Origin of the sequence: Marinomonas sp. PE14-40 (genome assembly GCF_051623805.1) — a bacterium.
Classification (GTDB): domain Bacteria; phylum Pseudomonadota; class Gammaproteobacteria; order Pseudomonadales; family Marinomonadaceae; genus Marinomonas.
Genome location: NZ_CP130700.1, coordinates 3080685 through 3138355, shown reverse-complemented (window position 1 = coordinate 3138355; position 57671 = coordinate 3080685). Strand labels below are relative to the sequence as shown.

General features: G+C 42.5%; 55 protein-coding genes and 1 other RNA gene (2 of these 56 cut by a window edge). 23 read left to right on the top strand and 33 right to left on the bottom strand.

What is annotated here, in order from left to right:
• Nucleotides 1-627, bottom strand: partial view of a Ppx/GppA phosphatase family protein gene (locus tag Q0A08_RS14565; protein WP_438462238.1) — the 5' end (the start) only. Its footprint begins 891 nt before the window's first position; 627 of the gene's 1518 nt are visible here — the first part of the coding sequence; the start codon lies at nucleotides 625-627; the stop codon falls past the left edge of the window.
• A gap of 508 nt (nucleotides 628-1135) precedes the next feature.
• Here Q0A08_RS14565 and rho point away from each other — a divergent pair.
• From rho to Q0A08_RS14550, 3 genes are all read left to right on the top strand, one after another.
• The gene (gene rho, locus Q0A08_RS14560; protein WP_046015699.1) at nucleotides 1136-2401 is read left to right on the top strand and encodes a transcription termination factor Rho; all 1266 of its coding nucleotides are present in this window, start codon (nucleotides 1136-1138) and stop codon (nucleotides 2399-2401) included.
• Between the two features lie 106 nt (nucleotides 2402-2507).
• A complete protein-coding gene (gene ubiD / locus Q0A08_RS14555; protein WP_438462237.1) occupies nucleotides 2508-4001 on the top strand; it encodes a 4-hydroxy-3-polyprenylbenzoate decarboxylase in 1494 nt (497 codons plus the stop codon).
• A gap of 81 nt (nucleotides 4002-4082) precedes the next feature.
• Nucleotides 4083-4796, top strand: a complete 714-nt coding sequence (locus Q0A08_RS14550) for an NAD(P)H-flavin reductase (RefSeq protein ID WP_438462236.1) — start codon at nucleotides 4083-4085, stop codon at nucleotides 4794-4796.
• A gap of 97 nt (nucleotides 4797-4893) precedes the next feature.
• Here the strand turns inward: Q0A08_RS14550 and Q0A08_RS14545 are convergent, their stop codons facing one another.
• Complete coding sequence (locus Q0A08_RS14545) at nucleotides 4894-5814, bottom strand: lysine exporter LysO family protein (protein ID WP_438462235.1); 921 nt, start codon at nucleotides 5812-5814, stop codon at nucleotides 4894-4896.
• A 241-nt stretch (nucleotides 5815-6055) separates the two neighbouring features.
• On the opposite strand from Q0A08_RS14545, the gene Q0A08_RS14540 reads away from it, so the two are divergent.
• Complete coding sequence (locus Q0A08_RS14540; protein WP_438462234.1) at nucleotides 6056-7432, top strand: MATE family efflux transporter; 1377 nt, start codon at nucleotides 6056-6058, stop codon at nucleotides 7430-7432.
• A gap of 304 nt (nucleotides 7433-7736) precedes the next feature.
• Here Q0A08_RS14540 and Q0A08_RS14535 read toward each other — a convergent pair whose 3' ends face one another.
• Entirely contained in the window at nucleotides 7737-9218 is a 1482-nt protein-coding gene (locus tag Q0A08_RS14535) for a cobyric acid synthase (protein WP_438467647.1), read from the bottom strand.
• A gap of 133 nt (nucleotides 9219-9351) precedes the next feature.
• Between Q0A08_RS14535 and cbiB the strand changes: the two genes are divergently transcribed.
• From cbiB to Q0A08_RS14505, 6 genes are all read left to right on the top strand, one after another.
• Nucleotides 9352-10287: an adenosylcobinamide-phosphate synthase CbiB gene (gene cbiB, locus Q0A08_RS14530; protein WP_438462233.1), complete on the top strand. Its 936-nt coding sequence runs from the start codon at nucleotides 9352-9354 to the stop codon at nucleotides 10285-10287.
• A gap of 53 nt (nucleotides 10288-10340) precedes the next feature.
• Nucleotides 10341-11447, top strand: a complete 1107-nt coding sequence (locus Q0A08_RS14525; RefSeq protein WP_438462232.1) for an aminotransferase class I/II-fold pyridoxal phosphate-dependent enzyme — start codon at nucleotides 10341-10343, stop codon at nucleotides 11445-11447.
• A complete protein-coding gene (gene cobU, locus Q0A08_RS14520) occupies nucleotides 11444-11965 on the top strand; it encodes a bifunctional adenosylcobinamide kinase/adenosylcobinamide-phosphate guanylyltransferase (RefSeq protein ID WP_438462231.1) in 522 nt (173 codons plus the stop codon). The genes Q0A08_RS14525 and cobU overlap by 4 nt, the downstream gene beginning before the upstream one ends.
• Nucleotides 11966-12081: 116 nt before the next feature.
• Complete coding sequence (gene gpt / locus Q0A08_RS14515; RefSeq protein WP_046015707.1) at nucleotides 12082-12570, top strand: xanthine phosphoribosyltransferase; 489 nt, start codon at nucleotides 12082-12084, stop codon at nucleotides 12568-12570.
• Nucleotides 12571-12786: 216 nt separating this feature from the next.
• Nucleotides 12787-13185 carry a DUF2914 domain-containing protein gene (locus Q0A08_RS14510; protein ID WP_438462230.1) on the top strand — a complete coding sequence of 133 codons (399 nt, stop codon included), beginning with the start codon at nucleotides 12787-12789 and terminating at the stop codon, nucleotides 13183-13185.
• A 61-nt stretch (nucleotides 13186-13246) separates the two neighbouring features.
• Complete coding sequence (locus Q0A08_RS14505; RefSeq protein WP_438462229.1) at nucleotides 13247-13582, top strand: DUF1904 family protein; 336 nt, start codon at nucleotides 13247-13249, stop codon at nucleotides 13580-13582.
• Between the two features lie 36 nt (nucleotides 13583-13618).
• Here the strand turns inward: Q0A08_RS14505 and astB are convergent, their stop codons facing one another.
• The 4 genes from astB to Q0A08_RS14485 all read right to left on the bottom strand — a co-directional run bounded on the left by astB (nucleotide 13619) and on the right by Q0A08_RS14485 (nucleotide 18700).
• Nucleotides 13619-14965 carry an N-succinylarginine dihydrolase gene (gene astB, locus Q0A08_RS14500; protein WP_438462228.1) on the bottom strand — a complete coding sequence of 449 codons (1347 nt, stop codon included), beginning with the start codon at nucleotides 14963-14965 and terminating at the stop codon, nucleotides 13619-13621.
• An 81-nt stretch (nucleotides 14966-15046) separates the two neighbouring features.
• Nucleotides 15047-16540: a succinylglutamate-semialdehyde dehydrogenase gene (astD, locus tag Q0A08_RS14495; protein WP_438467645.1), complete on the bottom strand. Its 1494-nt coding sequence runs from the start codon at nucleotides 16538-16540 to the stop codon at nucleotides 15047-15049.
• 27 nt (nucleotides 16541-16567) lie between these two features.
• Nucleotides 16568-17608, bottom strand: a complete 1041-nt coding sequence (gene astA / locus Q0A08_RS14490; RefSeq protein WP_438462227.1) for an arginine N-succinyltransferase — start codon at nucleotides 17606-17608, stop codon at nucleotides 16568-16570.
• Between the two features lie 72 nt (nucleotides 17609-17680).
• Complete coding sequence (locus Q0A08_RS14485; protein WP_438462226.1) at nucleotides 17681-18700, bottom strand: arginine N-succinyltransferase; 1020 nt, start codon at nucleotides 18698-18700, stop codon at nucleotides 17681-17683.
• A gap of 193 nt (nucleotides 18701-18893) precedes the next feature.
• On the opposite strand from Q0A08_RS14485, the gene Q0A08_RS14480 reads away from it, so the two are divergent.
• A complete protein-coding gene (locus Q0A08_RS14480; RefSeq protein ID WP_438462225.1) occupies nucleotides 18894-19133 on the top strand; it encodes a DUF1653 domain-containing protein in 240 nt (79 codons plus the stop codon).
• Nucleotides 19134-19169: 36 nt separating this feature from the next.
• Here the strand turns inward: Q0A08_RS14480 and Q0A08_RS14475 are convergent, their stop codons facing one another.
• The 6 genes from Q0A08_RS14475 to Q0A08_RS14450 form a co-directional block, all read right to left on the bottom strand.
• Nucleotides 19170-19646, bottom strand: coding sequence for a DMT family transporter (locus Q0A08_RS14475; RefSeq protein WP_438462224.1), 477 nt, complete (start codon nucleotides 19644-19646; stop codon nucleotides 19170-19172).
• A complete protein-coding gene (locus tag Q0A08_RS14470; RefSeq protein WP_438462223.1) occupies nucleotides 19646-20119 on the bottom strand; it encodes a DMT family transporter in 474 nt (157 codons plus the stop codon). Before Q0A08_RS14470 ends, Q0A08_RS14475 begins: the two co-directional genes overlap by 1 nt.
• A 142-nt stretch (nucleotides 20120-20261) precedes the next feature.
• Complete coding sequence (locus Q0A08_RS14465; RefSeq protein WP_438462222.1) at nucleotides 20262-21251, bottom strand: LysR family transcriptional regulator; 990 nt, start codon at nucleotides 21249-21251, stop codon at nucleotides 20262-20264.
• Between the two features lie 153 nt (nucleotides 21252-21404).
• On the bottom strand, nucleotides 21405-24473 hold the full coding sequence (locus tag Q0A08_RS14460; protein ID WP_438462221.1) for an efflux RND transporter permease subunit: 3069 nt from the start codon (nucleotides 24471-24473) through the stop codon (nucleotides 21405-21407).
• Nucleotides 24474-25583, bottom strand: a complete 1110-nt coding sequence (locus tag Q0A08_RS14455; RefSeq protein ID WP_438462220.1) for an efflux RND transporter periplasmic adaptor subunit — start codon at nucleotides 25581-25583, stop codon at nucleotides 24474-24476. It lies immediately after the preceding gene.
• Nucleotides 25584-25813: 230 nt separating this feature from the next.
• Nucleotides 25814-26737 (bottom strand): LysR family transcriptional regulator, encoded by a 924-nt coding sequence (locus tag Q0A08_RS14450; protein WP_438462219.1) that lies wholly within the window; start codon nucleotides 26735-26737, stop codon nucleotides 25814-25816.
• Between the two features lie 239 nt (nucleotides 26738-26976).
• Between Q0A08_RS14450 and Q0A08_RS14445 the strand changes: the two genes are divergently transcribed.
• The 3 genes from Q0A08_RS14445 (at nucleotide 26977) to Q0A08_RS14435 (ending at nucleotide 29828) form a co-directional block, all read left to right on the top strand.
• Nucleotides 26977-28467 carry a CoA-acylating methylmalonate-semialdehyde dehydrogenase gene (locus tag Q0A08_RS14445; RefSeq protein ID WP_438462218.1) on the top strand — a complete coding sequence of 497 codons (1491 nt, stop codon included), beginning with the start codon at nucleotides 26977-26979 and terminating at the stop codon, nucleotides 28465-28467.
• Nucleotides 28468-28807: 340 nt separating this feature from the next.
• Nucleotides 28808-29431, top strand: coding sequence for an alpha/beta hydrolase (locus Q0A08_RS14440; protein ID WP_438462217.1), 624 nt, complete (start codon nucleotides 28808-28810; stop codon nucleotides 29429-29431).
• A gap of 58 nt (nucleotides 29432-29489) precedes the next feature.
• Nucleotides 29490-29828, top strand: a complete 339-nt coding sequence (locus tag Q0A08_RS14435) for a DUF1289 domain-containing protein (RefSeq protein ID WP_438462216.1) — start codon at nucleotides 29490-29492, stop codon at nucleotides 29826-29828.
• Between the two features lie 16 nt (nucleotides 29829-29844).
• On the opposite strand, the gene radA is transcribed toward Q0A08_RS14435, so the two are convergent.
• From radA to glnK, 8 genes are all read right to left on the bottom strand, one after another.
• Entirely contained in the window at nucleotides 29845-31233 is a 1389-nt protein-coding gene (radA, locus tag Q0A08_RS14430) for a DNA repair protein RadA (RefSeq protein ID WP_438462215.1), read from the bottom strand.
• Nucleotides 31234-31405: 172 nt separating this feature from the next.
• On the bottom strand, nucleotides 31406-32113 hold the full coding sequence (urtE, locus tag Q0A08_RS14425; RefSeq protein WP_438462214.1) for an urea ABC transporter ATP-binding subunit UrtE: 708 nt from the start codon (nucleotides 32111-32113) through the stop codon (nucleotides 31406-31408).
• A complete protein-coding gene (gene urtD, locus Q0A08_RS14420; RefSeq protein WP_438462213.1) occupies nucleotides 32110-33090 on the bottom strand; it encodes an urea ABC transporter ATP-binding protein UrtD in 981 nt (326 codons plus the stop codon). Before urtD ends, urtE begins: the two co-directional genes overlap by 4 nt.
• A complete protein-coding gene (gene urtC, locus Q0A08_RS14415; protein WP_438462212.1) occupies nucleotides 33087-34262 on the bottom strand; it encodes an urea ABC transporter permease subunit UrtC in 1176 nt (391 codons plus the stop codon). The genes urtD and urtC overlap by 4 nt, the downstream gene beginning before the upstream one ends.
• Nucleotides 34259-35890, bottom strand: coding sequence for an urea ABC transporter permease subunit UrtB (gene urtB, locus Q0A08_RS14410; RefSeq protein WP_438462211.1), 1632 nt, complete (start codon nucleotides 35888-35890; stop codon nucleotides 34259-34261). The genes urtC and urtB overlap by 4 nt, the downstream gene beginning before the upstream one ends.
• 138 nt (nucleotides 35891-36028) lie before the next feature.
• The gene (gene urtA / locus Q0A08_RS14405; RefSeq protein WP_438462210.1) at nucleotides 36029-37312 is read right to left on the bottom strand and encodes an urea ABC transporter substrate-binding protein; all 1284 of its coding nucleotides are present in this window, start codon (nucleotides 37310-37312) and stop codon (nucleotides 36029-36031) included.
• 176 nt (nucleotides 37313-37488) lie between these two features.
• The gene (locus Q0A08_RS14400; RefSeq protein ID WP_438462209.1) at nucleotides 37489-38754 is read right to left on the bottom strand and encodes an ammonium transporter; all 1266 of its coding nucleotides are present in this window, start codon (nucleotides 38752-38754) and stop codon (nucleotides 37489-37491) included.
• A 53-nt stretch (nucleotides 38755-38807) separates the two neighbouring features.
• Nucleotides 38808-39146, bottom strand: coding sequence for a P-II family nitrogen regulator (gene glnK / locus Q0A08_RS14395; RefSeq protein ID WP_046015906.1), 339 nt, complete (start codon nucleotides 39144-39146; stop codon nucleotides 38808-38810).
• 433 nt (nucleotides 39147-39579) lie between these two features.
• Between glnK and Q0A08_RS14390 the strand changes: the two genes are divergently transcribed.
• Nucleotides 39580-39828: an accessory factor UbiK family protein gene (locus Q0A08_RS14390; protein ID WP_438462208.1), complete on the top strand. Its 249-nt coding sequence runs from the start codon at nucleotides 39580-39582 to the stop codon at nucleotides 39826-39828.
• 79 nt (nucleotides 39829-39907) lie between these two features.
• Here Q0A08_RS14390 and Q0A08_RS14385 read toward each other — a convergent pair whose 3' ends face one another.
• A complete protein-coding gene (locus Q0A08_RS14385; RefSeq protein ID WP_438462207.1) occupies nucleotides 39908-40222 on the bottom strand; it encodes a hypothetical protein in 315 nt (104 codons plus the stop codon).
• 216 nt (nucleotides 40223-40438) lie between these two features.
• Entirely contained in the window at nucleotides 40439-40996 is a 558-nt protein-coding gene (locus tag Q0A08_RS14380) for a TlpA disulfide reductase family protein (RefSeq protein WP_438462206.1), read from the bottom strand.
• Between the two features lie 431 nt (nucleotides 40997-41427).
• Between Q0A08_RS14380 and Q0A08_RS14375 the strand changes: the two genes are divergently transcribed.
• Nucleotides 41428-41931: a GNAT family N-acetyltransferase gene (locus Q0A08_RS14375; protein WP_438462205.1), complete on the top strand. Its 504-nt coding sequence runs from the start codon at nucleotides 41428-41430 to the stop codon at nucleotides 41929-41931.
• Between the two features lie 305 nt (nucleotides 41932-42236).
• Nucleotides 42237-43796 (top strand): methyl-accepting chemotaxis protein, encoded by a 1560-nt coding sequence (locus Q0A08_RS14370; RefSeq protein WP_438462204.1) that lies wholly within the window; start codon nucleotides 42237-42239, stop codon nucleotides 43794-43796.
• An 84-nt stretch (nucleotides 43797-43880) separates the two neighbouring features.
• On the opposite strand, the gene Q0A08_RS14365 is transcribed toward Q0A08_RS14370, so the two are convergent.
• Both Q0A08_RS14365 and Q0A08_RS14360 read right to left on the bottom strand, forming a co-directional pair.
• Nucleotides 43881-44879 (bottom strand): YbgA family protein, encoded by a 999-nt coding sequence (locus Q0A08_RS14365; protein ID WP_438462203.1) that lies wholly within the window; start codon nucleotides 44877-44879, stop codon nucleotides 43881-43883.
• 131 nt (nucleotides 44880-45010) lie between these two features.
• Nucleotides 45011-45898: a DUF547 domain-containing protein gene (locus Q0A08_RS14360; RefSeq protein ID WP_438462202.1), complete on the bottom strand. Its 888-nt coding sequence runs from the start codon at nucleotides 45896-45898 to the stop codon at nucleotides 45011-45013.
• Between the two features lie 230 nt (nucleotides 45899-46128).
• On the opposite strand from Q0A08_RS14360, the gene Q0A08_RS14355 reads away from it, so the two are divergent.
• Together Q0A08_RS14355 and Q0A08_RS14350 are read left to right on the top strand one after the other, a co-directional pair.
• Nucleotides 46129-47004 carry a MerR family transcriptional regulator gene (locus tag Q0A08_RS14355; RefSeq protein ID WP_438462201.1) on the top strand — a complete coding sequence of 292 codons (876 nt, stop codon included), beginning with the start codon at nucleotides 46129-46131 and terminating at the stop codon, nucleotides 47002-47004.
• A gap of 121 nt (nucleotides 47005-47125) precedes the next feature.
• On the top strand, nucleotides 47126-48034 hold the full coding sequence (locus tag Q0A08_RS14350) for a TIGR01777 family oxidoreductase (RefSeq protein ID WP_438462200.1): 909 nt from the start codon (nucleotides 47126-47128) through the stop codon (nucleotides 48032-48034).
• Nucleotides 48035-48113: 79 nt separating this feature from the next.
• Here Q0A08_RS14350 and Q0A08_RS14345 read toward each other — a convergent pair whose 3' ends face one another.
• The 6 genes from Q0A08_RS14345 to smpB form a co-directional block, all read right to left on the bottom strand.
• Nucleotides 48114-48929: a formate/nitrite transporter family protein gene (locus tag Q0A08_RS14345; protein ID WP_438462199.1), complete on the bottom strand. Its 816-nt coding sequence runs from the start codon at nucleotides 48927-48929 to the stop codon at nucleotides 48114-48116.
• Between the two features lie 209 nt (nucleotides 48930-49138).
• Complete coding sequence (locus Q0A08_RS14340; protein ID WP_438462198.1) at nucleotides 49139-49591, bottom strand: DUF3127 domain-containing protein; 453 nt, start codon at nucleotides 49589-49591, stop codon at nucleotides 49139-49141.
• Nucleotides 49592-50042: 451 nt separating this feature from the next.
• Nucleotides 50043-50726 (bottom strand): DUF1826 domain-containing protein, encoded by a 684-nt coding sequence (locus Q0A08_RS14335; protein WP_438462197.1) that lies wholly within the window; start codon nucleotides 50724-50726, stop codon nucleotides 50043-50045.
• The gene (gene zigA / locus Q0A08_RS14330; protein ID WP_438462196.1) at nucleotides 50723-51931 is read right to left on the bottom strand and encodes a zinc metallochaperone GTPase ZigA; all 1209 of its coding nucleotides are present in this window, start codon (nucleotides 51929-51931) and stop codon (nucleotides 50723-50725) included. The genes Q0A08_RS14335 and zigA overlap by 4 nt, the downstream gene beginning before the upstream one ends.
• 291 nt (nucleotides 51932-52222) lie before the next feature.
• Nucleotides 52223-52584: a transfer-messenger RNA gene (ssrA, locus tag Q0A08_RS14325) on the bottom strand.
• 193 nt (nucleotides 52585-52777) lie between these two features.
• A complete protein-coding gene (smpB, locus tag Q0A08_RS14320) occupies nucleotides 52778-53260 on the bottom strand; it encodes an SsrA-binding protein SmpB (RefSeq protein WP_009834026.1) in 483 nt (160 codons plus the stop codon).
• A gap of 202 nt (nucleotides 53261-53462) precedes the next feature.
• On the opposite strand from smpB, the gene Q0A08_RS14315 reads away from it, so the two are divergent.
• The 3 genes from Q0A08_RS14315 to Q0A08_RS14305 are packed head-to-tail and all read left to right on the top strand — an operon-like array spanning nucleotide 53463 to nucleotide 55544.
• Nucleotides 53463-54821, top strand: a complete 1359-nt coding sequence (locus Q0A08_RS14315; RefSeq protein ID WP_438462195.1) for a sodium-dependent transporter — start codon at nucleotides 53463-53465, stop codon at nucleotides 54819-54821.
• A gap of 2 nt (nucleotides 54822-54823) precedes the next feature.
• Nucleotides 54824-55255 (top strand): type II toxin-antitoxin system RatA family toxin, encoded by a 432-nt coding sequence (locus Q0A08_RS14310; protein WP_438462194.1) that lies wholly within the window; start codon nucleotides 54824-54826, stop codon nucleotides 55253-55255.
• Nucleotides 55248-55544, top strand: coding sequence for an RnfH family protein (locus tag Q0A08_RS14305; RefSeq protein WP_438462193.1), 297 nt, complete (start codon nucleotides 55248-55250; stop codon nucleotides 55542-55544). The genes Q0A08_RS14310 and Q0A08_RS14305 overlap by 8 nt, the downstream gene beginning before the upstream one ends.
• A gap of 171 nt (nucleotides 55545-55715) precedes the next feature.
• Here Q0A08_RS14305 and Q0A08_RS14300 read toward each other — a convergent pair whose 3' ends face one another.
• Nucleotides 55716-56033, bottom strand: coding sequence for an outer membrane protein assembly factor BamE (locus tag Q0A08_RS14300; protein WP_438462192.1), 318 nt, complete (start codon nucleotides 56031-56033; stop codon nucleotides 55716-55718).
• Nucleotides 56034-56103: 70 nt separating this feature from the next.
• Between Q0A08_RS14300 and fur the strand changes: the two genes are divergently transcribed.
• A complete protein-coding gene (gene fur / locus Q0A08_RS14295) occupies nucleotides 56104-56511 on the top strand; it encodes a ferric iron uptake transcriptional regulator (protein WP_009834021.1) in 408 nt (135 codons plus the stop codon).
• Between the two features lie 582 nt (nucleotides 56512-57093).
• Here fur and recN read toward each other — a convergent pair.
• Nucleotides 57094-57671, bottom strand: the 3' portion of a protein-coding gene (gene recN / locus Q0A08_RS14290; protein ID WP_438462191.1) for a DNA repair protein RecN. 1108 nt of this gene lie beyond the right edge of the window; the window shows 578 of its 1686 coding nt (coding positions 1109-1686); the start codon falls outside the window, past its right edge; its stop codon occupies nucleotides 57094-57096.

Genomic DNA, 57671 nt, shown 5'->3' with positions numbered 1-57671 from the left:
GTAATCATCTTGAATACTTAACATCTCAAGTCTTGCCGCAGTCACTGCTTTTTGGAAGTTTGACTTGGTAATGCTGCCATCTTTAAAGAAACGTTGTCTAAAACCAACACAACCCATGTGCAGGCTTTCTGTGAGAATAGGTTTTTGTTGGCTACCTATGATGAACTCAGTACTACCGCCACCGATATCGACCACTAAACGTTTTTGTTCTCCGTGGTCCATCGTATTGGCAACACCTACATAGATAAGCCGTGCTTCTTCACGGCCTGCGATGACTTCAACCGGATGGGGGATGATATCCATTGCTTCGCCGATAAAGTCATAACGGTTCTTAGCGACTCTAAGCGCGTTGGTGCCGACAATTCGAACTGAACCTAAAGGCATGTTCTCAATTACTTGAGCGAAGCGTGTTAAGCAAGCTAAGCCCCTTTGTTGGGATTCATCGTCGAGAATATTATTTTGTAGGCCAGCAGCCAATTGAACCTTTTCGCCATACTCTCCCACGACTCTGAGTTGTCCATGGGTAACCTGAGCTATGACCATATGAAAGCTGTTTGAGCCTAGGTCTATAGCGGCAATTTTTTCAAAAGGAAGATTGTGAGCAGGTTGTTGAAAAAGTGACTGCATACAAAAGGAGCCTTAATGTGCTTGATTAATACAGGTGCAGATTATCTCAGATGAGCTGATAAGTCATGATTTTGCGTAATTATGAGCATAGTTTTAGTGAATTTATGCGACTTTTTACCTAACCTATAAAGCCTAGAGGGGCTCATTAATGCGGTCTGGCAGGCTTAAAATGTAAAATTTGCTAAAAATTGATCAAAAAAGTGATTTTTCCATTTTTTTTCTATAGACCTTAACAATAACACCAACTATAGTAGGTGTGTTCTTGATCATTCAAATGCGTTTATTTCTTTTATTTATTGCGCTTAAGCAATAAGTTATAGGCTTTGAGAACAAGAGTTCCAATCAAATCGTTACGCGCTATTTTTCAACATTGTTTCAGAAATTGTGTCTCGGTCAAATTATTATTAAGATGCTTCCTGATTAAGATTAAATATGTATATATTAACGTATTGTCAAATTAGAGTAGTCCTGTCAATTTTCCTCAATTAGAAATCGTAAAAATCCGTTTATGAACCTTACCGAATTAAAACAGAAATCAGTACAAGAATTATTAAACATCGCAGCTGAAATGGGTTTAGATAACCTTGCTCGATCCCGTAAACAAGATGTTATTTTCGCTATTCTTAAGCGACACGCTAAAAGCGGTGAAGACATTTACGGCGATGGTATCTTGGAAATCTTACAAGATGGCTTTGGCTTCTTGCGTTCACCAGATAGTTCTTACTTAGCAGGTCCTGATGATATTTATGTATCACCTAGCCAAATACGCCGATTCAACTTGCGTACAGGTGACACTATTGCCGGTAAGATTCGTCCACCAAAAGATGGTGAGCGTTATTTTGCGTTGCTAAAAGTTAATGAAATTAACTTTGATAAGCCTGACAGCGTTCGTAACAAAATTCTTTTTGAAAACCTAACGCCTTTATTTGCAGATCAGCGTTTGGTAATGGAAGCAGGTAATGGTTCTACTGAAGATGTCACTTCACGAATCATTGACCTTGTTGCTCCAATGGGTAAAGGTCAACGTGCCTTGGTGGTTTCTCCGCCAAAAGCAGGTAAAACCTTCATGCTGCAAAATATCGCTAATGCGATTACCCGCAACAACCCAGAAACACACCTAATTGTATTACTTATCGACGAGCGTCCTGAGGAAGTAACTGAAATGTCACGTACCGTACGTGGCGAAGTGGTTGCTTCTACTTTTGATGAGCCACCAAGCCGTCACGTACAAGTAGCTGAAATGGTAATCGAGAAAGCGAAGCGTTTGGTAGAACACAAACGTGACGTCGTTATCCTATTAGACTCTATTACTCGTCTAGCGCGTGCTTACAACACAGTAATTCCTTCTTCTGGTAAGGTATTAACGGGTGGTGTTGATGCCAATGCACTTGAGCGTCCTAAACGTTTCTTTGGTGCTGCACGTAATATCGAAGAAGGTGGCAGCTTAACTATTATTGCGACTGCTTTGGTTGATACTGGTTCTAAAATGGATGAAGTTATCTTTGAGGAATTCAAAGGAACAGGTAACTGTGAACTTCACCTAGACCGTAAGATTGCTGAAAAGCGTACTTTCCCTGCGATTAACATTCGCCGTTCAGGTACTCGTCGTGAAGACTTGCTGACATCTGAAGACGAACTGCAACGTATGTGGATTTTGCGAAAACTGCTTAATCCAATGGAAGATGTTGCCGCAACAGAATTCTTAATCGATCGTCTGAAAGTTACTAAGACCAACGATGAGTTCTTTGATGCTATGAAGGGTAAAGGTAAATAAGCCTAAGCCCTAGTTAAAAAAACCACTTTTATAGTGGTTTTTTTTGCCTCATTTTTTATTTAGTTTGGCCATAGCCTAGCCAAAACTATGTCCTAAGAGAGTCGTCATGAAATACAAAGACCTTCGAGACTTTATTGCTGTCCTTGAGAAGCAAGGGGAGCTGATTCGTATACAAGCCGAAGTTGATCCTTATCTTGAAATGACAGAGATCAGTGATAGAACCTTACGTAGTGAAGGGCCTGCTTTGTTATTTGAAAACCCTAAAGGCCATGACATGCCTGTATTAGCTAACTTGTTTGGTACGCCAAAACGGGTTGCTATGGGGATGGGGAAAGAATCTGTTACCGCACTTCGTGAAATTGGTGAGTTGTTAGCATTCTTGAAAGAGCCTGAGCCGCCAAAAGGCATGAAAGACGCTTGGCAAAAGCTACCTATTTTCAAACAAGTCATGAACATGGGGCCAAAAGTGGTTAAGTCGGCCCCCTGTCAGGAAGAAGTGTTTGAAGGCGATCAAGTTGATCTGAATAAAATCCCAATTCAAACCTGCTGGCCTGGTGATGCTGCGCCGTTAGTGACTTGGCCCTTAGTTATTACTAAAGGGCCTCATAAATCACGTCAAAACTTGGGTATTTACCGCCAACAGTTGATTGGGAAAAACCGCCTTATTATGCGCTGGTTATCTCATCGTGGTGGCGCATTAGATTTTCGTGAATGGCTGCAAGAACACCCTGGCGAACCTTTCCCGATTACTGTGGTGCTAGGGGCAGATCCCGCGACTATTTTGGGTGCAGTAACACCTGTGCCAGATACCTTGTCTGAATATGCGTTCGCTGGTTTGTTAAGAGGCAGTAAAACAGAGCTTATCAAATGTATTGGTAATGATTTACAGGTACCAGCCAGTGCGGAAATCGTATTGGAAGGCTTTATCTATCCAGATGATGAAGCGGTCGAAGGGCCTTTTGGCGACCATACAGGTTACTATAACGAGCAAGATACTTTCCCTGTTTTTACGGTAGAAAGAATCACTCAACGTCGCAATCCAATCTACCATAGTACTTATACTGGACGTCCACCAGATGAACCGGCTATTTTGGGTGTTGCTTTAAATGAAGTATTTGTACCTATACTTAGAAAGCAGTTCCCAGAAATTGTTGACTTCTACTTGCCACCTGAAGGCTGTTCGTATCGTATGGCAGTGGTGACCATGAAGAAGCAATATCCAGGTCATGCTAAACGAGTCATGTTAGGTGTTTGGTCTTTCCTACGTCAGTTTATGTATACCAAGTTTGTGATTGTCTGTGATGATGATGTTAATGCCAGAGATTGGAATGATGTTATTTGGGCAATTACCACACGTATGGACCCAGCAAGGGATACCACCTTGATTGAAAATACCCCGATAGATTATTTGGATTTTGCCTCACCCGTGTCTGGGTTAGGCTCCAAAATGGGGATGGACGCGACTAACAAATGGCCAGGTGAAACGGATAGAGAATGGGGCGTACCCATTGAAATGACATCTGAAGTGAAAAACAAAGTAGATGATATTTGGTCTTCTTTAGGTATCGAAGAGGCGATTTCAGGTAAATCTGCAAAGTAAATTTGCCTTATACCTAGTCATCACAACGCAAAATTAAAAAATAAGCCCAGAAGGGCAGACTCGAGAGAACGGAGTAATAGCGTGAACGAAGTAATCGCAAAGGTAAGCAAGGTTGAGCTAATTAACCAAAATGTCTATCAGGTTAGCCTTGATGTGCCTGTGGATAGCTTTATTGCTGGGCAATATTTGATGATTCATTTGCCAAGTGGTGAAAGTGTCCCTTACTCCATAGGCAGTGCTGCCCATGAACTACCCAGTTTACAGCTTTATATTTTGGTAGCAGATGAAGCATCTTTGGCCTTTAAAGTGATTTCTTACCTTAAAGAGAATGAAACTGTCAGCCTTAAGATTCCTGGCGGTGATTGCCATATTGAAAATGGCGCATTGAAAGAATCAGTGGATCAGGTTTTATTAGTGGCTGGTGGTACTGGTTTTGCGCAAATGAAGAGTATGTACGATGCGCTGACTGAGCAAAATTATCAGGGTAAAGTGTCTCTATATTGGGGAGTACGTACGCCAGAAGATAGCTTCTTAGTTGATTGGATTGAGAGTAAAGACAATATCAGTCTGGTAGCCAACGAAGCAGAGGCGGATTGGCAAGGTACTACTGGTTGGTTATATGAAAAAATCGTAGCGGATAACCCTGATCTAAGTCGTTCAGTGGCTTATGTTAGCGGTTCGCCTGGTATGGTATATGGCACGTTAGATAAGCTTGAAGAAGCAGGACTTGCACATGACGCTAGCTTCTCGGATGTGTTTGCTTATGCGCCACGACCAGAGAAGCCACAGCTTTAGATATTTGCCAAAGGTCTAAAAAAACCGCTTTTAGAGGAGATCTAAAAGCGGTTTTTTATTTGGAATCTTTAGTTGTAGTGAAAATGTTAGAAGTGAATTAAAGACCCATAAATAGTGGGATGAGAATAGGCACAAGCAGGCTCATAATAAAGCCGCTGGCAATGGCTGTCGGGATAATATCTGCACCATGAAACTTGCCTAACATGGGTAACGTAAAGTCCATAGCCGTAGCGCCAGAATAACCAACGGACACATGGCTATTAATACGGCAGAATACTGGAATGAGGAGTAAGGCAAGAATTTCACGGCCTATATCTAAGAGGAATGCCGTGGTTCCTAATACTGGGTTACCAAGGCCTGTGATGAGTATGCCGGATAAACTGTACCAACCAAAACCAGACACGACGGCAAGGCCATGGGTAACAGGTAAATCGAGAACTAAAGCGCCAATCAATCCGCCTAAAAGGGTGGTTGCCACTGTGGTAAAAGCAATAATCAGGCCCTGAGTATTCAAAAAAAGCTTACGTAATCGATAGTTGCCTTGCTGTAGCTGGTGGCCAATGAGAAAAAGCAGTAGATACAGAAGATAAGTCACTATGGTATCGACATGAGTTAAGCTGTCAGAAGCAAAGATACCAATTACAAGCCCAATTAATACAAAGGCTAAGGTTTTAATGGCATCGGCAAATACCGCAAAGCTGATTTTCACGTCTTCGGCTTTTGCTTGGGTATGAAGCAACTTCTCACTTGGATTAAAGTGCTTGCCTGTATACCAAAGGGCGGTAATAGCCAGAACTGAAATCGCTGCGAAAAAGATTAAGGCTTGGGCACCTGCTGTGACCAGTTTATTGGGTAAATCTTCCAATGCACCGATACTAAAACCTATCATGCCCAAAATAAGATAAGTCAGCCAAGTGAGGCTTGTCTGGATGAATTTTTCTGATAAAAACTTAATGTTTAACCAATAGCCTGCTAATAGGGCTAAAAGTAATGGACCAAGTGTTACGAGTATTGTCATTTTGCTGTCTGTGTCGCTACTTACATGAATTTCTGAAATCGAACTGTTCGGCAATTCTCATGTTATTTCAAAGGCTTAGCAAGTGTTAAATCATATAGTGAAATCCAGGTGGCGCAGATTGAAAAGGATCTGCTGCCATTCGTAAAATAAAGTGATACATTAGGCCCGATTATCTCAATATGCCCCTTTTTAGGGCGCTTCAGGATGACCTTGATAGGCGTAAATTTATAAGGATTAAATGATGTTAGATCGTTGGCCAGTGTTAAAAGAAGTACTGCATTTATTAATGCCAATGGTGCTAACTTTGACTTTAGAGTTGTCTATTAGCATGGTCGATACCCTCATGTTAGGGAACTATAGTCCTTATCATTTGGCCGCCGTAGGTTTGGCCTCTAGCTTATGGACACCTGTGGGTTGTTTCTTAATGGGCATAACGTTTGGTCTAACGCCATTAGTAACCCGTCATCTTCATGGTCGTCAGATGAAGATGGTCAATATTTATATGTCGCAAACCTTAGGTGTGTGTTTAACCGTTGGCTTATTGGCAGCATTAACTGTGGCTTTCATTCTGCCGCATTTTGCTATGATGATGGCAACGGAAGAAGAAACCCAAAGAGTGAGTGCTCAATATCTACAGATACTTGCGCCAGCCATTCCTGCTCTTGCTTTTACTGTTGGTTATAAAAACTTATTTGAGGCTGCGGGCAGGCCAAACTTTCCTCTGATTGCTGCTGCTATTGGCTTGCTGATGAATGCTGGGCTTAACTATCTCTTCATTTATGGCAACTTTGGTTTTCCTGAAATGGGTGCTGCAGGTGCCGCATTAGCCTCAACGATTTCGATTTATTTCAGTATCACTTTGTTTTTTGTATACGATAAATTTTTTAGTCCAAAGACTTTATTTACCAAGATCAAAACGAAATACCTATTCAAGTTTGGTATCTTACTCAATGTTGGTTTACCCGCTGGCCTTGCATTCTCCTTTGAAATTGGCCTTTTCTCTTCCATGACATGGTTAATATCCAGTTTTGGAGATCTTGCGATTGGTGCTGGGCAAATTATCATGTCTTATACCTCTTTGCTCTTTACACCGCTAATGGCGATGAGTGCTGTGACTGCGATAGTGGTCGCTAAATCATTATCAAAAGAGGGAGTAGAAGGAGTACGTAAACGCATGCGAGTGATTGTTGGCTTAGGATTAGTCTATGTCTTTGTTTGCTTTGTAGTGACTCAAACCTTTAATGAAACTATTCCAACTTTCTTTAGCTCAGACCCTGACATTATTGCTATGGCTGCAGGCTTGCTGATAATTTCCTCGGCTTATCAAGTGGCCGATATGTTACAGACTGTCTTTACGGGTGGTTTGCGTGGCTTTAGGGATACTCGCTTTTCCATGATCGCCTTTGCCATCTCATTATTTGTGCTTTGCCTACCGCTAGGTTATTGGTTAGCACACTTCAGCCCATGGGCGACAGAATTGAATGTAAGAGGGTTTTATATTGGTCTAGGCTCAGGTCTCGCGCTCTTGTCTTTGTTGTTAATACTGAGATTCCGTTTTGTCGTTAACCGTGCATTGAAGCGTAAGATAAAATACGAAGAAGCAGGGGTTGTTGCTTAAGGAATCTGTGAATAAACCCATCGCCTCAGCGTGTGGATAAAAGTCTCTAGATTTATGGCGAGGGGCGAAACTTAATCGTTATTCTATTGATAAGGCCCTCAACTTAAAGATAGGGCTTTTAGACCACGCCCTTCGGGTCTTTGAAGAATACCTAAATTACATCAAAGTGCCGCCTTGCTTGACGCTTTTTCTGAAAAGACTGAGAAGAGGTGACTTAATCGCAGGTTCCTTAAATAAAATGTATCTGGCTAAACAATAGAATGTTTAGCCTGACTTGGATCTATTTTCTAAAATGCGAGAGAGGCTAAAGAGTAAGCTTAAATGCTTTGGCCTTATCGATAAGCGCATCAATATTCATGTGCTCCTCACAACTATCTGCAAGCCTATCTATTTCTTTGTTTTTATATTCATCGTAATCAAAAGCCGCTGCGGCATCTAAACCGGCCCAATTTAATAAAGCAGCTAATGCCTCTGGATGATCAAATAATCCATGTAAGTAGGTACCAATAATGGCATTGTCATCGGCTAAATAGCCCTCGTTTTCACCGGATGCAAAAGTACAGAATGCTTGATGCTTTTGATTAAAAGAGGCAACACCTGAATGAATTTCATAACCAGTAATACAGGCGTTTTCTCCCCAAGCGAGTTTGGCTGTTTGCTGAGTGAGCTGCTTATCTGGGGATAAGTCCGTTTGCATAGGAATCAGGCCAAAACCTTGGCTAGTTGTGGGTGTGTGATTCTCCAACGCGAGTGCATCGTTAAGACAATCTCCTAGCATCTGATAGCCGCCACAAATACCAATCACTTTGCCACCATATCTCAGGTGGTGATTTAAATAAGACTCAAACCCCTGTTGTTTCAAATAAGCTAAATCTGACTGTACGCTTTTAGACCCAGGTAAGATAATCAGGTCAGCAGCAGGGAAGGGCTGGTTTTCTTTAACCAGTATGACTTCAACTTCAGGGTGCAAACGTAAAGCATCCCAATCTGTATGGTTACTGACTCTTGGGTAGATCGGAATCACGACTTTTAATTTAGTCCCCTGCTTTTCAATAGGGGTAGAATCAGCGACAGCATCTTCAGACTCTAAGTGAAAACCTTTGAGGTAAGGTAAGACGCCTAACACAGGTTTGCCTGTATGCTCCTCAAGCCAATCAAGCCCTGATTGCAGCAAACTCACATCGCCACGAAAACGGTTAATCACAAATCCGATAACTCTGTCTTGTTCACTTTGGCTGAGTAAGGCGAGAGTACCCACAAGGTGAGCGAAGACGCCTCCCTTATCAATATCGGCGATAATAATAACCGGCGCATTTACGCTTTCTGCAAAACCCATGTTAGCGATATCTTTGGCTCTTAAATTAATTTCTGCTGGACTGCCAGCGCCTTCAATAATAATGCCGTCATAGGTTTCGCTAAGACGTTTAAAAGAATCTAGAGCTGCAACCTTAGCTGTCTCTTTATAGTCATGGTAAGAGCGCGCATTCATATTACCTATGGCTTTGCCTTGAATAATGACTTGTGCGCCTATGTCGGTATTTGGCTTAAGCAAAATAGGGTTCATATGAATATGAGGTTCAATGCCAGCGGCATAGGCTTGAACAGCCTGTGCTCGACCTATCTCGCCACCTGATGCTGTGACCGCACTATTAAGCGCCATGTTTTGAGGTTTGAATGGCGCAACAGCGAGATTACGGCGCTTAAGTAAACGACATAGGGCCGTGGCAAGTGTGCTTTTACCTGCATCAGAGGTAGTGCCTTGAATCATTAGGCTAAATGCTGTCATTATCTTTGAATCACTATTAAGGGTAATAAGGTGGTAGAATTCTACCATCTAACGTATGTTCCTGATTGAAAAAATCACCTATTCCCATGACCCATTTTAAGTATCACACACAGTGATCGATTAAGATTGAAAGATGACAGATACCTTTTTTGCTAGCGCTATTATTCTCTTACTTGCTCTTATCATGGATCGTGTTTTAGGCGAGCCAAAATCTTGGCATCCTCTTATCACTTTTGGCCGCTGGGTTGATCAATGCCAAGCTTGGTGTCAATTGCCCTTAAGTTGGTCCGTATTTAGCCAAAGGTTATTTGGTGTCTTTGCTTGGCTGTTGGCTGTGGTGCCTTTATTGCTGCTTTGGGATTTGCTTGAAAGCTTATTGCCGACATTGATTGTGAATGCTTTAGCAGTTGTCGTAGTTTACTTTAGCATTGGTTGGCAAAGTTTAAGGGAGCATGGACTCGCTATTGCAAATCCCTTAATGAAAGGGGACCTAGTACAAGCTCGTATTGCGGTTTCTTATATTGTTAGCCGAGATACTCAAGCGTTAAATGAAGAACAAGTGGCTAAAGCCGGTATTGAATCTGTTTTAGAGAATGGCAGTGATGCTGTATTCGCTCCTATCTTTTGGTTTTTGATTTTAGGTGTGCCAGGTGCAATCTTGTATCGCCTTGCTAATACTTTGGATGCTATGTGGGGTTACAAAACAAGCAAACTACTGCATTTCGGCTGGTGTGCGGCAAGAGTAGATGATGTACTAAATTATATTCCCGCTAAGCTGGTGGTCTTTAGTTATGCTTTATGTGGTAAGTACTCGAATGCAATTCAAGCCGCAAGGGCGCCAGAAGCCAGTTGGAAAAGCCCTAACGCAGGCCCTGTGATGGCAGCTGGCGCGGCTTCTTTAGGCTTGGCTGTTGGCGGTGAAGCCGTCTATTTTGGTAAAACTGAATCACGCCCTGTTTTGGGTAAAGGTACCGCCCCAATAGCAAATGATCTTGCTAGGTCTATTTCCCTTGTTGATAAGACCCTCTATCTTTGGATTTTGTGCGTTATTTTCATCGCACTTTTTTAATGCCGTTTTAACTATACTAAGTTTTGAATCGACCTCTTGGTCAGTATGAATATATGAATAATGAACTCGATCTAACTCTAGAAAAGCCTCTGCACGGTGGCAACCTATTGGCACTACGTCGCTCTTTGGGCGTACCACAACACCCTAAACAATCTTGGATAGACCTTTCTTCTGCAGTAAATAGACACCCTTGGCCTGTGCCTGAAGTGCCTGTTTCTCTTTGGTATGAGTTGCCAGACCTTGAGAGCCTGAAACAAGCGGCTACAGATTATTATGGCGCGAAAAACCTTGTTCCTATTGCGGGTACACAACAGGCAATCGAAGCCCTACCTAATTTATTGTTTGCGGCAAAAGTGCGTACAGAAACTAAAGTGCTGGTGCCAGATGTTGGTTATCAAGAACACGGCTTTGCTTGGACTAAATGGCAGTATCAAGTGGATACCTATGGCAATACTTATGACCTTAAGGTGCAAGACTGGCAGGTATTAGTCTTAATTCAACCTAATAACCCAAGTGCTAAGAAGCTAACCATTCCTGAGTTGCAGAGTTTGATTGAAACCGCTCAATCTCGTGGCGCTTATATTATTGTCGACGAAGCTTTTATTGATGGTGTTGTAGGGGCGAGTTTACTTTTGCACTATCAAGATAAAGCATGGCCAGCTTGTCTGATTGTATTACGCTCAGTCGGTAAGTTTTTTGGCTTGCCAGGAGCAAGAGTAGGTTTTTGTTTTGCGAGCCAACCCATTCTAAGTGGATTGGCTTCTGTGACTGGCCCTTGGCCCATTGCGACGCCTGCCACTTGGTTGTTAAGTAAAGCTTTTAAAGATACGTCTTGGCAAATACAGGCGGCTGCCGATTTAGTGCATCGTGGCAGACGATTTGAAAAAGACATTAAGCCCTTAATTAATCGCTTTTTTAATGACCTTGCTATGCCCATTCATTGGCAACAAAGCGAGCTATTTTATACCTTGTTTAGTGATGAGGCAGACGTTTTGTTTGAGTGGCTACAAGCTTTGGCTATACATGTCCGATTAGGGGATGCTTGGATAAGATTTGCCTTACCTGCTGATACGGAATTCGATTTGATTAAAGACCGTTTACAGCGGGCCCTACTTGGGGAAACCGAATTAGCCGCTCAATTAGAGGAAATAGCAGAGTGAATCATTTAGTGATAGGTGGAGTGCGCAGCGGTAAGAGTGCACATGGGCAAATGTTAGCGCAGAATTTAGCAGACACTGAATCAAAAGAAGTCGTTTATTTAGCAACAGCACAAGCATTAGATAAAGGCATGCAAAATCGTATTGAAGCGCATCAGAATAATCGCCCTAAGGAATGGTTGCTGGTGGAGGAAAGTTTTGATCTTGCTTCTGTGCTACTTGCTCCAGAAAACCAAAATAAGGTGATTTTAATTGAATGCATGACACTCTGGTTAACCAACTTAATTTGTTTAGAGGATGAGCTTGCTTTTGATCAGCATAAGTCCGCGTTTATAGGGGCGATTCATACCACCAAGGCGAAGCTTGTTTGTATCACAAGTGAAGTAGGTGCAGGCATTATGCCTATGAATTCCATGGCACGACGCTTTGGTGATGAAGCCGGCTTATTAAATCAAGAGTTAGCTCGCCTCAGTGAGCAGGTTGAGCTTGTCTGCGCGGGCTTACCTCTAAAGCTCAAATGAGACTTTAAAAGAATATAAATTAACCAGTCAATTGGGTAGAATGCGCTCTTCATTTTATGAGGTGAAATGAAAAACCATTTCCCTTAATTGACAACCTAGATTGGTAGGAGCTAAGCATGAACCCGTATTCAAAAGATTACCCAGTGTCTTGGGATGAACTACACCGTAATGCTAGAGCATTAGCTTGGCGCTTATTAGAGCAAGGACCTTGGAAGGGCATTATTGCTATTACTCGAGGAGGCTTAGTGCCGGCTGCTATTATTTGTCGTGAGTTGGATGTGCGTCTAATCGATACCCTTTGTATTGCCAGCTATGATTCTTCTGGTAAGGAAGCTAACGAGCAAGGTGAACTGACAATCTTGAAAGGCGTTGAAGGTGATGGCGAAGGAATGTTGCTGATTGATGACCTAGTGGATACTGGACGTACCGCTCAAGTGGTGAGAGAAATGCTGCCAAAAGCGCACTTTGCGACTATTTTTGCTAAGCCAGCAGGTAAGCCACTGGTTGATACTTTTGTGACTGAAGTAAGCCAAGATACTTGGATTCGTTTCCCTTGGGATATGGAATATACCTTCTCAACACCATTGGCAGATAGAAACGCATAATACTCTGCCGATTTGAATTTTTAAGTGCCTCTTTTAGTTTTTGTTTTTTCTTATCTCGTAACTAAGTGTAAACAAAAGAGACTAAATGAGGCATCTTTCAACTAGACTTCTACTCACCAAGACGATTAAACTGCTATTAGGTTTAAATTCTAATGGTCTTACCCTTTTCCTTTGACATTTTTTAACCTTCTTTCTTCTTCTACAAAAGGATTGATTATGTTACGTACAATCATAAAGCTTATGGTGCTGAGTGGTGTGTTATTAACCCTACCTATGACGTCTTGGGCTGCCTCTATAGCGAGAGCTCAGTTTACTAATGATGTTATCGAGCGCGAGCCAATTGATAAACTTGGGTCAACTATCCAAGTGCAATATGGCGGTATTCAGAAGGTTTATTTCTATACAGATTTAAGAGATATGTCAGGTGATCAGGTTGTTCACCGTTGGACTTTAGACGGTGATATTATGGCTGAAATCCCATTCAATATTGGTGGTGACCGTTGGCGCGTATGGTCAAGTAAGCGTTTATTGCCAGGTTTTGATGGTACTTGGGCAGTTGATATCGTGCAAAATGGCGATGTTATTGAGTCCCATTCATTTGAGTATGTTGATTAGTTAGCAGATCAAGTTTTCACCTTATTTAGCGAGAGCTGAAAGGCTCTATTAAAGGAATTTCATGCCTCATATTCGTGTTAGAGGAATGGCATTTGAGGACCTTGAGTATATCTCTGAACCTCTGATCAAAGCCGTTTCTCAGTATCTCAATTTACCTGCTTCACACTTCACTTTAGAGTATCAAGCTACTAGCTATTTAGCGGCTGGTGGTGCGAGTGCTGCGTACCCATTTTTTGATGTTTTATGGTTTGAAAGAACGCAAGAACAGAAAGAAGAAGTCGCACGAATTATTACCGAATTAGTCTCTCCTAACATTGCCCCAAATACAGATGTTTGTGTGCTGTTTAACACTATGCAATCGGACGACTACTTCTACAAAAAAGGCACAACTTCTTAGAAGCTGTGCCTTTTAGTGATGAGAGAAAAAACGATATTACGCTTTTTGGAAGTCGTAAACAGACCCAAGTTGCATGATCTGAGTTAACTCATCCAAGGCAGTACGTGTTTCGATTAATAGCTGAGGATCAGCAAGATCCGCTTCTAATAAGCTGTCACGATAATGGCTATCTACCCAAGTATTCAAACGGTTAAATAGACCGTCATTCATTAAGCAAGACTGATTGACTGCGGCTACTTCTGCTTCGTTTAGAACGACGCGAAGGCGTAAACATGCAGGTCCACCACCATTACTCATACTTTGCTTAAGGTCATAAACTTGCACTTCGTTAATTGGGCTAGGGCCTGCTTTTAACGCTTCAAGGTAAGCCCAAACATTGGCATTGTTCTGGCACTCACCTGGTACGATAATAATCATATCGTCAGTGCCACGGCTGATTAGCTGACTATTAAATAGGTAAGATTTAACACAGTCCTCAACACTCACTTCGCTGTTTTTTACTTCAACAAAATGTAGCTTACCTGCTTTACCTGCCCATGCAGCTTCCAAATCTTGACGCATTTGAGTGCTCGATAGGAAGGCTTCTTCATGGTAGAAGTGAACGTTACGGTTACCGACTGCAATTACGTCATTGTGGAAAACGCCAGCATCGATGACAGCAGGATTTTGCTGTGCATAGACAGTATTTGCAGCATTCAGACCATGGCGACGAACGACAGCTTGAGAGGCTTCAAGAGTGTGTCTTGCTGGGAAGCGGCTAGGTTTAACGGCAGCAGCATTAAAAGCTTCTTGGCCATAAACAAAGAACTCTACCCCTGGGTTGCCGTACTCATCGCAAAAACGAGTGTGATTGGCAGCGCCTTCGTCACCAAAGTGATCCATGCTAGGCAGGGCTTTGTGGTGAGCAAAGTGCTTATCGCCAGGGAAAGTCGCCTGTAAAATAGCACCAGTCACAGGATGCTCAATCGCACGATGAAACTTGTTTACCAAGTTAGCAGGTGAAAAATGAATCTTGCCATCAGAACTATCAGCACTTGGTGAAACCGTTGCTGCATTGGCTGTCCACATGCAAGAAGCTGAGCTCACACCCGCTAATAGGTGAGGTGCTTCTTTCGCTGCTTGTGCCAAGATTTGAGCGTCAGTACCTGTAAAACCAAGAGACTTTAATGTCGGCATATGAGGGCGTTCGTGAGGAGCGAGTACACCTTGTACAAAGCCCATATCAGCCAAAGCCTTCATTTTTACTAAGCCCTGTTTGGCAGCCGCTTTTGGGTTAGAGGCTTGGGCCTGATTGTTTAAAGAGGCCACATTACCAAATGATAAACCACCATAGTTGTGCGTTGGCCCCACTAGACCATCAAAATTTGCTTCAATTGCCGACATGCTAATTACCTTTGCTTAATTCTTTCTCTGTGTTTAATAACACTTGTTTGTTATGTCTTATCTGTCAAACCTGCACTGCCCTTAAAGGGCAATGCCTGGTACAAGTTTTTCTGGCACAGTCAACGCATCTACTTCGATGCTTGAAACAGGGTAAGAGCAGTAATCAGCTGCATAATATGCACTTGATCTATGGTTACCACTCGCACCTGTACCACCAAATGGTGCAGTACCTGCCGCACCCGTCGTTTGGCGGTTCCAGTTGATAATACCTGCGCGCGAGTGTTGTAAAAACCACTCATATTCAGCTTTATCATCAGATAAGATACCGGCAGACAGACCAAACTTAGTCGCATTCGCTAAGTTCATCGCCTGATCCATATCGTCATAACGTACAACGGTTAGTAGCGGGCCAAAATACTCTTCATCAGGTAGTTCGCCTTTAGCTGCAAGCTCTGTTACATCCAAAATGCCAGGAGAGATAAAGCCAGTGTTCGCTTCGCCACGCTCTGCTGCTAATAAGGTATTTGCACCAAGGCCAACCAAACGAGCAAAGGCTGTCGCAATATTGTCAGCAGCCTGAGCGGATACTAATGGGCCCATGAAAGGCTGGTCTTCAGCATCAAAACGGTCAATTTTAAGGCCTTTAGTGACTTCAACTAGCTTGGCTAGAATCGCTTCACCGTGAGCGTTGTTTGGTACTAGTAGGCGACGTGCACAAGTACAACGTTGACCAGCAGATAAGAATGCTGATTGAATGATCTCATGAATCACTGCATCTAAATCTTGAGTTTTATCAGACACAAGTAGTGGGTTATTACCGCCCATTTCTAGCGCTAAAATCTTACCTGGGTGACCAGCATAAGCTTTATGTAGAATGTGTCCTACTTCAGGGCTACCTGTAAAGAATAGGCCATCAAGTTCGTCATGGTTCGCTAGGGCAATACTGGTTTCTTTCTCGCCTTGTACTAGGTTAAGTACGCCGTCAGGCAGGCCAGCCGCTTGCCATAGTTGAATGATCAGGTCTGAAACAGCCGGAGTTTGCTCGCTTGGCTTAAGTACTATGGTATTACCGGCAATGAGTGCGGGTACGATATGACCATTTGGTAAATGCGCAGGGAAGTTATAAGGACCAAATACAGCAACTACACCGTGTGGTCTGTGACGTAGGTGAGCACTTACATTAGAACCACCGATTGCAGGCATTGCCGTTTCTTTTGAACCTGTACGTTCATGGTACGACTTCTCAGAAATACCCACTTTACCGATTGTTGTTGCTACTTCTGTTTTCGTTTCCCAAAAAGGTTTACCTGTCTCACGGCTAATCAGAGTCGCCAATAGGTCGGTATTTTCTTTTACTTTCTCAGCAAACTTTTTAATGATATCTAAACGGTATTCTAGGCTTGAGTTTGCCCAAGCTGGAAACGCTTTACGAGCTGCTTTAAGTGCCGCATCTACTTGTTCTGAGCCTGCTGCTTTTGCTTCCCATACTAGGCTAGCATCTGCTGGATCAATCGATTGAAAAGCATTACCTGTACCTGCAACCCATTGGCCATTGATAAAGTGTTCTTGTTTCATAGTCATTATCTTAATCCTTATAAATTGTTATGGTTTAGCAGCAGACAGCTCGACAATGCGAACAGCTTCTTTGTTGTTAACGCATAGATGCTCAGCTTCTTCTTGGCTTAGTGTTAATGTGCTGCCAGGTGTGCTGTTGCGTTGAATCAAAATACAGCGGAAGTCAGCTAACTTAGAGTTAGACACAAGGTAGTAGGTGCCTTCTTTTTCTGGCGTTTCATCTGCAATTGTCGCTAGGCATAGGCGACTTTCACGTACAGCACGAATGTTTGGTACATGAGCTTCTACTGTTGGGCCACCATCAAAAATATCCACATAGTTTTCGTAGCAGAAACCTTCTTGCTGTAGCAAACGCAAAGCAGGAGCTGTTTTTTGATGTACTTGACCTAAGCAGTCTTGCGCTTCTTGGCTTAAGAAAGCGGTGTAAACTGGGTTACTTGGCATCAATTCAGCAATGAACTGCTTACTACCAAGAGCGGTTAACTCGTCTGCCTTTTTAAAATCAAGGGAGAAGAAATGACGGCCCAAAGATTCCCAAAGAGGTGAACGGCCTTCGTCGTCACTGACACCACGCATTTCTGCAAAAATCTTGTTAGTAAAGCGCTCAGGGAATTGCGCTAAGAATAAGAAGCGTGCTTTAGATAATAGCTGGCCATTTTTTGAATGGCGGTAGCTTTCCTCTAAAAACAAGGTGCAGATTTCACTCAAACCTGTGTAATCATTGTTTAATACCAAGGTTGGCATAATGTTATGTACGCCAAGCTCACGGGAAGAGTGAACTAATTTACCTAGGTGATAGCTATAGAAAGGCTCGTCTAGGCCAACAGTTGCTAATAAACCACTGGTACCCACGATAGCACCAGTCTCAGTATCTTCTAGTACAAACAAGTAACTCTCGTCTGTTGGACCTTCTATGGTCTCTTTAGCAAATGATTGGTTCGATACTTCAATTTTGTTCTTCAGAATCGTTTCGTCAGGTACTAGAGAAGTAAAACCAACACCAGTTTTATCTGCAAGCTGGTATAGGGAATCTAGCTCTGATTTTGCGATTGGGCGTATGACCATCATAAGATTAGGCCTCTATAAATTTAATCATGGGTTAAAAAGGATTCGGTAAATTCTTTATCTAAGGAAATCGTGTTAAATCGGTACCCAGTGCACTTTATCACCTTCTTTCATCTGCAAAGTTTTTTGCACATTGGAAGAGATAGCGAGCGACTCGGTATCTTTTTGGTAATTGGCATTAGCCAGAGTTACCTTGAATTCTTCTAATTCACCACTGGCTATTATGTGTAGTGATGAATCATCTTCTGTGACATCCGTATTAAAGCCTGTTGATTGGCTGTTACTGATGGTTCTCAAATCACTGGCTCTTGCTTCTACGCTTGGGCCAGCATCAAATATGTCCACATAACCTTTAAAGCTGAAACCTTCCTCTAAAAGTATGTCGCTGGTTTTTTCTGAATCTTCATGTACCACGCCTATTACCTGCTGTGCAGCATCTGGCAAGGTAGGAACATAAATGGGATACCTTGGCATCAGGTCAGCGATGAAATGCTTATTACTTACACCAGATAAATAATCAGCTTTTTGAAAATCCATGCTGAAAAAGTACTTACCTAGCGAGTCCCAAAAAGGGGAGTAACCTGCCTGATCACTTTCGCCTCTTAACTCAACAAATAGTTTAGAGGTGAAACGTTCTTGGTGTTGTGCAATAAAAAGCAAACGAGCACGTGATAAAAGCGACATGGTTTCATGGTTTTGATGTTGCTGATCGACGATCAAAGCTACAAGTCGACTCGTACCGCTATAGTCGTGGCATAAAAATAGAGCTGGAATGCGATTATGAATCTGTAGTTGTGGTGAGGCATGTACCACCTCATCAATACGATAACTATAGAATGGGGCATCTGTACCCACCATAGCGTCTATACCGCAGACACCAACAATCTCATCATTACTGGTGTTTACTAACACAAAGCAGTAGGATTCTTCGCCCGGTTGTACCACCTCTTGTTGCATAGAACGGCGAGAGGAAGCTATCTTGTCATTAAGTCTGTCACGGTTAGCTGGAAAATTGGTAATTCCAATACCCGCTTGTTGCGCTAATCTTTCTAATGCTGGTAAATCAGCAAAGTCGACAGGACGAACTAGGTACATAAATTTTCCTTATTGTGAAAAACAAGATCAATAGGGTAAATGGGCAGATTAGTTATTTTATTATTGATGAAATAGCTGAAGTAAAGAAGATGGCTAATTTTGTTTTTGCGACAAAATTTTCTTAAAAAGGGACTTTTTTTGTCTTAAATACATAATTAATTGCTGAAATATAAATTAGAAGAGATGAAAACGCATGAGTGCAGAGCTTAAAACCGGCATTTATCGCCATTATAAAGGCGCCGAGTATAAAGTAGATAAAGTGGTAAAACACAGTGAAACAGAAGAGTCACTGGTTATTTATCAGGCGCTTTACGGAGACTATGGTTGGTGGGCACGCCCCTTATCCATGTTTGTAGAAAGCGTGGAAGTGGGTGGTGAAGAAATACCACGCTTTCATTGGATAAGAGAGCGAGAAGACGTGAACCAAGATTAAGTTGTGATGAGTGACAAGGACGTTGCTTGCTTGTTTTTACTTACTTATCGCTGCCTGTTTTGCCTCAGAGGTAGGTTTCTTCTGAGAAAGCCCTATCCCCAGAATGATGAAGCCTATGCCTAGGAATTGCATCATATAGAAGGTGATGTTATTGAATGTAGAGCTAAAGGCAAGATCTAATAATACTCCTGTTACCATCTGTCCACTAATGACAAGTAATGCCGCCTTCATCGCGCCAAGTTGATTTAAAACATAGCTATTCAGTGCCACATATAAGGCACCAATGACCCCTCCTAAAAAGAGATACCAAGTTTCCTTGTGCCATGCTGGTGCTAAGTTACTTAATTCAATATCTAGAAAAAAAAGTACCAAACTTAAAAATAGAAAGCCAAAAATGTGGTTATAGAATGACGCTTTAAAAGGCCCTTTATATAAGCTTAACTGGCCATTAAGACTACGGCTTAAACCAATACAAATGCCATTAATTAGAGCGAGAAATATAAAGAAACTCATTAAGGGTTACCTGCAAAAATAATCAACATGCTACCTGTTAAAATAAGGCTAATGACTTTGGCATCATGCCAGCCTATTTTTCTTCTAGGGCTATTAAATAGGCCTAAAAAATCCACTATTAAACTAAAGAGTATTTGCCCTAAGAGGGCTAAGGCTAAGGTTCCTGCTAGGCCCAATTCGGAATTAACTGTGATGGCGGCTAACATCACAGTCATCGCCCCAGGCAAGCCACCTAAGTAGCTGTACCATTTAGGTTTCTCATTATTTTTTGCTTCTTTAGTGCTTGCGCCAAGGCGGCTTGTTTTGATGATTTGCAGTAGAAAATAGGCGAACAAAGCCCCTAATCCATGAGCAATCCATGAAGCCTCAAGGGGTGAGTTTAGTAAAGCGAGTTGAGAGTTTAGCTGAATCATGACAGCTAAAATAGTGCCTGCGAAGAGGGCTATTACGGCATAAGAGTATGTGTTATTCACCTGGTTACATCCTGTGTTTGAATAGGCGAATTGTAGGCTGATTAGCGTCAATTGATAAGCTAGAGAAGTGATAACTTACTGTTGCTAAAAAGGAAACAGTAAGTTTGAAAAGTTATTGAGTGTTAACTCTAAATTGGGAAAACTAGAGATGTTTAATCAGCTTGTTAATCATCCAAGGTGAGTTTTTCATATGGTTAGCGATCTTCTCTCTTAACCATTTATGGGACAAATCGTTATTGTTTCTTTCGTGCCAGCACATTTGCACAGGGTGTTGATTGTCGTAAGGGTCCAATTTAACGATGTCTTCAGGTAGCGGCATGAGTTTTATATCGTCTCCCTTACCTGAGCTTGCCATAAAGTCCATCATAAGGTTGGCTGTGGCATAACCTGTTACTAAGGTCATGCCATTTTTGATTGCCTTCATGGCGGCCAACAAACTCTCCGTTTCTAGGTTTGGCATGATATCAAACCCTTGCTGCTGTAACTTCTGTAGAGTGATGGAAGGGCTCATAGCATGGCGCTGAATATGGTGCGAAGCTAACGGGTAATTCACTAAGTCTTCCGTTTCAAACTTATCCTTATGGAAAAGAGGGTGAGTTCGGCTAATTAAGATACAGCCCTCAATATGGCCAATTAACTTTGAGCGCACATTATTGGGGGTGCCGTTAATCATACCTATGCCCAAATCAACCGTAGATTGGTTTAACTCATAAAAACTTTGTGTACCCCAATTAGAAATTGAAAGCTTAACATTGGGGGCTTCGTTATATATTTCAGATAACAGAGGCTCAATAAAGCTAGCAAGCACACTTTCGTGAATATGCAGGCAAAAATGCCTGTGTAATTCAGATAAGTCTAACTTAGGTGGGCTTGTTAGAGAGGAAAGCGAATGCAGTATCGGTTCAATCTGTAAATGTAATTCAGATGCCCGAGCGGTCGGGCTAAGACCATAAGCTTGGCGAGAGAAAAGTGCATCGTTAAAAACAGAGCGAAGTTTCTGCAAACTTTTACTTAAGGCGGGTTGAGTGACACCTAGACGTTCTGCTGCTCTAGATACGCTGCCTTCTTCAATAATGGTATGAAAAGCGACAAGGAGTTTAATATCTAGTTGTAATAATTCATCAGTACGCATGGCTTTCTCTTGTTTCAGCTTTAAATTAATCAGCTTTAAAAAGGTGACAATAATAGGTGGATATAAGAAGCCCAATAAGCAGTCATTAAATGCTTATTGGGCTATATCAGTCAGAATAAAGTGACTGTCTTATATAGCGCTTAAATCAGATGATTAAAGCTCTTTCATAGGACGATACTTCACTCGGAACAAGATGACATAGAAAACAGGTACTGCAATCAGGGTCAAAATAGTGGCAAAGCCTAAACCGAATGAAATAACCACAGCCATACCTTCAAAGAAGGCGTCGGATAATAGTGGAATCATACCCAAAATGGTCGTGATGGCAGCCATACAAACAGGTCTTACACGACTCACTGCAGAGTGGAAAACCGCTTTATAGGCTTCTGTGCCCTGGCCTAGTTCGACATTTATCTGGTCGGCTAAGACAATACCGTTTTTGACTATCATGCCCGAGAGGCTTAAGAAGCCTAATAGAGACATGAAACCAAAGGCTGTGTTCATTGCAAGTAAGCCTGATGACACACCAATTAGCGCTAGAGGTACACAGAACCAGATAACAAGCGGTACACGTACCGAGTTAAACAGAAGTACCGTGATGATGAACATGAACAGGTAACCCATAGGCAAAGCGGTAAAGATATTCGCTTGCGCATCCGTACTGCTTTCATACTCACCGCCCCACTCAAGGCTATAGCCAGGCGGTAGTTGGATTGCTTCGATTGGCCCACGGACACGACCAAAAACAGCCATGGCAGTTTCGTCACCGAGAATCTTATTATCAGACATCACAGTAATGGTACGTTTACGATCGTGACGTTTAATAATGGGATCTTCCCAAATTACATCAAAGCCTTTCACCAAGCTGGTTAGCGTGATGTAAGCACCTGTTGCAGGACTATAGATCTGTAAATCACGGATCTGATCAATAGAACGTCGTTCGTTCTCAGGGGCTTTTTGTACGATAGGCAAGATGTCGGAGCCATCGCGATAAAGGCCAATGCGTGAGCCGTTAAAGTTAGCTAATAGCACCTGATCCAGATCGGCTTTACTAATACCAAGACGACGAGCTTGCTCTTCATCGAACTGAGGTCTTAGTACTTTAGTGCGTTGACGCCAGTCATCTTTGATATTTTCAAGGCCACCATCAGCACGGTAGATATCTTTAATTTGTTCACTGATGCTGCGTAGCACTTTTGGATCTGGGCCAGTAATACGGGCTTCAACTTTAGAGCCAGAAGCAGGTCCTAATTCCAGTCTTTGTAGCTTAGCTTCAACATCTGGGAACTCATCTTTCATTATGTAGTAGGTACGCTTAATCAAGTCTGGAATAACTTCAGCGTTGTCCGTACGAATAATGAATTGAGCATAACTTGAATTAGACTGCTCTTGGTTATAAGTCAGAATGAAACGAGGTACACCTTGGCCTGTGGTCGAAGTAATCGTGCTCACGCCTTCTTCTTTTAATAGGCGCTGTTCGATGCGCTTAGTTAACTCGTAACTTGCATCAATATGAGTGCCAGAAGGACCTTCTACATCAAGATAGAACATAGGTGTTGTAGAGGGCGGGAAGAAAGACTGTTTCACGAATTGGAAAGCCCAACCCGCAGTCACTAAGCTTGCGATTAACAATAAAACGGTAATCCAACGATAGTGCAGGGCTTTATCTAGTAACCATTTATAAGCAACAAAGAAAGCACCCTTGTATGGATCTTCCGCTTCATCTTCACCCGCTTTGATTTCTTCTTTAAAGAATAAGTCGCAGAAGAAAGGCGTTAGCGTAACGGCTGTCACCCAGCTTAAGAAAAGTGAGATCAGTAGCACATAGAAAAGAGAGCCAACAAACTCACCCACAGCATCGGGTGATAAACCAATTGGTGCAAACGCCGTAATCGCAATAACAGTAGCACCTAAAAGGGGCCATTTAGTTTGGTTTACAACAGAGGACGCCGCTTCAAGCTTAGACATGCCTCGCTTGAGACCAATTAAGACACCTTCAGTTACGACTATGGCGTTATCTACCAGCATCCCCAAAGCAATAATCAACCCCCCGAGGGAGATACGCTGTAGGTTAATGGCGAAGTACTCCATTATGATGAAGGTACCTAATATGGTTAATAACAAGATTAAGCCGATCAAAATACCAGACTTAATACCCATAAAGATAAGTAGAACTAAAACAACGATACCGACAGCTTCGGCAAGGTTAAGCAAGAAGTTACTAACAGAACGTTCAACTTCTTTAGATTGGAAATAAACCGTATCTAGGTTAATACCAATAGGTTGCTGATACGTTAATTCACCGATACGAGTTTCGAGCGATTTACCCGCTTCAACTACGTTTACCCCAGAAGCAAATGAGATACCCAATAATAAAGAGGTATGACCGTTGAAGTTAATAGGATTCGTTTGAGGATCAACATATTCACGCTTAATGGTGGCTATGTCACTTAGGCGAATCATTTCACCAGAGGTCGGTGTGCCTACGATTAAGTTTTCAAGCTCGGAAATGTCTTGGAATTCACCTGTTGGGCTAATACGAATATATTCGTCACCTACACGCACTGAACCTGCGTTAGACACAGTGTTTTGTGTGCTTAGAAGGTTAGATAGGCTAGTAGGATCGATGCCCATAGTCGCTAAACGAGTACGTGAGATCTCGATTGTGATCTGTTCACTTTGCTCACCAGCAACCTGAACTTTACTTACACCATCCACTAATACCAGTTCACGCTTGAGGTAATCGATATAGGTTTCAAGGTCTTTGTAAGGATAGCCTTCGCCATTAACGGCCAGCATAACCCCGTATACATCACCGAAGTCATCTACGACAACGGGCGTGGTTACACCAGTTGGGAAATTACCTTCAATGTCAGAAACGGTTTTACGCACTTCATCCCAAATCTGTTTTAACTCTTTTTTACGATAGGTTTCTTTGATCGTAAGCGTCACTTGTGAATAGCCAGATTTAGTGGTGGATTTAATTTCATCCACATAGGCTAAGTTTTGCAGTGCTATCTCAATTGGATAGGTAACTTCTTCTTCAACTTGTTCTGGTGATGCTCCCGGATAGTGGGTAATGATAAGTGCATCTTTGATGGTAAATTCAGGATCTTCTAATTGACCTAAACCTGTGAAGGCAATTACGCCCCCAACAAGCAAGATCAAGGTCAGCATCCAGCTGGTGACCTTACGTTCGATAAAATATGCTGCGATATTCACTTATAGACCTCGCTCTCTAACCCAAGGACGAACTTTAGTTTCACTGGTCAGGCTATGAACACCTGCTGCAATGACTTGCTCTCCTTCTGCAAGGCCAGACTGAATCACAATTTGATCACCCTGTAGAGAACCGACTTCAACTTGACGCATAATCGCTCTTTGGTTCTCGGCGTCATAAACCCATACTTTCTGCTCTGGTTGACCGCCTGCTGTGGTAGTTTCGAAAATTGCTTCAACCGGTAATAGAATATTACGAGTTTGGTTAATCAGCAGGCCTAGGTCGATCACGACATCAGCTGTCATACCGGGTAACAATCTCGCTGAATCATCCGCTTCACGTTCAATACCCATGGTGATTTCATAGGTCTTGGTTTCGTCATCTGGTGTGGTGTTGTATTCCTTATAATGCGCTTTATAAACCTTGTCGTTCAACACATTGATGATGACATCAGGTTTGTAGTTAACCGCACTTTCTTGAATATTTGCGATTAAGCTTTCAGGAATAAAGAACTCAAGATCAATTGTCTTGTTGTCCTGAATATGGATTAGACTTTGAGTTGCACTGATATATTGGAAGTTCTCAGTTTCAACATCGGCAATCACGCCATCAAAAGGAGCGTATAAGCGAGTATATGCCAAGTTGTTTTTCGCTCTTTGCAAAGCGTTCTCTGCTTGATCTAAGCTAGCACGACTTGCTTCATAGCTGGCACGGCTGCTCACTCTCTTCTCATAAGTTGCCTTGTTACGATCAAACTCGGATTTTGCAAAACGGTGATCCGCTTTAGCAAGCTCAAGGTCTAGTTCGAAATCTGTTGGATCAAGTGCTGCGAGTAGCTGGCCTTTTTTGACTTCTTGGCCTGAAGTGACGGCTAATTCATTTAGCTGACCACCAACACGAAAGGCTAAATCTGCCTCATTACTTGCTTTTAATTCAGCTGGGAAGCTACGAATGTTTTCAGCTAGGTTTGAGGTCACCGTAACCAATTTAACTGGGCGTACAACTGCCTCCGTTGCTTGGCTAGTTTCTTGTTCCGGGGAGCAGGCGCTTATCAATAAGCTTGTGGCTAAGATTGCGCCAGTGCTGAGTAATTTTAGAGAAGAAGAGGTCATTCAGTACTCCAATGTACTTGTTAAAGTGAACTAAGTTCAACTGTCAAAGTCTAAGTTGGCGAAATTTTATAACCAGATATTCCATATTAGAATATATGAAAGCATATGAATGATAGTCTTAAAATTCATATCTCTCAAAGGATTGATAAAAAATACCATATATCTTTGCTGTTAATATTCGACTGACAAAGATCAACTTATTTATTGGAGTGTTCTTAACCTATTGATTTTTAATTTAAATTATTGGATATTTCGAGTTTTAATTCAGCCAAATACGTTTCTAAAACAAGGTTACTGGAAGCGCCTTTTCGAGTAATTGCAGAGAAACCCGTATCAAAATTGAATTGTGAATCTAATAAGGAGCGCATTTTTCCGTCTTTAACCCAGACATCTGCCACGTGATCTGGGAGATAACCTATGTAGTTTCCAGTCAGGATTAAAAAGGCGATACCTTCTCTGTCTGTGGCGGTTGCTGTTGCATTAAGTTGCTGTAATTTTGCTTTAATTTCAGGGGTTTGCGCATAAGCTGGTACAACAGCGTCAAGTTTGAATATGTCTTCTTTAGAGATTTCTTTATCTTCTAGAGCAAACAAAGGGTGGCTGTTACTACAGTATAATTGCGAGTTTTCTCTGTACAAAGGCAGATATTCCAATCCGGCTAATAATCTTAGATCTGGCACCATTCCTATGTGCAAACTACCGTCTAAAACCCCTTTTTCTATGTCATTTGGCGGTATCATGCTGATATTAATGGTTATATCTGGTCCTTTTTGTTTCAAATTACTGACAGAATTGGTGATAACCATGCGTGGCATGGTGACTAAGTTGTCAGTAATTCCTATATTTAGATCCCCTTTTAGCTTTTCATGTAGGCCATTTATCTGGGTTCTAAAGTCTTCGATAGAGGAGAGAAGCTGTAAGGTGAACTGATAAACCTTGCTACCTTCTTCAGTTAGGGAAAAGCCAGAACGCCCTCTTTGACACAAACGAAAGCCTAAACGCGTTTCCAAATCAGCCATAGAGATACTAATTGCCGCTCGACTAATATTGAGCTCGACTTCTGCCGCCGAAAAACCACCAGACTCCACCACGGTTTTATAGATTCTCAATAAACGTAAATCTGCATCACTGACTTGCCCTTTAAACTGTTTCACCTTGTCTCCCCTTATTCTTGTTTTTTGGTTTAAACCCTAATGTCACAGTGTCAGGAGTTACCCACATTGTGTCTGTATCTGCTCCATTAAAATGGTTAGCAAATACTTAACTAAGGTTTAATAGATGAGAATTTATTTAATCTATTGTGACAGGCAAAGTCTGTCAATAAGATTTCTAATTCAGTCGTAACCAGTGCACAAAAGCAGGGTTTACGACACTTCATATATAGGGGAAGCAAATGAGCTTGGTCGGACATTTAATTAATGGTAAGTCACGCGATGATGCGAAACGCACTCAAAATGTATATAACCCAGCTTCTGGACAAGTTAGTAAGCAGGTCGCATTAGCCAGTAAAGAAACCGTGGAAGAAGCGATTGCCGCAGCGAAAGCCGCTTATCCAGCGTGGCGTAATACCCCTGCCATTAAACGTGCCAGAGTCATGTTTAAATTCAAGCAATTGCTAGAAGACAATGCCGACACTATTTGCGCTTTGATCGGTGAAGAGCATGGCAAGATCTCCCATGATGCCGCAGGTGAGCTGCAACGTGGTATCGAGAATGTTGAATATGCGTGTGGCGCACCAGAACTACTAAAGGGCGAACACAGCAAAAATGTTGGTCCTAACATTGATTCTTGGAGTGAGTTCCAACCACTAGGTGTGGTTGCTGGCATAACGCCTTTTAACTTCCCTGTGATGGTGCCTTTATGGATGTTCCCTATGGCACTTGTTTGCGGTAATACCTTTGTGCTTAAACCGTCTGAAAGAGACCCGAGTGTTACCTTGTATATTGGCCAACTATTACAAGAAGCTGGCTTACCTGATGGCGTGTTTAACGTGGTTAACGGTGACAAAGAAGCCGTTGATACCTTGCTTGAGCACAAAGATGTTAAAGCAGTCAGCTTTGTCGGTTCTACGCCAATTGCAGAGTACATTTATACCCAAGCCAATGCTCATGGCAAACGTTGCCAAGCCTTAGGTGGTGCGAAAAACCACGCGATCGTGATGCCTGATGCAGACATGGACAATGTGGTTAGCCAATTATTAGGTGCGGCTTTTGGTTCTTCTGGCGAGCGTTGCATGGCTTTATCCGTTGCTGTTGCTGTCGGTGACCAAGCGGCTGATACTTTAGTGGCTAAGATGCAAGAAGCCATGAAAAACTTAAAAGTCGGTGCAGCAACCGATGCCAGTAATGATTTTGGCCCTGTGATTACCAAAGCTCATCAAGAAAAAGTGTGTGGTTATATCTCTAGTGCCGAAGAGCAAGGCGCTAAAGTGGTCGTTGATGGTCGTAATGTCGCGGTTGAAGGTTATGACAAAGGTTTCTTTGTGGGCGGCACTCTAATTGATAACGTCACTACTGAGATGCAGAGTTACCAAGAAGAAATCTTTGGCCCAGTGCTTCAGGTGGTGCGAGTAAATACCATGCAAGAAGCCATGGATATGATAGACGATCATGAATACGGCAATGGTACGTGTATCTTTACCCGTGACGGCGAAGCGGCACGTTACTTCTCTGACAATATCGAAGTGGGCATGGTCGGTATCAATGTGCCTCTGCCAGTACCTGTTGCTTATCATAGTTTTGGTGGTTGGAAGCGTTCTCTGTTTGGCGATCTACACGCTTATGGTCCTGATGCGGTGCGTTTTTATACCAAGCGTAAGACCATTACTCAGCGCTGGCCTTCGGCTGGTGTGCGTGAAGGTGCGCATTTCTCTTTTCCTTCTTAGAGCTGGCTTAGATGTTAGCCGTGAAAGCCCCCAGGTCGCGGCTAACCGTTAGGTTGCTAATAACTAGGTAAGTGATTTAGTTCGCTATATCAACTCAAACCATGACACTCTTTAATGAGTGCATGGTTTTTTTGTGCCTAAGATTTTAAACTGTAAAATGCTGCTCACCCGCAAACTAGCTTAATAAACATGCAATTATTATGGAGCTTAGGGGTTATTCTTATGTATGTTAATGACATGGACCTTTTATTAGGCTTTACTTTAGCCCGGCACTAGAATGAATCTAGTATCCAATATCTTAGTTAGGTCATCTATAAAAGTTGTGAAAAGGATTAAGTGAATGAATTATCGTCGATTTGTTGTTGGTATTAAGCAAATCAGCCTCTTGCTATGCATGCTCCTATTAGCAGGTTGTGCCAGTGTGGGTGGACAGACTCAAAAGGCCAGTTTAACCAATCGAGATAATACTCAGCTTGAAATCTATATCGAACAAAACATGGCCTTTATCTCTGGTGTGTTAGGGTCTGATCTGCCAGAACAGCTTAGCGAAATGGTACGCCAAAGCCCGAATGTACAAACCTTAGTGCTGGTGGATATTCCAGGTTCTATCGACCAAGAAGCAACCATGCAAGCCGCGCGTCTTATTCGCCGTTTAGGGCTAAACACCCATATTGCTCGTACCGGTTATGTACTCTCTGGTGGTGTGGATCTTTTCTTAGGTGGCGTAAAACGTAACATTGGACCAGGAGCAGGTCTGGGTGTGCATTCATGGTATGACCAACTAGGGATAGACCCAGAAGAGTTAAACCTTGCCGACCCTATCCATGCGACCTATGTAAACTTTTACCTAGAAATGGGTGTTCCTGAACGCTTTTATTGGTTTTCTTTAGATGCTGCCCCTGCTGAGCGTATATACTTTATGTCACCGGAAGAAATTTACGATTTCCAGCTAGTCACAGATTAGCGCAACGTATCTTACTGCTGAATCATCGTCTGATAAATTAAAATAATAGGAGACGAAAATGGAACAGATCGAGTTGTTTCATGTGCAGAGTCCCTGTCGAGGCATTTGCCAATCAAGTAATAAAGGTTTTTGCAAAGGTTGCCTGCGTAGCCGAGAAGAGCGTTTTCACTGGCATGAAATGCCTGATGAAGATAAGCGTAAGGTGCTTACCTTGTGTAAGAACAGATGGCAAAGGCTGCTTAAAGCCAAACAGGATAGGTTCGCCGCAGAGTCGCAGACGAACTTACCTTATGGCATGTTGGCGGATGATGGCCCAGAAATAGAGCCATCAGCAGATCTTTTTGGGTTTATTGCTAAAGAGGACGATAAAGACGTCTCTGAAAAAGTGGCTAAATAAGAACAGCACTAGTTCCTTAGCGTTCGAAAATGGCATCTAGCGCTTCTGAAAGCCTATCAACCCCTATTACTTCCATCCCCTCAATCTTTTTCTTCGGACAATTCCCTTTTGGAACGACTGCTTTAATAAAACCGTGTTTTGCCGCTTCAATAATACGCTCCTGACCTGATGGCACTGGACGAATTTCTCCCGATAAACCTACCTCTCCTAATACCACAAGGTTGTCTGGTAAGGCTTGGTCTCTAAAGCTGGAAACAACTGCAGCAATTGCAGCAAGGTCACCACTGGTTTCCATTACTTTCACGCCTCCGACTACGTTTAAATAAACGTCTTGGTCTGAGGTTAATAGGCCACCATGCTTGTGTAAAACAGCAAGCAGCATGGCTAATCTATTATGATCAAAACCGACTGTGACTCGTTTTGGATTACTAAAGGCGGAATCATCAACCAAGGCTTGAAGCTCAACTAAAAGAGGGCGCGTTCCTTCCCAAACCACCATTACCAAGCTACCTGCTGCTGGCTGCTTAGAACGGTTCAAGAATATAGAACTTGGGTTTTTTACTTCTCTAAGGCCATTTTCTAACATGGCAAAAACACCTAACTCATTCACCGCACCAAAACGGTTTTTCATGCCGCGTAGGGTTCTAAAACGAGAGTCTTCAGAACCTTCTAATAAGACAGAGCAATCCACCATGTGCTCTAGTACTTTCGGGCCTGCTAAGGTGCCATCTTTGGTAACGTGACCCACTAACAAGACAGCAGTTTGAGTTTGCTTTGCAAATCGGGTTAATACGGCCGCGCTTTCCCTTACTTGAGACACACTACCGGGAGCTGATTCAACGCCATCAAGGTGCATCACCTGAATGGAGTCGATAACAATGATTTTGGGCAGCATTTGTTGCGCTATTTGCATGATGGATTCAACATTGGTTTCGGATAGCATCTTCAGGTTTTGAGTCGGCAGTCCGAGACGTTTAGCTCGCATGGCAACCTGCTGTAATGATTCCTCACCAGTTACATAAAGGGCAGCTTGTTGTTGCGCTAGATAACACATAGTTTGTAATAACAGAGTACTTTTACCAGCACCTGGGTGGCCACCAATTAACACCACACCACCTGGGACTAAACCGCCCCCTAGAACACGGTCAAACTCACTGGCACCAGAGCTGAATCTTGGTACATCGCTTAAGTCGATATCCGCAAGGTCCTGAATGCCAGTGGTTGCACCTGCGTAACCACTGAGTTTTGTATCTTGTGTCGCGGCCACTCTGGCTGACGTTTTTGATGAGGTCAGTTTGATTTCAGATAAGGAGTTCCAAGCTTTGCAGGCTTGGCATTGGCCCTGCCATTTAGCGTAATCAGTGCCGCACTCAGTGCAAACAAAGGCAGTTTTGGCTTTAGCCATCTTGGTTCTCCATAAAATTCGCGGGCGGACACAGGATATCTAATTGTCCTCTTGAAAGGCTATTTTAGGGAAATGAATGTGATAAGCAATTAACTGTATAAAAAAACAGTAATTTAATTGAAATAAGAAGAGGCTGCTGCCAACTTTTAGCACCACCCCCTGTGAATGCGTTTTAAACCGCTAAATACTGTTTGATCAAGTCATCGCTGAGTTCAGACATCTTATCGCTACAAACAATGCGACCTTTTTCCATCAATCGAAACTCTTGCCCCACACGGCGAGCAAACCCCAATTTTTGCTCGACTAGGATAACGGTCAGGCCTTCTTCTTGGTTGAGCTTTAAAATTACATCACCGATTTGCTGCACAATATTAGGCTGAATGCCTTCGTTAGGTTCATCTAAAATTAGCACTTTAGGGTCAAGTACCAAGGCTCGGCCTATGGCGAGTTGTTGTTGCTGGCCACCAGATAAGTCACCGCCACGCCTGTGTAACATATCTTTTAAAACAGGGAAGAGTTCGAAGATCTTCTCAGGGATTTGCTTAAGTTTATCCTTTCTTACTGGCAAACCAATCTTAAGGTTTTCTTCTACTGTCAGCATGGGGAAAATGTCGCGGCCTTGGGGTACATAACCTATCCCTGAAAAGGCCCTTTTCTCGGCACTTTTAGTATGCAGTGCTTCAGGCGTGTCTAGGTCGCCTAATAATATTTCACCAGAGCTGATGGGGAGTAATCCCATTAAGGCTTTAAGTAAGGTGGTTTTGCCCACCCCATTTCGTCCCATAATACAGGTGATACTGCCCGCTTTAATGTCTAAATTAAGGTCCCACAAAATCTGGCTTGAAGCATAATGTTGATTGATATTTTGCATTGATATCATGCTTTTTCTTCCTTGTTGGTAATCAAGCTGACTTTGCTGGTGCTTGGTGTTGATATTGTCTTCTTTGTTGCTGGTGGCGTGGGGGTGGCGGCTTCTTCACCTAGGTAGACTTCAATGACTTCTGGGTTAGATTGCACCTCTTGCATGCTACCTTCTGCCAGCACACTGCCTTGATGTAATACGGTCACCTTATTGGCAATGCTGCGCACAAATTCCATATCATGTTCTACCACTATGACGGTTCGCTCTCCTGCTAAAGAGGTCAGTAACTCAGCGGTACGTTCTGTCTCTTGTGGCGTCATACCTGCTACAGGTTCATCCACCAGCAAGAGTCTAGGTTCAGAGACAAGTAACATACCTATCTCTAACCATTGTTTTTGTCCGTGAGATAGGGCACCTGCCAACTGATACGCTTGCTTAGATAAGCCAATAATACTGAGTACATGCTGTATCTTATCGTGCTGTAAAGGCGTGAGTTTAGCCCAGAGTGTCGGTAGCACAGACTTATTCGCTTTAAGCGAAAGTTCCAAGTTATCAAACACACTTTGTTGTTCAAACACGGTAGGTTTTTGAAATTTACGACCTATACCAAGGTTGGCAATACTGGCTTCATCCTGTTTGAGCAGATCAATGTTTTGGCCAAAGAAAACTTGTCCAGAATCACACTGAGTCTTACCCGTAATCACATCCATCAGGGTACTTTTTCCTGCTCCGTTAGCGCCAATTAAACAGCGTAACTCCCCTTTATTAATATAAAGGTTTAACTCGTTTAAGGCATTAAAACCATCAAAGCTTAAATTCAGGCCTTCAATATAGAGAAGGATGTCTTTATCAATATTGACCTTAGACTCTTCGGGCATGAGAAAAGGCCAGACTTGATCTCGACGTAAGCCAGAGCGGATGGCCTGAAAAGGCGCATTTAACTTGGCTTCAAAGTTCTTTAAATCACTCAGTTGATTAGCGTTGTTTTGGCTCATGATGACACTCCTGTCTTCATTTCATCCTCTGCTTTTAGTTCTGCTTTGTTGAGCTTTGCTTGGATTGTCTCCCATAACCCCATGATTCCTTTTGGCAGATAAAGCGTGACTAGAACAAACAAGCCACCTAATGCGAATAACCAAGCTTCGGGGAAAAGGGCGGTAAAACGGGTTTTGGCATAGTTGATAATAAGCGCTCCAATAATGGCGCCAATCAAGGTGCCACGGCCACCGACTGCTACCCAAATCACTATCTCGATTGAGTTAATCGGCGAGAATTCCCCAGGGTTGATAATGCCGACTTGAGGCACATAAAGTGCACCAGCAATGCCAGCAATAATGGCAGAATAAACGAATAACCAGACTTTATAGCGCTCGGTCCGATAACCAATAAAGCGTGCTCGGCTTTCTCCATCACGTATCGCTAGGATGACTTTACCCATACGAGAGTTCATCAAGTATTGGCTAATGATGAAAATAACGGCTAACAAAAACGCCGTAATGGCAAAGAGGGACACACGAGTTGAATCGGCTTGTAAATCAAAGCCTAAAATCTCTTTGAAATCAGTTAGACCATTGTTGCCGCCAAAGCCCATTTCATTTCTAAAAAAAGCCAACAGCAAAGCATAGGTGAGCGCTTGGGTCATAATGGATAAATACACGCCAGTCACACGGGAACGAAATGCCAACCAGCCAAAGATAAAGGCCAATAATCCAGGAATAACAACCGCCATTAAGATAGCAAACCAGAACTGATCCATACCTTGCCAAAACCAAGGTAAGGTTTTCCAATCAAGAAAGACCATGAAGTCAGGTAAAACAGGATCGCCATAAACGCCACGATCACCAATTTGGCGCATTAAATACATGCCCATGGCATAGCCTCCAAGTGCAAAAAACGCACCGTGACCTAGGCTTAAAATGCCGCAATATCCCCAGATAATATCTACTGCTAAAGCGAGCATGGCATAACATAAATACTTACCTAAAAGAGTAATGGTGTAAGTACTTACATACAAGGAAGAGTCTTCTGGTAAAAGTAAGTTAGCACCACAGGCTAACAAGGTGCTGATCAAAAGAATAGCGACAAAGGGCAGTGTCTTTTGGCCCGGTTGTTGGCGTGAATCAAGTTTGCTTTTACCTTGTCTGAATAAAGTGTTTATCAATGTCATTCTGCTGCCCTCCCTTTTTGAGGAAAGAGGCCTTTAGGGCGTTTTTGAATAAAGAGGATGATGAAGACCAAAACAATAATGGCGGCTAAAACAGCACCTGTCACAGGTTCTAAGAACTTGGTTGCGATACCTAAAGAGAAAGCTGCTACTAAGGTGCCAAATAGGTTACCTACTCCACCAAAGACCACGACCATAAAGGAATCGATAATATAGGCTTGCCCTAAATTTGGACCTACGTTGGTAAGCTGAGATAAGGCCACTCCGGCAATGCCCGCAATACCTGAGCCTAAACCAAAGGTCATGGCATCTACCCAGCCGGTTTTTACCCCCATGGCTTTTGCCATATTGCGGTTTTGAGACACTGCTCTTACGTTCAAGCCTAAGGAGGTTTTACGTAAGAGGGTGAGTAGGGCAAAGAAGACAATTAGGGCAAACGCGAGTATGTATAAACGGTTAAGAGTGAGAGATAAAACCGGATTAATCTCTAATGACCCTGTCATCCAACTTGGACTAAAGACTTGACGGTTAAGTGGACTAAATACCGAGCGTACTAGCTGTTGCAAAATAAGGCTGATACCAAAGGTTGCTAGTAGGGTTTCAAGAGGTCGACCGTGTAAGTGACGTATGACACCTCTTTCAATAATGACTCCCATTAACCCTGAAACCATAAAGGCGGCGGGAATAGCGACCCAAAGTGAATAATCGATATGGTTTGGTATGAGTAACTGCACCACATAGGTGGTGTAAGCGCCAAGCATGATCATTTCTCCATGGGCCATATTAATCACACCCATAACGCCAAAAGTAATCGCAAGTCCGATAGAGGCGAGTAAAAGCACTGAACCTAGGCTTAAACCAAAGAACAGCTGATTCACTAGTTCATAACGATTAGTGCTATGTTCTATTTCTTTTAAGGCATCAAACGCTGCTTGTTTGACGGCAGGATCTGGGCTTGTCTCAGCGGTTTTTGTTAATTGGTTTTTAACCGGAATTTCAAGGCGAGAGGCGAGTTGCTCTATGGCTTTAATTTGCAGGGCGGCTGATTCAGTCTGCTTTAATTGATAGAGGTTAAGAGCGACATCTAATAAGTCGATTACCTTCTCATCTGTTTCTAGCGTTCGTCTTTTTTCGATTGTTTCTTGTAAGTTTGTATCTAAATTTCTTAGTAAACTCTGTAGTGCTGTGGCTCTTATTTTTGCATCAGTATGGCTTAGCTCAAGTTCGGCAATAGCGCTTCTCAAGTAACGACGTACGCCATTATTGAGTTTGATTTTTTTGACCAGTTTCTTGGTTAAGTGAGGTAGAGCGGTGGCACTGTCTAATTCAAAATAGTGTTTTTCTTTCCCTATCTTTTGCATTTGGATCAGGTGTTTATCTGACCTAACATAATACAAGCGTCCTTCTAAAAGGGTTTTAAATATAGGGAGAGCGGTTTGGGCTTGGCTGCTTTTAATTTGGTCTAACAGCGGGTTCATTTGTTTTAGTTTTACTTGGGTTAACGCGACAAGTAATTCAGTGTCTGATGTCGCTTTAGCAGATTGGCTATCATTGGCGACGGCATAAACTGAAAAAAAAGCAAAACTAAAACAGGTTATTAAACCGTAAATGAGGTTCTGGAACTGCTTCAAAAAATCACTCCTTTGAAAAAGTGAAGAGAGTAAAAAAGGCCACAAGCCCACCGCAGATGGTGGTTTAAGGGCTTGTGGCTTAAAAAGCATGAATTAGGCGTTAGCCAGCATCATGACTGCTCATGCCTGTTGGTAAATTTATAGTGTCTTACCTGAGCAGGTTTTAGTTTGGACATTGTAATTGCCGCACTTAAGTGGGGCTGTCCAGTCGGAAATTAGATCTTTTGAACCGGGTAAAAAGTCAGACCATGCGTCCCCTGCAACGGTACTGTCTGTTTCCCACACAACCTCAAATTGACCATCATCTTGGATTTCACCAATTAATACTGGTTTGCTCAAATGATGGTTTTTGTTCATTAGCGCAGTCCCCCCAGTTAGGTTACTTGCTTCTTGGCCTATCATGGCTTGTTCAACCGCATTCACATCTGTTGTACCCGCTTCTTTCACGGCATTCGCCCACATGTTAAAGCCAATATAAGTGGCTTCCATTGGGTCGTTGGTGACACGTTCTGGGTTCTTAGTGAAGGCACGCCAAAGCTCGATAAACTCATCGTTAGAATCTGTCTCGACACTTTGGAAGTAGTTCCAAGCGGCTAGGTGTCCTACTAATGGTGTGGTATCCAAGCCAGAAAGCTCTTCCTCACCCACTGAGAATGCCACTACTGGAATGTCTTCTGAGTTAAGGCCCTGATTACCTAGTTCTTTATAGAAAGGGAGGTTGGCATCGCCATTGATAGTAGAGACAACCGCGGTTTTCTTACCTTGGCTACCAAACTTCTTAATATCAGACACGATCGACTGCCAATCAGAGTGACCAAATGGCGTGTAGTTGATCATGATGTCTTCTTTGGCAACCCCAAGGCTAGTCAAATAAGCTTCTAGTATTTTGTTCGTGGTTCTTGGGTAAACGTAATCGGTACCAGCTAATACCCAACGCTCAACTTCCAATTCATCTTTCAAGTAGTTAACGGCTGGAATAGCTTGCTGGTTCGGTGATGCGCCTGTGTAAAATACATTTTTAGAGGACTCTTCCCCTTCGTATTGAACCGGGTAAAACATCAGACCATTTAGCTCTTCGATAACAGGTAATACGGATTTTCGAGAAACGGATGTCCAGCCACCAAAGATGACATCCACTTCAGCTTCTGTGAGAAGCTCGCGTGCTTTCTCCGCGAATAAAGGCCAATTTGAAGCCGGATCTACCACCACAGCTTCAAGCTTCTTACCCAATAAACCGCCTTTTTTATTTTGCTCTTCTACCATCATGAGCACTGTGTCTTTCAGTGTGGTTTCACTGATAGCCATGGTGCCAGATAAGGAGTGAAGTACGCCGACCTTGATGGTATCGCTTGCTAATGCATTGATCGAAAAAACACTAGAAGCAACTAAGGTTAAACTTGTGATTAGGTTTTTAACTTGCATGAGTAATACGTCCTAAGTAATTAAAAGGAAAAGAAAAACTACGTTTTAAAGCTAATAGAAGAGAGGTTAAAGCCCACCCATGAAAGCTGGGCTTTAACTTTTGTGCTTTTGTGAAGAGTGACCCTAATGAGGCAAGGTCACTCTAAACACATGTTGAGACTTAACTTGAGAAGCGATTAGTTCTTTGTGAACTCTGGGTAAGCTTCCATACCACATTCAGATAGATCAACACCTTCGTATTCTTCTTCCTCTGTGACACGGACACCGATAACCGCTTTGATGACGAACCAAACTACTAGGCTAGTACCAAATACCCAAGTGAAGATAGTGGCTGCACCAATTAGCTGAGCACCAAAGGTAACGCCGTCGTTTGTTAGAGGCACTGCTAGAAGACCCCAAAGACCTGCTACACCATGAACTGAGATAGCACCAACTGGATCATCAATTTTCAGCTTATCTAGTGTCAGAATAGAGACAACAACAATCAAACCACCGACTGCACCAATCAAGGTTGCACCGAGTGCTGTAGGAGTATCAGGACCGGCTGTGATAGCAACTAGGCCTGCTAATGCACCGTTTAACAGCATGGTTAAATCCGCTTTGCCGAATAAAATACGTGCTAGTAACATGGCTGCAACAGCGCCACCAGCAGCCGCTGTGTTGGTATTAAGGAAAACCATGGCAACAGAGTTTGCACTCGCAATATCGCCAAGCTTAAGTACAGAACCACCGTTAAAGCCGAACCAACCCATCCATAGGATGAATGTACCTAGTGTTGCAAGCGGTAGGTTCGCACCAGGAATCGCTCGTACTTCACCTTTAGGACCATACTTACCTTTACGAGCGCCTAGTACCAATACACCCGCTAATGCTGCTGCAGCACCTGCCATGTGTACAATGCCTGAGCCTGCAAAGTCAGTGAAGCCGATGTCGCCAAGGCTATAAAGGCCGAATACAGAACCGCCACCCCAAGTCCAGTTACCTTCCATAGGGTAGATAACACCTGTCATAACAACAGCGAAAGCTAGGAATGCCCAAAGCTTCATACGTTCAGCCACAGCACCAGAGACAATCGACATAGCTGTTGCAACGAATACGACTTGGAAGAAGAAGTCAGAAGCGCCTGAGTAGATAGAGCCGCCTTCAAAGCCATCTTCACGGCCTGAGAAGTCACCGAGTGTGGCATCTACATCTACATTTTGAATACCTGATAAGAATATGTCGCCGCCGTACATGATTGCGTAACCGCAAACGAGGTACATGATGCAAGAGATAGCAAATAACGCGACGTTTTTAGTAAGAATTTCTGTGGTGTTTTTTGAGCGGACTAGGCCTGCTTCTAACATGGCAAAGCCTGCTGCCATCCACATAACGAGTGCACCACAGACTAAAAAGTAAAAAGTGTCCATGGCATATTGTAAATGAAATATTTGATCTTGCATGTTTTGCCCCCCTAAAGGCTAATATAAGACTGCTAAAGATTATGCGCGGCGGTTTAAACCGCTTCTTCGCCAGTTTCGCCAGTACGAATACGGACAGCTTGTTCTAGATTGACAATGAAGATTTTGCCGTCACCAATCTTGCCTGTATTAGCTGCATTGGTGATGGATTCAACAACTTGATCGACGATGTCGTCTGAAATCGCGAGTTCGATTTTTACCTTAGGTAGGAAGTCCACAACATACTCTGCACCTCGGTACAATTCAGTGTGGCCCTTTTGACGTCCGAAACCTTTTACCTCAGTTACCGTGATACCTTGTACCCCAATATCTGACAAGGCTTCACGAACATCGTCTAACTTAAATGGTTTAATGATGGCGGTGATAAGCTTCATAGCGTCACGCTCCTTTTTATTATTTAAAATTCGATTTGATGACTGAAAATGTTAATGGTCTATATTCAACATGTGTGCCATGTTGAAAAACTTGTTACTTTTCAATCTATTACGAAGTTTTTGCTTTTGGTTGTAGAAAATTATCAAAACTTTATTGGGGTTCTTGAGTGTTATAGGGGCGTTTAAAAAAAGCGCTGCGCTAATCTGGTGCTAAGAGTTATTTAGTATTTTAAAAATGCTTTAAAAATAGGGGTAACTTTATGAAAAGCATCAGAATATTGAGATATGCACACTTATTGGGCAGTGTTTAATAAGAGGATAAAGTGACGTTAACTTGGGAATAAGTGGTAAACTTATGCACATATACTTAGCACAAGAAAAAAACGCTTGTGTATAACCAGCTTGAACAATTAAAGGTATGAAGGAGAAGATCGTGATTGATGATTTTATTAAGCAAGTAGGAAATACCCTAGGGGAAACTGCTGCACAACTTAGCAAATTACCGAGCAAAGAAATTCAAGCTCAAGTACAGCAACTTGCGAAATCAACCTTAGATAAGATGGATCTTGTTTCCCGTGAAGATTTCGAAATCCAAGCGGCAATGTTGGCTAAATATAGAGAGCGCGTGATTGAGCTAGAAGAAAGAATGCAAAAGTTAGAACAACAGCTGCAAGAAAAGTAATAGATTAAGATCGATAAAAAAAGTGATCTTAGAGGTCTCAAGATCACTTTTTAAAAATATTGTATATAGCTTGGGGAGATTAAAGCAGGTTCTGAATTGAACGGTAAATTTCCATGGCTTCAGCTCGAGTGTAATTACCGGCTGCCGCATTTCTTCCGATTGTACTTGTTACTCGGATCGCCTCGTCAGAAGGCTCGCTGTCACTCTCTTTGCCATCTAACAAACTAATGTCATCCTGCTTATTTTGCTCACGCATCTGCATGAACTTAGCTTTATCTGACAAAGACACTTCGTCACGATTTGCTTGGCCAATACCATAAGCAACCTTCTCGTTCGACTGCTGTCTAGGCGAGAAATATTGATTCATAGAGCTTGATGAAGAGTTAATTTCCATAACGCAACCTCAGGATACACCCTTTAAGTATCGAACCTAATTGACTAAAAAACAACCAAAGAATGTCGATTAATAGTCTATTTTGGTTAAAAAACAAGCAAAAAAGCCTGTCTTAGCCAAAAAAATACCGATATAAATAAAGCATATCGGTATTTTTAGTCGCCAGACTTAAGCCGTAAAATTGGTTTAAACGGCTTGTTCTTGTTTTATAGGGAGTTATTCAGCTAACAGCATTTGTATCGCCGCTTCATACTCTGCCACCCTCGCTTCTTGGAAACCGACGTGCTGGGCTCTTAAGCGACCTTCTTTGTCAATTAAATAGCTGGTGGGCATACCTATTACGTTAAAGGCATCAGGTAATTGGGCATTTTCATCAAGCAAAACGGGGAAGTTCGCGGGGATTTTCGTCAAGAACTCAAGTGCTAACTCAGGGCGTAAATCTAGATTAATCGCGACGACTTCAAAACCTTTATCCTGATATTTTGCCTGCATTTCGTTCATCCAAGGAAAAGACGCACGACAAGGCCCACACCAAGATGCCCAGAAATCGACCAGTAAGGTCTTACCTTTATAGTCAGTTAAACGCATGCTTGTTTCAGTCAGTTTTGCGTCGGTCACTAAAGGTAAAGATACCTCAGCTTTAGGTGTCATTGGGGCGTCTGCTGCTGCAAAAACATCTGCTTGTGTAGGGTTAGCTTGAATGAGCATGAGAAGCAGCAAAGAAGATGAAGATAATTGCGTAAAACGGGCACGCATCTTAGTGATTAAAATCATAAATACTCATTTGAGGTTGGTTAATTTACTAGAGGTTTTAAATCGCCTCTGTCATCTGCATGACACTTATTTAACTATGATCAAGAATTATAAAATTAGTGCCCGAAGACTGATATATATTTTATTGACTAAATGGGGTTCTGTTTTAAATTAATCTGTTGAATTTTAAAAACTGAACTAACCTAGGAAAAGAGTATTAAAAAAGCTTATTGATTTAAAAGTTTTATAACCAAAGTCGTTTTTAGGATACTAACCTTTCTATCTGCGTCGATCGAGATCATGGAACTGTAAAAAAATGTAGTGGCGAGACAAGAAATTTACGAAACTATTGATTAGCGTCCTTGCCTTTGTCAGACTTTTTATAACTCAGATAATTACCTGTTATTTAGGTTTTTATATCCGCATTAGTTCACCTGTTAGGATTACTTACTATGGATCATAGGAAGATTAACTTCAGGCCAGCCACGGTCGAAGATGCAGAAAATATTAGTCTCTTAGTGATTCTGTTAACGATTGAATTAAGTGATCTCACTAAAACAAAGCGTATTGATATCAATATAGAAGGTACTTCAAATCGTTGTTACGAAATGATAAAAGCAGGCCAATATTTTGCTATTTTAGGCTTTGTTGATGGGGCTCTTTCAGCTGTTGCTACCCTAAGTGAATCCTACTCTCTCAATGGAGGAGGACAAGTTGGCATGATCCAAGAGTTCTATGTTTCTCCAGTTGTCAGGTCCACCGGAATTGGGGCCAAGTTGATGGAAGAAGTAAAACAATATGGCCATCAAAAAGGTTGGTCTTGTATTGATTTTTCAGCTCCTCGAATCTCAAAATTAAAAGAAAATTTGGGATTTTATGAAGGCGCAGGTTTTGATGTATTACATGCCTATAGAATGCGCCATAAAATTCAGCTCAATGACTCAAACGAGATTTAACTTAACCTTCCCATTTACCTCTAAAGGCATTTAAGTCAGTTTCCTTGTTTAACTAAATCATTTTGATAAACCTGTATGACATTCATTATAGATTTTGTGAATTATGTGGCTAATATTCCATCATATATAATCGCCAGTTATAAAAATAAAGACGATTTCTTTGTGTTATATCAATAAGTTTAATAGCGCTTTGTCGTGGGTTTAGTGGCTTTTGTCGCTATTACAATCAAACAAATCAACTATTTAGTTAAATATTGATAGCGCGGAAATTGATCATGGATATTATTTTAATTGCAGGTAGATAGATGACAGTTCAACCCACCCAAGAATATCGCTTTTCTGAGCAAGATAGGCTTATTTCAGCCACAGATACGAAGGGCAATATCGTTTATTGTAATGATGCTTTTGCGACTGTTAGTGGTTATGAAAGAGAAGAGCTTATTGGCCAACCCCATAACCTTATTCGCCATGCAGATATGCCTAAAGCGGCTTTTGCTGAAATGTGGCGTACGCTAAAAGCGGGAAAAGTCTGGATGGGCTTGGTTAAAAATAAGCGCAAAAATGGCGATTATTATTGGGTAAGTGCCTTTGTTACGCCAGTTTATGACGGTAACAAGGTCGTGGGTTATGAATCTGTTCGAATCAATGCTAGCGAAGCAGAAAAAGCCCGTGCGACTCAAGTTTATAAAAGGTTAAGCCAAGGTAAAGCGGCTCGCAGTCTTTTGCATAGTCTACAAATGGGGCTAGCGAAAAGTTTGCCGATATTAGTACCAGGTTTGGCCAGTGCTGGACTTTTATATATGACTTCAGGCACCAGTGCGGCTGGCATAGCGCTTGGTGGCACCTTGGTGGCGAGTGTTTGGCAAAGGCTTAAGGCTAAGTCTCAGTGGCAACAATTATGTGACATGAACCAAGGTACCTATAGTAATGCTTTGGTGGCACAAACCTACTTTGATGAAAGTGGACATCAAGCCAGAGCCAAACTTGCTTTTGCTTGTGAGATTGCCCGTAATCGCACCTCTCTAACTCGCATAGAAGACTCAGCTGCGGGTTTGGGTAAGATTGCCCATGAAGCGAAAGATCAGGTTAATCAAACCAATGTGGCTATTTATCAGCAAAATACAGCGACTCAAGAAGTCGCGAGTGCCATTGATCAAATGGCCAGTGCGATTGATGAAATCACCAATATAGTGCAAAGCAATACTGTGAATGCTCAAGGAGCGTTAAATCATGTTGATACAGGTAGCCAGCTAGCGACCGATGCACTACAAGTGATAGATAAACTGAGCCAATCTGTCGAAGACATCGCGGTGACCATTAAAGAGCTAGCGCAATCCACAGAAGAAATTGGCGAAGCGGCAGACCTTATCTCTATGATTGCTGACCAAACCAATTTACTGGCCTTAAACGCTGCGATTGAAGCGGCGAGAGCCGGTGAGCATGGTCGTGGCTTTAGTGTGGTAGCGGATGAAGTACGTTCATTGTCTCTCAAAACCAGAGAATCCACAGAAAAGATACATGACGTTATTCAAGTGCTTTCATCGCGAGCGCAAAGTGCTGTAACGGTTTCTCAGCAAGGGGAAGAAGTAGCGAAGCAAGGCGTCAGTATTGTCGGTGAAACTCGGTCTTCTTTGAACCAAATTAATGGGGCAGTACAAGAGATTCTAGATATGACATTGCAAATTTCAGCGTCTGTGGAAGAGCAAAGTGCTATGACTGAACATATTAATCAGCAGGTAACAGATATTTCTAACGGTGCGAATCACACCAAGGGCATTGCCGAGCAGACCTTAGCGTCTGGAGTTGAGTTGGAAGAAACAGTCGGTAATGTACATTCAATTATTCGACGCTTTTCTACTCACTAGCGATATCACCCTAAATAAAAAAGGCACTAGATTGGTTCAATCTAGTGCCTTTTTTATGGCCTTTCCTAGGGCAAAAGCTTGAGTCTAAACGTGGTTAGCAAGCCCTAGTGTTTGTGGGTAAGGTGCAAAATATCTTTGCTGGCGTAAGTAGTCATTCCCAAATTGCTCAATATAATGCTGTAGCAGAGTTAAAGGGGTGACTAGCGGTAGTTGGCCAGCTTGGTATTGTCTAATGGTTCTTAAAATACTTTGCTTGGCACTTTTTGATAGCTGGCGTTTAAAGTAACCAAATACATGAAATAAAGTATTCACATGGCCTTTTCTCGGTGCTGGTCTTGATAGCGCCTTCATAAACATAGTGAAGTACTCATCTACCAATGTGCCGATTTGGTCTTTATTTGCATGAGCCAGTAATTGTCCTAACTGCTTATAAAGTACTTGGTTTTGAGATAATAGGATGTACTTATAACTCGCATGAAAATGCATCAAGTTATTTAAGCTTTGTTGCTCCAGCACTTCTTTGCGGAAGTTGTGATGAGCATACACCCTCAATATAAAGTTTTCGTACAAGTGGGCATCATTCAACCTGCCTTCTTCTTCAATAGGCATAAGCGGATACGTTTCTTGCAAGGCAGCTGCAAATAAGCCTTGGCTCATTTCACGTTTAGGCATGCCATTTTCTTGATATACCTTAATGCGAGATAGTCCACAACTTGGTGAATTTTTCATCAAAATATAACCATCAAGTTGGTCAAAGCTGTTTAAAGCAGGTGTATAGCCATCGACTAATTGCTGGGTAACATCTGAATCTGGGTCTGTGCTATAGCTTAACTTCACCGCTTTGTTTTCATCTTCTTGTAAGCGCATTGTTGGTCTTGGTGTACTAAAGCCCGCTGCAACTTCAGGGCAAAAGGTCATGTAATTAAAGTGTTCGCTCAAGGTATTGAGGCAAAGTTTTGATTGGGTATGGCCGCCATTAAAGCGAACATTATGTCCTGCTAAGCAGGAACTTAGGCCTAGGGTGATTTCATGCTCTTGTGGATTTTCAAGGGTCAAAGTTGGAATGATGTTGGTATGTTTCATCTTCTACTCCTAAGTGTCAAAACTTATACAAGAATTAATTTTATATAACTAATTCTTGTACAAGTTTGAGCAATAGGCAAGAAAAAACTTGTACAAAAAAATATTTTGTACGCTTTTTATTTCTGTAGTGCTTACTTCAGTTCGTTTAAATTCCAATCATATTCATAATTAATCGAGCCTTCATAGGTTCTCAACTTGTCACCTAAGGCCTTGTCTGAATAGCCAATTAAGTGAGTCAGTAGATCTAGACGAGTGATGCCAAAATCTTCTCTATACCATTTATAAATGCTAGATAGGACAAGCTCGCCGTCTTTGTCAAAGCTAACTCCTCTTGCATGGTTGATGTAGTTTCTCGCACCTTCTGCAAGCTGACTTTGAGCATTGGCGCTAGTGAAAACAGTCGCGCTTAAATTAGGGCAGCTGTAAGAGGCGCAATTAAGGGCATAATGCAGGCTTGCCTGATTATAAATGGGCCTTAATATTCTGTGCTCTATATCATTTAGAGACACTTCAATGTTGTCTATTACCAACACCTTGTCATCCCATGGGCCAGAGCTGAACCAAGACTTACCTAGCTTTCGGATACTTTTTACAGGGTATTCATCCAAAATTAAAGACACGGTTTTAGCATTGTAGAGGTTAATCCAATAGGCCATTTGTTGCTTTTTACTTAGGTCTTTGGGGCTCAGTTCAGTTAAATAACTAAGATACTTCTCAAGCATCTTCTTATCCTGCTGATTTACCTTGCCATAGGACATATATGACTGACCTTTGTCGTCAAATATCAAATACTTATCGAGAAACTGCTGCCATGCTTTATGCTCTACCGAAATATTTGAATCTAAGGAAAATGCCGTCCATCTAGGATCAAGGTCCTTGCTGGGGGCCGCATTCACTAAAAAACTTTGAGCATAAATAAGAAGGAAAATAAGCAACATCACAGGGGGAGAAGTGAGGCTTTTAAATCCAGTTTTAAGGAAATGTATTTGAGCTTTGCTTTCAGGACGGAGGGGGGACATTGTTCAAACTCCTGCTTTATTTGGTAACACTACAAGTTTACGAAATCACAATTTGTTTGAACTAAGAATAGGGAGATAAGTTCCATTTATTTTTATACATAAAACAAACAATCTTAGTTTTGTTTTTATATCTTATACAAAAAAGGTTTGCGTATAGATAAAACTTGTACAAGAATTAGACTTGTATCATCTAGTAACATGTTTGACTAAAAACAAGAGAAAGAGACCTTATGAAAGAAACTGTAAATATCGATGACCTTTTCCCTATTCGTGAATTGAGTGCAAGAACTCAAGTGAATACTGTGACTATAAGAGCATGGGAACGTCGTTATGGGTTATTAACACCACAGCGAACCGACAAAGGCCACCGTTTATACAGTGAACAGGATGTGATTCGTGTTGAGAAAATCTTAGCTTTGATTGCTAGAGGCGTCTCGGTGGGCAAGGTGAAAGCCATGCTCAAGCAAGAGCCAGATCCATCTGATAAACAAGATATGACCTTATGGCAGCATGCTATCACTCAGATTCAAATGGTTAGCCAAACGTTTCACCCTCATCAGCTAGAACATTTAATTGCTGATTACTTTGTTAATTATCCTGTCTCTGTTTGTCGTCAAAATTTGTTTGAACCTGTATTGGTGGCATTGCAAAAAGACTCAGCTAAAAATCAGGCGCAAGCGAGTTTTATCGAAAGCGAGTTATTGGCCTACACCTTGAGGCGTCTTAAAAATAGCCAAGGGGATAAATCTAAAGGCAAAGGTGAGCAGCAAAGTCTCATGCTAACTTACGGTGAGAATACAGCCATTTGGCCTCTCTTATTTTTATGTTTAGAGCTAGATGATGCCCATTACGATGTGCAGCTTATTAACCAAACGATTGGCTTAGAAAGCTTTGTAGAAATTAACCAAAACACAGACAAAGATATTTCCGTGTTTTACCAAGATGGACTCTGGAGTGACGAGCAAACGGCATTAGCGCAAAAGGCGTTAGTAGCGGACCAAAACTTAGTCATCTGTGGTACAGCAGCTATAATTTCTCAAGTAACGGGTGGTCATCAGGTGTTTTCTGCCTTGTCAGAATATGGCCAATACCTGCTAAAAAAATAGTGCTCTAAATGGGGCTTATTTAACTTGAGAAAGATAAGGATAGGACTTCAGCAAGGACGTAAGTTATTCAGCGAAAAAAGCTAACCCAAGTTGAACGGGCGCGCTTTTTAAGAGGTGCAATATGAAAATCTTAATGACAGGTGGAACTGGGCTGATTGGTTCTCGATTTATTAATGAATTCGAACAGCATGAATATACCGTTTTTACGCGATCGCCCTATCAAGCAAAGCAGGATTTACCGCCGCAAACCACTATTATTAATGATCTATCCAAACTGTCTGACCTGAACGAATTTGATGCTGTTATAAATTTGGCAGGTGAACCCATCATAGACAAACGTTGGTCACAAAGACAAAAAGGCATGATCTGCCAAAGCCGTTGGCATACAACGGACAAATTGGTGAAGCTGTTTGCCCAGAGTGATAATCCACCAGAGGTCTTTATCAGCGGCTCAGCAGTGGGTATTTATGGTAATCATGGGGATAAATTCCTCCCTGAAACCCAGACGACTTTTTCTAAGGACTTTGCCAGCCGGCTGTGCCAGCGTTGGGAGCGAATCTCTCAAGAAGCATCTGACTATACCCGAGTGGTGAATCTCCGTACTGGTATCGTACTGGATGGAAAAGGAGGCGCATTAGGCAAAATGCTCCCTATTTTCAAATGTAACCTTGGCGGCAAAATAGGGGATGGTCAGCAGTTCATGCCATGGATACATATTCAAGACATGATAAATGCTATGTCCTTCTTACTCAGCCATAAAAACTGTGAAGGGCCATTTAACCTTACCAGCCCACATGCTGTGACTAACTATCAATTTACTGAAGAGCTTGCCCATACGCTGAATAAGAGAGCGTATCTGCCTATGCCCAAAGCCATTCTAAAATTTGCTATGGGAGAGGCGTCAGCCCTTTTATTAGATAGCCAAAGAGTGGTGCCAGAAAAACTGATTGAAGCAGGGTTTCATTTCGACTTCCCAGAAATTGAAGACGCCTTTACCGATCTATTGATGCCGCATCCGGTTTATAGCTAAAAGTGTTTCATGTGTCTGGTTATTTAAACTTGGCCTAACAGTATAAGGCTAGGCCAAGTTAAAGAGACGCTAAGGAGTTCTAAGGCATTACCTGCCGTTTGGCTGCTGTCTTCACATGAGTGGTATAAAGAGTGAGGCCAGTAAAGGCCAAACCACCCACAAGGTTTCCCAATACCGTCGGTAACTCATTCCAAATAATGTAATCCATGAACGAAAAGTCACCGCCCATAATCAAACCAAAGGGAAACAAAAACATGTTTACCACTGAGTGCTCAAAGCCCATATAAAAGAAGAGAAAGATAGGCATCCACATGGCAATTACCTTGCCACTCACATTGGTGGATATCATGGCACCGACAACCCCTAAAGACACCATCCAATTGCATAACATGCCGCGAATAAATATCGTCATCCAACCTGCAAAACCATGCTCGGCATACCCTAGGGTGCGGGCTTCACCAATACTAGCGGCTTTATCGCCGACAGGGCCTGGTTCTATATTAAAGCCATAAGTGAAAACGTAGGCCATCAAAAAGGCGACGATTAAGGCACCGGCAAAATTACCAATAAAGACCAAGCCCCAATTTCGTAGTACCCCTGTTGCTGTGATGCCCTTACGTTTATCAAGCAAGGCTAGCGGCGCTAAGACAAAGACACCCGTGAGCAGATCAAACCCCATGAGATAAAGCATGCAAAAACCAACAGGGAAGAGCAAAGCACCGAGTAAAAACTGCCCCGTTTGTACCGCAATACTAATGGCAAAGATGGCGGCAAGTGCCAAAATAGCACCGGCCATAAAAGCGCGGATAATGGTATCTCGGGTAGACATTAGGACTTTAGATTCGCCAGCATCGACCATTTTTTTGGTAAATTCAGAGGGCGCTAAATAAGACATGCTGATCTCTCTATAATCGATAAAGTCTAATATCGAACCATTGAAATTGCCTTCATTTGGCGCAGGCTCAGATGTTCTTTATCAAGGGTGTGTCATTAGTGAGTTGTTCTAGAAGTGTTCTTTGAGCATTTACGACCCGCTTAGTTTTTAATGAACTAGCAAACCGTAAATGACAAAGACATTATGATGGTTTAGACAAGCGTGCGGCGTTAGAAAGGCACGTCTGAATCTGAGTAACCATTACCTGTGTTTGAGTTATAGCCTTGATCTTGGTTTTGATCATAAACTTGAAAGCCATTATCTTGGCTCGCATTCTGAGTATAATCTTGGCCTTGGTTCGGGTTAAAGCCACCTTGACCACCTGGTGCTTCGATGCGCCAAGCTTGTAGACTTGTAAAGCACTTCTCTGGCTTACCTTGAGCAGCCCAAAGACGACCGTTTAGGTTGAAATGAACGTTAATTTCATCACCCACTTGGTATTGATCCATCAAGGCACACTTATCTTTAATTAGCTCTAAGGCAACATAGTTTGGGTAAGCAGGGTTCTCACCTTCGCCTGTTAGTTGGATAACAAACTCACGCTTGGTAAAACCATTTTGACCGTATTCAGTCGTCGCGCCTATGCTGTGGATTGTTCCTTGTGCTTCGAAACTTTTAGACATAATCAGTACCTTTAAACTTGCTTAAAAAACTTGTCAGCAGCATAGCATTTTTGCGGGAGGTTTTCTGACTAAAGCCTAGATAAAAGCAAAAATCTTATCTGCTTTTATCTAGGGAACCTGCGAATAAGTCCTCCCGCCTCAGCGTGTGGATAAAAGCCGCTAGATTTATGGCGAGGAGCGCAATTTAATAGTTATTCTATTGATAAGGTTCTCAACATAAATATAGGGCTTTTAGACCACGCCCTTCGGGTCTTTCAGAAAAAGTAACACCCTGTGTTGTCACTTCTCGAAAGGTACCTACATTACTTCAAAGTAACGCCTTGTGTGATACTTTTTCTGAAAAGACTGAGAAGAGGTGACTTAATCGCAGGTTCCCTAGACTTTATGTGTCACATCATGATGAATATGACAAAGGGGTTGGCAACAAAGCTTTGGTGATTAGCCAAACAAGTTAGTCGAGAAAATCGAGCGTCAGTAACAAGCGTTTTTCACCAACACCAACTGCAGGTGATCTATGTACTAGTCCGGCATTTTCATTACCCGGCCATAGTTCGCCTTTTAATAGAGCAACATCGCCTTCAGTTAACTGCTGAATATTTTCTTTGCTTTGATACAGGCCAGACTGATCTTGCGCATCTTTAACCGCTCTCACCCCTAGGGCAGAACGGTTAATTAGGCTGTGAGGCAACCATTGGGTCGCAACCCCTTTGTAGGTTGTGACCAAGCGACAAGGTACTCTATCCACATGGAATCTTGGGCACATGGCACTATCCAGAATGGTTAAGCGCAAGCCCGCTCTTTCTAGCTCGAACAAACAGCAGAACATCTCAACCAGTTCAGCAATATTCTGGCTAAGGGCAAATACATCATCCGTATTACCCAAGGCTTTATGTATTGTGTCTAAGGCGAGTTCTGGTGTTAGTGCGATATTACGCTTATAACTGTCTCTCTCACTCAAAAAAGCATCAATCGCTTGTTGCAACACTTCATCAGAGTCACGTTGCCAAACAACCATATTGGTGTCTTGCTGATAGACTTCAGTCAGCACATCTAGTGTTTGCCCGACAATGAACTTGCTTTGCACTTGTTCTTCTAGTGCTTGTTCTTCATGGCTTTCTGCCGCTAATGCGCTCATGCATTTTCCTCCCAAGCTGGGAAAGGGTCTTTTAGGCTAGCCCAAAAAGCTTTACCTTCGACTATCTCATCGTCAGACAATAAGCAGTTATCCAGCGCTGTGATCATGGCAGTTTGGTTTAAGCCTTGGCCGATAAAGGCAAGCTCTTGGCGCATATCACCAAAAGGTTCACACCAGTGCTCATTGATCGCCGCAAGGCTAGCTTCATCTGTTGGCCAGTTGGACTTAGGCACAGACTTCCAAAACATACCGGCAAAGCCATAACGTGCAATACCGCCTGCTTGGCTCCATTGGCCAGCAAACTCAGGGCGAGTCGCCAACCAGAAATACCCTTTAGAGCGCAGTAACTTACCGTAGTCTTTGGTGTTGTGTAGGAAGTTATAAAACTTCTCAGGGTGGAAAGGGCGACGGGCCACATAACTAAAGCTGCCAATGCCATATTCTTCTGTTTCTGGCACATGCTCACCGCGCATTTCTTTCAACCAGCCTGGTGCTTGTTGTGCGCGTTCAAAATTAAATAGGCCAGTTTCCAATACTTTCTCAATGTCTACTTGGCCGTTTTCAATAGGGACAACTTCGGCAAAAGTGTTCAGAGACTTTAGAATCGCCTTAAGCTTCTTCATGTTCTCGCTGGAGACAAGGTCTGACTTGCTCACCAAAATAATGTCGGCAAATTCCACCTGCTCAACCAACAGGTCCGCCACACTGCGATCATCATCTTCACCTAAGGATTCACCTTTATCTTGTAGATATTGGGCTTCTTCATAATCCTTCATAAAGTTAACCGCATCGACCACAGTGACCATAGTATCTAAGGTCGCCACATCAGAAAGAGACACACCGTCTTCATCTGCAAAGGTAAAGGTCTCTGCCACAGGTAAAGGCTCGGAAATACCTGTGGATTCAATCACCAAGTAGTCAAAACGACCATCTTTGGCTAACTCAGTCACTTCTAATAATAAGTCTTCACGCAGGGTGCAGCAGATACAGCCATTGCTCATCTCAACCAGCTTTTCTTCGCTGCGATTTAACGTGACTTCGTTTTGAATGATGTTGGCATCGATATTGATCTCACTCATATCATTCACGATAACCGCCACCTTCTTACCTTGGCGATTATTTAAAATATGGCTAAGTACCGTGGTCTTTCCTGCCCCTAGAAAACCGGATAAAACAGTTACAGGCAATTTTTTTGGATGTGTCATAGGATACTCTGGCTAAAAATCGGTTTATGAGAAAAACGGAATTAAAGAAATGTTATAACATAACATTTGTAAAATAAACTAAGGAAAGTAAAACAGCATGAATAGCGTCAAGACTTGTGAATCAGAGTCTCAAATAGTGAGACTGAAGGCTTATTAGGAAAGGAATAAATTGCAGGCATAAAAAAAGCCGCTAATAAGCGACTTCTTTTGTGTTGTCAGAATTAACTAGTTAAATTCTGGTCAACATTACAATCGATTTTCAATAAACCATTCGAAAATCAACCACTTAAGTGGTGGAGACGGCGGGGATCGAACCCGCGTCCGCCAATCCTCTGCCATCGGCTCTACATGCATAGTCTCTTCTATTTTTTGACCATTAACCGCCCGAAGGACAGGGTATTAACGGCGAGCCTACTTAATCTTAGAACCTTATCCCTAGGCGGGGCATCGGTTAGCATCTCGTAATTTATGATACTGCGGAGTCTCAGGCTACAAGCAACCGGAGGGCAGCACACTAGCAGGGGTTTAGGCTGCTAAAGCGTAGTTTTCGTCGTTTGCGACTATATATTTGATGCGGGGGATTTACGAGATCACGCATCACTCTCGACATGCACCTCAGGGTTTGTAACCGGCGTCGAAACCATGTCGTCCCCAAAGATGGGCGAATTTTAACGGAATCTATTTGATTTCGCTAGTTTTCTTTTTGGGCTTAAGGGGGAGTTGGAGGGCTTTTACTTGCTTTTTAGCATGTTTCCTTGCTTCTTACGCTTTCTTTCTTGTGGCTCAAAAAAACAAAACCCGCTAAGCCTAGGGCAAAGCGGGTTGATGAATCAGCAAAATGCTTGCTTAGCGTGTGCTGTGTTTCATCATGCGTTCTTTATCACGAGCCCAGTCACGGTCACGGGTAGTATCACGCTTGTCTATGTCTTTCTTACCTGTTGCCAGAGCAATCTCGACTTTGATGTGGTTGCCTTTCCAGTACAGGGCGGTGGCCACACAGGCTTTACCTTTTTGCTCTGTTACTTGGATAAGCTTGTCGATTTCTTTTTTGTTCAATAATAGCTTTCTATCACGTGTTGGTTCGCACACAACATGGGTAGAGGCTGTCATTAAAGGTGTGATTAGTGTGTTAAGCAGCCAAGCTTCGCCATTGCGTAAAAATACGTGCGAGTCGACTAGCTGTGCTTTCCCTGCGCGAAGACTCTTCACTTCCCAGCCAGTCAGGCAGATTCCTGCCTCGAACTTTTGCTCGATGAAGTAGTCGTGGCGGGCCCTTTTATTTAAGGCAATAGTGCCGCTGGTGTTGGATTTCTTCTTTGCTTTACTCATGGCGAGAAATTATACGGTCGAAAGTGCGAAAATCCTATGCTTTTCTTGAGCTCAAGTCATTAATGTTAGAGAATTCGCGCTCGAATCTGATTTTTACGGTTCGGCTCACTAATCGCTGGGTTTTAGTTGCTTATACTGAGTGTGTATGCTGAAACTGGCATTTATTCTATGATGATTGTATTTCTCTAAAAGAGCAGGTGTTATGCCGAAAAATCGGTGTCTTCAAGGTATTTGGGCGAGCCCATGGGTGTTTATCTTTGCCGCAGCGGGTTCGGCTGTTGGTCTAGGAAACCTGTGGAAGTTTCCTTATATGATGGGTGAAAATGGCGGTGGTGCCTTTTTGTTTGTCTATATCTTATGTCTCTTATTAGTGGGCTTACCTGTCTTAATTGCGGAAGTTGCATTAGGGCGAACGGTTAGATCAAACCCAATCGATACTGTGAATGATTTAAGCGAACGACATATCGTCGCGAAAGCTTGGGTCGGGCTGCCTTGGCTTGCGGGTGTCGTGGGCTTTTTAGTCTTTAGTTTTTACAGTGTGATAGCGGGTTGGTGTGTCTCTTATTTTAGGCGCGCGATTACGGGCGAGTTTAATGATATTACCTTGCCTAAATCCCAATTTATTTTTGATGAGATGCTGGCCAAGCCTGAAGAAATGGCGATTTGGAACAGTGTCTTTTTAGTTCTTGTTATCTTGGCTGTGGGTCAATCTGTTACCCGAGGTTTGGCTAAACTCGTTAAATTCCTGTTACCTGTTCTGGTTATTCTACTTGTCACCTTGTCTTTCTATTCGCTGCAAGTGGGTGATGTGCAGCAAACCATGGATTTCTTGTTCGGTTGGAAATGGTCTGATATCACTTTTGATGTGGTGCTAGCGGCCGTGGGTCATGCCTTCTTCAGTTTAAGTGTCGGTATGGGGGCCATGTTTGCCTATGGTGCTTATATGAGTAAACACATGTCGATTGCCCGTGCGTGCTCTATCGTAGTTGGGTTAGATCTTTTGGTTGCCTTGTTAGCCGGTCTTATTATCTTCCCGCTAGTTTTCTCTTACGAACTGGATGTGGCATCTGGCCCGAGTTTGACCTTTGTGTCTTTACCTATCGTATTTGGTGCCATTCAAGGTGGGCAGTTATTAGGTGGTTTGTTCTTTACTCTGATGATTATTGCGGCGCTGACATCCGCTATTTCAATGCTAGAGCTCTTTATTGCTTGGTTGCATGAACGTTTCTCTATGGATAGGTTCAAAGCAGCGACACTTTCTGTGACAGCCGCTTGGTTTTTAGGTCTTGCTGTTATCCTCTCATTTAATGATTGGTCTCATTACACCCTAATGGACATGAATCTGTTTGAATTATTAGATTCGCTTACCAGCTTAGTCTTGTTACCTATAAGTGCCATTTTATTGACCGTGCTTGTGGCTTGGTTTATCCCGCAAAACATGTGGGAAAAAGAGTTAATTACTCGTAATGCTAAGCATTTTGCTTGGTGGTATGTGACCCTTAAATATATCAGTTTACCGGCTATGCTTTTGATCGCGGTAACTGGTTGGTTAGGAGCTTGAGTGTGACCCGTATTGAAAGATCAGCCTATGTCCCTTTTAGTGCCGAGCAAATGTTCGACCTAGTAAACGATGTTAAGGCTTATCCTTTGTTTTTACCTGGTTGTAATAGCGCCAGTGTTATCTCGCAAACAGAAGAAGAAATTGTTGCTTCGTTAGAAGTAAGCAAAGGCCCTGTAAAACAAAGCTTCACCACACGTAATGTGCTGGTTGGTGCTGAGCGTATCGAGATGAACTTGGTAAAAGGCCCGTTTAAGAAGCTACATGGGGTTTGGCATTTCAGTGATTTGTCAGAGGGAAATTGCAAAATATCCCTCACAATAGATTTTGAATTAAGCGGCATGTTGAAATTTGCTTTTGGTGGGGTGTTTAGCCAAGTGGCAGGCTCCATGGTAGATTCCTTCAGTAAGCGTGCAAAGGTGGTATACGGTGAATAAAACGATGCTTCGTGTGGAAGTGGCTTATGCCATGCCAGACAAACAAAAGATTGTGGTATTAGATGTAGAAGAAGGTACCTCCGTTAAAGAGGTAGTGATGCAATCTAATATCGAGACTTTTTTCCCTGGGTTAGATAAAGCTAATGCCAAATTAGGTATTTTTGGTAAATCGGTACGTAAGCCTGAAGAGCAAGAGATCAAGCAAGGTGAGCGTGTTGAGATTTACCGTGAGCTAACGGTAGACCCGAAAAAGGCCAGAGCGAATCGCGCGGCAAAAGGCTCGGAATAGTTATTCGTTAAAAGAGAGTGCTAATCGCAGTGCTAGTGAGACTTATTATCTTAAATCACTGGTAAGTTAGCTAAGAAGAGCTAGCCTCTTAAATGAGCTTGGTAAGAAAAAGAGTTTAGAAGAGACTAGGGTTAGGCTAGAAAAGCCCAACCCAAAGCAAGAGCTGTTAGTTTAAAGGCCTTGTATCTCGATAAGTCTACCTTGATCAAAGTACAAAACGAGTTCTGTTACTTCGCTTTCAATGGTGGTTTCGTTGGCATCAATGACACTGAAAACATATAACCATTCGTTAGGCTTGTAGAGGTCTCGTATCATGGGTGACCCAACCAAGTATTTTACTTGTGACTCTGTCATGCCAAGTTCTAACTGATTGACCTGTTGTAACTCTAGTACATTACCTTGGGCAACAGGTACTTTGTAGGCAGGTGGTAGAAGCCCACAAGCAGTCAAACTAAAAATACTAATTAATACGATAAAAAATTTATTCATTTGAATGATCCTAATTTAGATGTAGTAATGATAAAGTAAATGCAAATAAGGTTCGAATAGAGAATTACCTATGACTAGCGAAAATCAAGAATTAAAGAAAGCCGGACTCAAAGTCACCCTGCCTAGGGTAAAGATTTTGCAAATTTTGGAAGGTGCAGGTGAGCGCCACATGAGTGCGGACGATGTTTACCGTACCTTGTTGGAACAGGGTGAAGATGTTGGTCTTGCCACTGTTTACCGTGTATTGACTCAATTTGAAAATGCAGGTCTTGTTGTGCGTCATCATTTTGAAGCAGGCACAGCTGTTTTTGAAATCGCCAAAGGCGAGCACCACGACCATATGGTGTGCATGGATTCAGGTAAAGTCATTGAATTTTACGATCCTATTATTGAAAAACGCCAAAAAGAAATCGCTGAAGAGCATGGTTATGTGATCGAAGATCACAACCTAGTACTTTATGTACGCCCTAAAGACTAGGTCTTAGTCTTTTAACTTGGGGATAAGTTCACTAGTTATACCCAGGTAAAGTGTTAAGTTAAGAATATAGTGCGCCAGTCAAAGGATTGAGCTTGTTCGCCATTGGGCAGATGGCGAATGAGGACTCATTAAAAGCCCCAGAAGATAATTTCTTCTGGGGCTTTTTGCTTTCTGGCTTATGAGCTTGCTGTGCATTGTCAAACGTCTCCTCAAAACACTCTCTAGCTTATGAGCTTGCTAATACTTCGTTAAACACCTCCTCAAAATGCTCATTTATAATTATAAACTCCGCTTTTTCGTTGGCGTTTGCCTCGTCTTAGCTTCGCTCATGGCGCCAGTGTAGGGTAAGTGTGCTTCCTTTTTGTTGAAATCTGATTCGTTTTAGCGTCGCTCTGAGTACCAGCATAGCTAGGTGATTAGGACTTCTATTAAATTTGATCCGTTATTGTGAGAGACAGGAAGAAGAGATATGTGTGATGAGGTTTAGGTCGCAGGAAAAAGAAAGCATTCACTGAAAAGGGGTGTCAGTGAATGCTATGAAAGGTGTTCTTTGTTTGTTGTTGGTAGAAAACTGGGCCTCTACTATTGCAGTTGGACGTTGTTGAGCATTTCTCTAGCGTGAGCGAGCGTTTGTTCGGTGAGTTCAATACCACCGAGTAGTCGTGCGATTTCTGTGGCTCTTTGATTTTCTTTAAGCTGTTGTACTTGCGAGCTGGTTTGCTTGTCTCTTACTTGTTTGCTGACCATGAGGTGTTGGTTGCCTTGGGCGGCAACTTGGGCAAGGTGAGTCACACAGAATACTTGTCCACGGGCACCAACAGCGCGCAACATGCGGCCAACCACTTCGGCAACACCACCACTGATACCTACATCGACCTCATCAAAGATAAGGGTTGGTATCGTTGAGGTTTGGGCAGTAACAACCTGTATGCCTAAGCTGATACGTGACAGCTCACCACCTGATGCTACCTTACTAATGGCTTGTGCTGGCTGCCCTGGGTTGGAGGCTATCATGTATTCAATTTCTTCAAAGCCATTAGCGCTGACTTGCTCAAGGGGGCGACAATCAATATGGAAACGAGCATGAGGCATGCCGAGTCCACGAATTTGGCCTTCTACTTGTTTGGCGAGCTTGTCTTTTGCCTTGATACGCTTTTCTG

What these genes read in the sequence shown, in the direction of transcription:
- astD (WP_438467645.1), bottom strand. Translation starts at nt 16,540, where the DNA reads ATGAAACAAGAACACTTTATCAATGGCCAATGGGTTGCAGGTACAGGT.
- Q0A08_RS14345 (WP_438462199.1), bottom strand. Translation starts at nt 48,929, where the DNA reads ATGTCTTATTTAGCGCCCTCTGAATTTACCAAAAAAATGGTCGATGCT.
- Q0A08_RS14465 (WP_438462222.1), bottom strand. Translation starts at nt 21,251, where the DNA reads ATGCGTACTGATGAATTATTACAACTAGATATTAAACTCCTTGTCGCT.
- smpB (WP_009834026.1), bottom strand. Translation starts at nt 53,260, where the DNA reads ATGAGTAAAGCAAAGAAGAAATCCAACACCAGCGGCACTATTGCCTTA.
- urtA (WP_438462210.1), bottom strand. Translation starts at nt 37,312, where the DNA reads ATGCAAGTTAAAAACCTAATCACAAGTTTAACCTTAGTTGCTTCTAGT.
- Q0A08_RS14400 (WP_438462209.1), bottom strand. Translation starts at nt 38,754, where the DNA reads ATGCAAGATCAAATATTTCATTTACAATATGCCATGGACACTTTTTAC.
- Q0A08_RS14445 (WP_438462218.1), top strand. Translation starts at nt 26,977, where the DNA reads ATGAGCTTGGTCGGACATTTAATTAATGGTAAGTCACGCGATGATGCG.
- radA (WP_438462215.1), bottom strand. Translation starts at nt 31,233, where the DNA reads ATGGCTAAAGCCAAAACTGCCTTTGTTTGCACTGAGTGCGGCACTGAT.
- gpt (WP_046015707.1), top strand. Translation starts at nt 12,082, where the DNA reads ATGAACCCGTATTCAAAAGATTACCCAGTGTCTTGGGATGAACTACAC.
- Q0A08_RS14350 (WP_438462200.1), top strand. Translation starts at nt 47,126, where the DNA reads ATGAAAATCTTAATGACAGGTGGAACTGGGCTGATTGGTTCTCGATTT.
- Q0A08_RS14380 (WP_438462206.1), bottom strand. Translation starts at nt 40,996, where the DNA reads ATGATTTTAATCACTAAGATGCGTGCCCGTTTTACGCAATTATCTTCA.
- Q0A08_RS14375 (WP_438462205.1), top strand. Translation starts at nt 41,428, where the DNA reads ATGGATCATAGGAAGATTAACTTCAGGCCAGCCACGGTCGAAGATGCA.
- Q0A08_RS14360 (WP_438462202.1), bottom strand. Translation starts at nt 45,898, where the DNA reads ATGTCCCCCCTCCGTCCTGAAAGCAAAGCTCAAATACATTTCCTTAAA.
- Q0A08_RS14365 (WP_438462203.1), bottom strand. Translation starts at nt 44,879, where the DNA reads ATGAAACATACCAACATCATTCCAACTTTGACCCTTGAAAATCCACAA.
- zigA (WP_438462196.1), bottom strand. Translation starts at nt 51,931, where the DNA reads ATGACACATCCAAAAAAATTGCCTGTAACTGTTTTATCCGGTTTTCTA.
- Q0A08_RS14485 (WP_438462226.1), bottom strand. Translation starts at nt 18,700, where the DNA reads ATGTACCTAGTTCGTCCTGTCGACTTTGCTGATTTACCAGCATTAGAA.
- Q0A08_RS14300 (WP_438462192.1), bottom strand. Translation starts at nt 56,033, where the DNA reads ATGAATAAATTTTTTATCGTATTAATTAGTATTTTTAGTTTGACTGCT.
- Q0A08_RS14340 (WP_438462198.1), bottom strand. Translation starts at nt 49,591, where the DNA reads ATGTCTAAAAGTTTCGAAGCACAAGGAACAATCCACAGCATAGGCGCG.
- Q0A08_RS14370 (WP_438462204.1), top strand. Translation starts at nt 42,237, where the DNA reads ATGACAGTTCAACCCACCCAAGAATATCGCTTTTCTGAGCAAGATAGG.
- cbiB (WP_438462233.1), top strand. Translation starts at nt 9,352, where the DNA reads ATGACAGATACCTTTTTTGCTAGCGCTATTATTCTCTTACTTGCTCTT.
- Q0A08_RS14510 (WP_438462230.1), top strand. Translation starts at nt 12,787, where the DNA reads ATGTTACGTACAATCATAAAGCTTATGGTGCTGAGTGGTGTGTTATTA.
- Q0A08_RS14505 (WP_438462229.1), top strand. Translation starts at nt 13,247, where the DNA reads ATGCCTCATATTCGTGTTAGAGGAATGGCATTTGAGGACCTTGAGTAT.
- Q0A08_RS14315 (WP_438462195.1), top strand. Translation starts at nt 53,463, where the DNA reads ATGCCGAAAAATCGGTGTCTTCAAGGTATTTGGGCGAGCCCATGGGTG.
- fur (WP_009834021.1), top strand. Translation starts at nt 56,104, where the DNA reads ATGACTAGCGAAAATCAAGAATTAAAGAAAGCCGGACTCAAAGTCACC.
- Q0A08_RS14535 (WP_438467647.1), bottom strand. Translation starts at nt 9,218, where the DNA reads ATGACAGCATTTAGCCTAATGATTCAAGGCACTACCTCTGATGCAGGT.
- Q0A08_RS14545 (WP_438462235.1), bottom strand. Translation starts at nt 5,814, where the DNA reads ATGACAATACTCGTAACACTTGGTCCATTACTTTTAGCCCTATTAGCA.
- astB (WP_438462228.1), bottom strand. Translation starts at nt 14,965, where the DNA reads ATGTCGGCAATTGAAGCAAATTTTGATGGTCTAGTGGGGCCAACGCAC.
- rho (WP_046015699.1), top strand. Translation starts at nt 1,136, where the DNA reads ATGAACCTTACCGAATTAAAACAGAAATCAGTACAAGAATTATTAAAC.
- urtC (WP_438462212.1), bottom strand. Translation starts at nt 34,262, where the DNA reads ATGACATTGATAAACACTTTATTCAGACAAGGTAAAAGCAAACTTGAT.
- Q0A08_RS14540 (WP_438462234.1), top strand. Translation starts at nt 6,056, where the DNA reads ATGTTAGATCGTTGGCCAGTGTTAAAAGAAGTACTGCATTTATTAATG.
- Q0A08_RS14355 (WP_438462201.1), top strand. Translation starts at nt 46,129, where the DNA reads ATGAAAGAAACTGTAAATATCGATGACCTTTTCCCTATTCGTGAATTG.
- ubiD (WP_438462237.1), top strand. Translation starts at nt 2,508, where the DNA reads ATGAAATACAAAGACCTTCGAGACTTTATTGCTGTCCTTGAGAAGCAA.
- Q0A08_RS14385 (WP_438462207.1), bottom strand. Translation starts at nt 40,222, where the DNA reads ATGGAAATTAACTCTTCATCAAGCTCTATGAATCAATATTTCTCGCCT.
- Q0A08_RS14475 (WP_438462224.1), bottom strand. Translation starts at nt 19,646, where the DNA reads ATGAGTTTCTTTATATTTCTCGCTCTAATTAATGGCATTTGTATTGGT.
- Q0A08_RS14440 (WP_438462217.1), top strand. Translation starts at nt 28,808, where the DNA reads ATGAATTATCGTCGATTTGTTGTTGGTATTAAGCAAATCAGCCTCTTG.
- Q0A08_RS14455 (WP_438462220.1), bottom strand. Translation starts at nt 25,583, where the DNA reads ATGACCTCTTCTTCTCTAAAATTACTCAGCACTGGCGCAATCTTAGCC.
- urtE (WP_438462214.1), bottom strand. Translation starts at nt 32,113, where the DNA reads ATGATATCAATGCAAAATATCAATCAACATTATGCTTCAAGCCAGATT.
- Q0A08_RS14525 (WP_438462232.1), top strand. Translation starts at nt 10,341, where the DNA reads ATGAATAATGAACTCGATCTAACTCTAGAAAAGCCTCTGCACGGTGGC.
- urtD (WP_438462213.1), bottom strand. Translation starts at nt 33,090, where the DNA reads ATGAGCCAAAACAACGCTAATCAACTGAGTGATTTAAAGAACTTTGAA.
- Q0A08_RS14335 (WP_438462197.1), bottom strand. Translation starts at nt 50,726, where the DNA reads ATGAGCGCATTAGCGGCAGAAAGCCATGAAGAACAAGCACTAGAAGAA.
- astA (WP_438462227.1), bottom strand. Translation starts at nt 17,608, where the DNA reads ATGATGGTCATACGCCCAATCGCAAAATCAGAGCTAGATTCCCTATAC.
- Q0A08_RS14480 (WP_438462225.1), top strand. Translation starts at nt 18,894, where the DNA reads ATGAGTGCAGAGCTTAAAACCGGCATTTATCGCCATTATAAAGGCGCC.
- Q0A08_RS14435 (WP_438462216.1), top strand. Translation starts at nt 29,490, where the DNA reads ATGGAACAGATCGAGTTGTTTCATGTGCAGAGTCCCTGTCGAGGCATT.
- glnK (WP_046015906.1), bottom strand. Translation starts at nt 39,146, where the DNA reads ATGAAGCTTATCACCGCCATCATTAAACCATTTAAGTTAGACGATGTT.